Origin of the sequence: Poriferisphaera corsica, from assembly GCF_007747445.1 — a bacterium.
Classification (GTDB): Bacteria; Planctomycetota; Phycisphaerae; order Phycisphaerales; family Phycisphaeraceae; genus Poriferisphaera; species Poriferisphaera corsica.
Genome location: NZ_CP036425.1, coordinates 2,364,532 through 2,422,202 on the forward strand (window position 1 = coordinate 2,364,532; position 57,671 = coordinate 2,422,202).

Below are 57,671 nucleotides of genomic sequence, written 5' to 3' on the forward strand. Positions count from 1 at the left end.
CGACAGACACGTTGGTGTTGTGGAGCATATTACAGATGGAGAGGTAATGCTGCTCAGCGAGAAGTTCGGTGGGTGCGAGCAGGACGGCTTGCTTGCCTGAGGTGTAGGCGGCGAGGAGCGCGTAGAGAGCAACAGCGGTTTTGCCGGAGCCGACATCCCCCTGAAGAAGACGATTCATGGGTGATATGCGGGAAAGATCGTGTGCGATTTCTTTAACGACAGCGTTTTGATCGTCGGTGAGTTCAAAGGGATAACAATCGCGGATCTGTTTGTCGATTTCTGGCGTGATGGTGAGCGGTGGGGATTGAAGACGATCGCGGACGAATGCTTTTTTCATAGCGATGCCGAGTTGGAGAAGGAGAAGCTCGTTGTAGGCGAGACGGCGGCGTGCGGCTTTTGTTTCGTCGAGGTCGTTGGGCTGATGCACCATGCGGAGCGCATCAGCGAGCGGGGGCATTTCATGATGTTTGAGAAGATCGTCGGGAAGCGGGTCGATGAGATGAGGAAGGACAGCGGGAAGAATATTCTCGATGACACGTTCGATGTGCGAGGAGGCGAGTTGTTCGGTGGCGGGATAGACGGGGCGGAGTTTGTCGTCACGGGCTGGCTCGAGGTCGGGTTCGGCGAGTTTCTCCCATTTAGGGTTGATGATCTGGGTGTAGTTGCCGAAGGATTTGGTTTTGCCTTGAACGCGCAGGTAGTCACCGATTTGGATACGGCGAGAGAGGTATTGGGCGTTGAACCATGTGAGAAGCAGTGAGCCTGTGTCGTCTTGGAGGGAGACTTCAAAGCGGCCTTTCTTGCCGAAGCGTCCGGGAACCCAGCGGAGTTCGGCGACCTGACCGCGTGCGGTGGCGATGGCGTCTTGAGAGATGTTTTCGATTTGATCTTCAGCAGCCTCGTACTCATATCGCATGGGGAGATGGCGAAGGAGGTCGGAGGTGGTGCGGATGTCGAGGCGTTGGATGAGTGTGTTGGCACGTTTGGGGCCGACGCCGGGGAGCTTGGCGATGGGTGTGGACATGCGGATGGATTGCTTGGATGAAGACGCGGTCATGAGGCTATTGTAAGGGAGGTGAGGGGGATGAGGGAAGTGCGTGTCTATGACATACTATTTGCTGTTTCTTTTCGATGAGTGTTGGTGAGGTCGTTAGATATTGTGTTGCAACCAGGTTGTGAAATCTTGAATTGTATGAAACAAGAAATCTGGCTTCAGTTCAAGTAGCTTGTCTGGATTTGTGGTTGAGGCCCATGCGGCGGCGACAATGGGAATGCCGACGGAATGACTTGCGGTGATATCACTGGGCACGTCGCCAACGTAAATCATTTCTGTCTTGTCCAGCGGCTTCAGGTAGTCAATGACGGCTTGAATTCCGTCTGGTTTTCTTGGGCCGTATTGGTGACCGGTTTCAATCATTTCAAAGAAATGCTTGATGCCAAATTTACGTAGTGATATTTCAGTGCTGAGTTTGCCTTTACCTGTCACCATTGCAATTCGAATGCCTTTGTTTTTGAGTAGAGTCAATAAATCGATGATCCCTTCAAAAGGTTCCAAGCACATATCATGTAGATCTTCGTAATGAGAAAGATAGCTGGCCAACCCCTGCTCATAATGATCTGGGGCTAATGCCATAATGGTCCCTTCTTCTGAAGGACCAAAGGTTGCGATAATTTCGTGATCTGAAATGGGTTTATTCGTCAATGGCTCGACAGATTGTCTGAAGGCTTCGATGCAAAGAGGCAGAGTATTGGCAATAGTACCATCGAGATCAAAAATGATTGCTTTGATTTTATTCATGTGAAATCTAAGAAATCTATCTTGGGTTGATTCTATACAACTTTACAGTAACACGGCCATGCGAATCGCGTAACTGAATATGCTTAGGATAACACGGCTATAGATGTGATGTAAGAGTGGAAGAAACCGAGACACCTTTTTGCCGAAGCGTCTGTGAACTCAACGGAGTTTGGCGACTTGGGGGATGTTGACGGCAGCTTCGTACTCGTAGCGCATGGGGAGATGACGCGGCAGGTCTGAGGCGGTGTGGACGTCGAGGCGTTGGATGAAAGCATTTGCGCGTTTAGGGCCAACGCCGGGCAGTTTGGCGACAGGCGTGGACATGGGGGTATTGTACGGAAGGTGAAGGAGTGTGTGAATTGCGAAAAAGTTCTGTAAATAATATCTAATATATGCATTTTAATAAGTTACTTAATTTTGCTTCGGTTAACTAAATGAAGATATTTCAACTATATCGCTGGTATCCACCAACTCGCTACCTATTCTTTCCGCTTTATCGACGTCTTCGCCACAAGATGCATTTCCCCATCGTAATTTCATACTTTCTCGTTTGGATAACTAGCGCAATTCTTCATGGTTTGCTAATTCTGATTACAGGCAATGTTATTGCAGCATTATTTTTTACTCTGACTTTTATTTGCTTGGGAACTCTAGGATCTATTACGGCAATTGCAAAACAACTGCAGGCCAGAAAATCCTATTCGTAATTCCACGTCTAACAAATTTTGTGAATGTTGTCTCTCAAGAGCCTGCAACCTGTCAGGTCGCAGCCATTGGAGTTGTAGTATTTTTTCGCTGGTTGTTGCAAACACCCCACGACCCGCGGTCGTGGGCTTGATGGGTCATATCTAACCAAGTATTAGAGCGTATAGAAAAATCGGCTCACCGGAATTTGATCTTGGCGGCGAGCCGATTGTGGTTGCACGGTTATTCTGTTTTACTTAGCTCATCCCAATCTACAGATGAACTGACCCACTACTGTTCGAACTTTAAAACCGTGCGGGTGTTGGTGTATGCTCAATTTAGCCTATTTTTTAAGGGCATCGCGGTGAGCGGGGAGATAGTACTGGCTTGTATAGTCTCCGAGCATGCGGTGCGTGCTGAACTGAGCACAGACAGTTTTCATTGATGCTTCCATCATGTCGACCCACTTGGTGGCGACGCCTTCCTTGTTGGTCTTGTAGAAAGTCGGAAGCATTTGTTTTTCGAGGATGTCGTAGAAGGAGTTGGCATCATAGGTGTCTTGCTCGGATTGTTTATCGAACTGTTTGCCACCGATGGCGTAGCCGTTCTTTTTGTTGTATGACTCAGGCCACCAACCGTCGAGGATGGAGCAGTTGATGCCGCCGTGTAGTGGTGGCTTCATGCCTGAGGTGCCTGATGCTTCCATTGGGCGAAGTGGGTTGTTGAGCCAGACATCGACGCCGGAGGTGAGCATACGGCCGACTTGCATGTCATAGTTTTCGATGACAGCGATACGACCACGGAAACCGGGCTGCTTGGAGAACTCGACGATTTGCTGAAGGTACTTCTGACCATCCTTGTCGGCTGGGTGAGCTTTACCTGCAAAGACGAACTGCACGGGGCGGTCGGTGCTTGCGATGATGGCTTTGAGACGCTTCATGTCGTGGAAGATGAGCGGAGCACGTTTGTAGGTTGCGAAGCGACGTGCGAAGCCGATGGTGAGTGTGTTTTCGTCGAGCATGGTTTGAGCAGTGACGATGTCTTCGAGAGGTTGGCCGTGCTTGATGGCTTGCTGAACGAGACGCTCGCGGACGAAACGGATGAGACGTGTGCGAAGCATTTTGCGTGTGTTCCAGAGAACGTCTGCTGGGATTTTGTCAGCCTTCTTCCACCAGTCTGAATCGGCGTTTGGTGAAGCCCAGTTTGGCTTGAGGTATTTGGTGTAGAGCGGCTCGATTTCAGGTGCGAGCCATGTTTGTGAGTGGATGCCATTGGTGACGTGACCGATTGGAACTTCGTCTGGATCGGAGAGGCCGAAGTGGTCGATCCACATGCGGCGTGATGTGTCGCCGTGAAGCTCTGCGACGCCGTTGGCACGTTCACAGAAGTTGAGTGCGAGAACAGTCATGCAGAAAGGTGCGTTCTTGTTATCGAGGTCTTCTGAGCCGAGTTGGAGAACGTCGTTGACGGAGAGGCCGGTGTCTTCACCTGCGTACTGTGAGAGGTACTTGCGAGCCATTTTGACGTCGAAGCGGTCGTGGCCTGCGGGGACTGGTGTGTGTGTGGTGAAACAGCCACCTGCGCGGACGGTTTCCATTGCTTCTTCGGAAGGGACGCCTTCTTTGAGGAGTTCAGAGAAGCGGTGGAGGCCGTTGAATGCGGCGTGGCCTTCGTTGAGATGATAGACGGTTGGTTCGATGTCGAGTGCTTGAAGAGCGAGTGTGCCGCCGACGCCGAGGATGAGTTCTTGGCGGATACGTGTTTCGTTGTCGCCGCCGTAAAGGAAGTGCGTGATTTCACGGTCTTTTGGTGTGTTTTCTTCGATGTCGGTGTCGAGGAGGTAGGCTTCGATGCGGCCAACTTTTGCGAGCCACACTTTGGCGTGGATACGACGACGACCGACAGGGACAGGAACGATGATGCCTGTGTCTTCGATTGGGAAGTCGTTGAAATCGTATTCTGGGTAGACGGCTTTGGTTGAGCCGTCGGCTTCGATTTCCTGGCGGTAGTAGCCGTGACGGTACATGAGGCCGACGGCGGTCAGTGGGATGCCGAGGTCTGAGGCTGATTTGAGGTGATCACCAGCGAGAACGCCGAGGCCGCCGGAGTAGATGGGGAATGATTCATGGATGGCGAATTCAGCACAGAAGTATGCGATGCGCGCTTTTTTGTCCTTGCCTTTGACGGTGCGGTCGAACCAAGTCTTTGATTTCATGTAGTCGGCGAATTGTTTTTGTACGGCCTTGAGATTTTTGAGGAAGGCTTCGTCGGAAGCGAGTGTGAGCAAGCGGTGGTCTGGTGCTTGTTTGATGGTTTGGAGTGGGTTGCGTTCTGTGGCTTCCCAGAGCATGGGATCGATGGCGGCGAAAAGACGCTGCGCGGAGGAGTTCCATGTCCACCAGAAGTTGGAGGCGATATCACAGAGTTGGTCGGCTATCTGCTGGATAGATGCTTGCTGTTGACGTTTGGTTTGAGCTGCTTTAGTCATTGTTAACACCACTTAAAAAACAGTTTAAAATCCTAATCGTGTATTAGTTTGCCTGTGTACGGCCGTAAATATCGGTTAGTTGAGCGAGCCGTTTGGCGATACGTTTATTGAGCTGGCGAGGTTCGAGTCGCCAGGCCCAGTTGTTTTCGATTGTGCCGGGGAGATTCATGCGTGATTTACCATCGAGGCCGAGGAGGTCCTGGACGGGGAAGACGGCGAGGTTGGCGGGTGAGGACATGGCGAGACGGATGAGATCCCAGTGGATTTCATCGGTTGAACCGAGCGAAACTTTTGTGCGTTGAGCGGTCGTGAGGCCGTTGGATTTTGATTTATCCCGTTTCGTTTCGACCCACCAGCCGCATGTCGTGTCGTTGTCGTGTGTGCCGGTGTAGACGACGGATTGTGGGGGGAAGTTGTGTGGCGCGTGATAGGAGTTGTCGTCGCCGAAAGCGAATTGAATGATGCGCATGCCAGGGAAGTTGAATTGGTCGCGGAGCGCTGCGGCTTGTGGCGTGAGGATACCGAGGTCTTCGGCGATGATGGGCATGTTGCCGATGGCTTTTTTGAGAGCATTGAATACGGATGGGCCGGGGCCGGGGCGCCATTTGCCGTTACGTGCGGTGGGTGCGCCGTATTTGACGGCCCAGAAGCGGGCGAAGCCGAGGAAGTGATCAATGCGTACGGAATCGAAGATAGAGAAGGTTTGTTTGAACCGTTCGATCCACCATTTGTATTTGGTTTGCTTATGTCTATCCCAGAGATAGAGTGGGTGGCCCCAAAGTTGGCCTTCATCGGAGAAGGCATCGGGGGCTGCGCCGGACACTTCGCGTGGCAGGCCGTTGGCTTTGAGGTCGAAAAGATCGGTGTGTGACCAGACGTCTGCTGAGTCGTGTGCGATAAAGATGGGGATGTCGCCGACGAGAGATATACCCTTTGAATTGGCGTATTTTTTGAGTTTCATCCATTGTTTGTGAAAGATGAATTGGATGAAGGTGTGATAGGCGATGCCGTCGGCGTATTCTTCACGCGCTTCTACGAGTGCTTCTGGTTTATGCTTTGCGAGTGGCTTGGGCCATTCCCACCATGGGAGCGATTCGTGGGCGTCTTTGATGGCGCAGAAGAGGGTATAGTCGGGAAGCCAATGTTTTTGTTCTTTGAGAAATTTTTTGTAGGCGGCAGTGTTTTGTTTTTTCTTTGCGATGAAGCGTTCGAAGGCGATGCCAAGGCGATCGGCGCGGAACTTCATGACGCGGGGGTAGAAGACTTTTTTGTCAGAGAAGGATTTAAGCGGTTTTATTTCGGCTTTGGTGAGCAAACCATCATTGACAAGGTCGACGAGTGAGATGAGGAGGTATGAGCCAGCGAATGCGGAGGTAGAGTTGTATGGAGAGCCTGAACCGTCGACTGGGCCGATGGGAAGCATTTGCCACCATGCCTGGTTGGCCTCGTTCAGGAAATCGACGAAGTCGTAGGCAGATTGGCCGAGGTCACCGGAACCATGCTTACCGGGTAGGGATGTTGGGTGCATGAGGATGCCGCTGGAACGACGATCAAGTTGAGGCAATTTACGCATTGTTGGGAACCTTCTGAAACTGCGCGAGGATTTTATCTGTCAGGGAAATGCGAATGCGTGAATTCATGAAAATGAATGATTCGCAACTTAGTCCCATGAGCGGAGATTGTAGCACAGTTTAACCGTTTAACCAGTGTAAAACAGACGTTAAGCGTACTTTTTTTGCCAAATTTGTTTAACACACAAACCTTGTTAAATACGTATGTTATGTTTATCGGCTAGATACCAAGTATGTTTGACGATGTTTTAGTCTGTTTTTAGTCACTGATTTTAGTTATGCCCGGTGGTTAACAGATTTGAGGCACTACGGCCAAATGGCGACGCAATCGGCAGGGACAGAATGATTCAGTACAAGTTGCATGTTGGGCTGATCGACATGACTCACATGCTGATCGATTTGCGCTTGGGGCTTGGGATTGGCGGATTGGGCGTGCCGATTGAGAATGCGAGCGGTGCAGATATCAGCGGACGTATTAATGAAAATGGAGAATGAAAACAGAGACTGGAGTTGAGTCCAAGGCGGTTGATCGAGTAGTAGATAGTTGCCTTCAGTGATGATGAGATGCGTCTGCGAATGAATCTGGTGCTCAGGAGACTGGCGTGCAACGGGTTCGTGAAGATCACGGTCATAAAAAGGGATATAGGGGGTGGCGGGTTTTAATTGGGCTTGTGTGAGAAGTTTTTTGTATGAAGAGAAGTCAAAAGTGCTGGGAGAGCCTTTGATTTTTGTAAGGTGTTGCTGGCTTAATTGCTGGTTGGTGAGGTGGAAGCCGTCCATGGGGATCAGTGCGGCGTAATGAGCGGCCGTAAGGTTATTGATTTGGCTGGCGAGAGAATGAGCGAAAGTTGATTTGCCTGAGGCTGGCGGGCCGGCGATGGCGATGACGGGACGATGCGTGGCTGTGGGAGGAAATTGGTTGACAAGAAAAGTGGCGAGCTGTTGTGTCGCTTGCGAAGTGATAATGATATGGTTTGGGGACGGGTGCATAGGATAGTCAGATTGATCAGGAGACTCGTTTGATGATACCAGAGAATGTTGTTGAATTGTTACAGGTGATGGTGCGGTGCGACACGGTCAATCAGTCGGTGAGCGGCGTGCTGAAAGCTGAGCAGCGATTGGCGGAGATATTAAAGGGGATTGCGGAGGAGATGGGGTTTGAGACGCGGTATTTGCCGGTAGATGACGGGCAGGCGGATCAGTTATTGGTGACTTATCAAGTTGGCGAGGGGAAGCCTTGGGTTTGGTTCGACAGTCATATGGATACGGTGAGTGTCGCGGGCATGACGATTGAGCCGTTTGGCGGCGAGATCAAGGATGGGAAAATGTGGGGGCGCGGGACGTGCGATACGAAGGGTACGGGGGCGTGCATGTTGTGGGCGATGCATGCGTACAAACAGAGTGGGTGCGCGGAGAATAATATTGCGCTACTTTTCTCGATTGATGAAGAGGAAGGAATGACGGGGATACGATCATTTGTAAGAAAAGATTACGAGGCGATAGGGATCGAGCCGGTGGGTTTTGTGGTAGGCGAGCCAACGAAATGCGAGCCGATTGTGAGGCATAATGGGGTGTTTCGGGGCGAGGTTTGGACGTATGGCAAGGCGGCTCATTCGAGTGAACCTGAGAATGGTGTGAGCGCGATTAGCGCGATGGCTCGGTTATTGCTGAAGATTGAAGGGGAATATATTCCGACACTGAATGCGCGTGATGAACTGACGGGCAAGGCGCAGATGAGTATGAACAAGATTTTGGGAGGCGAATCACTGAATGTAATCCCGGATGCTTGTTTGGCTTATGTCGATCGAAGATTGGTGCCGGGAGAAAAGGCGGCAGATGCGTTTAGAGAGTTTGAAGCGTTCGTCGCGGATTATACAAAACGAGAAGACGAGGGATTGAATTACGAGTTAAAAATGACGCTCGCGGTGCCGGGGATGGATGCGGGCGAGGACGAGCGGCTTTTGCGTGGGATACAAGGGGTATGCGAGGAACTCGGGGTGCGTAACGAGGGATTGGGTGTCGCGTATGCGACGCATGGTGGATATTTACGCGAGACAGGGCAAAGCGTGGTCGTGATCGGGCCTGGGGATATTGCTCAGGCCCATACAAAGGATGAATATGTAGAGCTTGAGCAAATCGAATTGGGAATGAAGCTATATCTGGGGATCATGAAGGCTGAAATGGGATAAATGCGGGGTGTTGCGTGATATGTTAAAATGGTGATTCGTCAATTGGGGCGGGCTGTGTCGTGGCTAGAGGCTGGGACATCACTATGATAGGGATTGACGGATGTGGAGGTGGGTTTTTTGACGGCGGGGCGAGCAGAATGAAGGATGAAGTTATGACAGAACAACTCAACAAATATTCAGCAACAATCACACAACCTGCGTCACAAGGCGCAAGTCAAGCAATGCTATATGCAACAGGTTTGACTGAAGAAGATATGAACAAGCCCCAGGTAGGTATTGGGAGCATGTGGTACGAGGGGAATCCTTGCAACATGCACTTGCGTGACTTGTCGTCACTCGTCAGCGATAGTGTAAAAGAAGCTGGCATGGTGAGTATGCAGTTCAACACGATTGGTGTGTCGGATGGCATCTCAATGGGTACTAATGGGATGTGCTACTCACTGCAAAGCCGCGAACTTATTGCGGATTCTGTTGAGACGATCATGGGCGCTCAATGGTACGACGCGTTAGTCACCCTGCCCGGTTGCGATAAGAATATGCCGGCATGTGTGATGGCGCTTGCCCGACTCAATCGTCCGGGGCTGATGATCTACGGGGGAACGATTAAAGCAGGTAGCGCGGTGATCCGCGGCAAGGAAGAGAAGCTGGATATTGTTTCGGCTTTCCAAGCTTATGGTCAGGCGCTTGCGGGCGTGATTACCGAAGATGAACGCAAAACTATTATCCGCAATGCTTGCCCGGGACCGGGAGCATGCGGCGGGATGTATACGGCAAATACGATGGCTTCGTTTATTGAATGCCTTGGTTTGTCGCTACCTGCATCATCATGTGTGCCTGCTGTTGATCAACAGAAACGTGATGAATGCTTGAACATCGGACAAGTGGTTTACAGATTGCTTGAGACAGATCTTAAGCCCAAAGACATCGTGACGAGACAGTCGTTCCTAAATGCGATGCGGTTGGTGATCATTACGGGTGGTTCAACAAATGCGGTGCTGCACTCGATTGCGATGGCACGAGCATTTGATATTGAATTGACCATCGAAGACTGGGCGAAGATGTCGAAGGAAACGCCGATGTTGGCTGACATGAAGCCAAGCGGCCGGTTTGTGATGGAAGAATTGAATGAAGTTGGCGGCACACCGGGCCTCGTGAAACTGCTGATCCAGAGGGGTTTGATGGATGGCGAGCAGAAAACGATCACTGGAAAAACGTTATGGGAAAATGTGAAGGATCTGCCTGACTTCCCAGAGTACGGTGAGGGCGAAGGCAAGCAGTTGGTGATCAAACCGTTTGAGGATCCGATCAAGGAAGATGGCCACATTCAGATTATGCGTGGCAATCTGACGCCGGGCGGTTGCGTTGGCAAAATCACGGGCAAAGAAGGTACGAGCTTTGTCGGCACAGCTAACGTGTTTGATTGTGAAGAAGATATGTTACACGCTTTGGAAGATGGAAAAATCCAGAAGGGTGACGTGATCATCATCCGATACGAAGGGCCTAAGGGTGGGCCGGGTATGCCAGAAATGCTGACACCAACGAGTGCAGTTGCTGGTGCTGGGCTTATTAAGGACGTTGCATTACTGACTGATGGTAGGTTCAGTGGTGGCTCTCATGGTTTCATTGTGGGTCATATTACACCTGAAGCGATTGAAGGTGGACCGATTGCATTGGTTAAAACAGGTGACAAAGTGACCATCGATACCATTGCTGGCGAAATCAATATGGATGTAAGTGATGATGAATTAGAAGCACGTCGCAAAGCATGGATGAAGCCAGAATACAAGGTTAAGCGTGGTGTGTTGCATAAGTACATCAAGCTTGTGAAGGACGCTTCGACTGGCTGCGTGACTGACGAATAAGGTGTTTTTCACATGTGATGTGTTATTCGCATGGTGATACAGAAACACTTATAATGCTGATCATAAAGGGTCCGTAGCTCAATTGGATAGAGCACCGGTCTTCGGAACCGACGGTTGGAGGTTCGAGTCCTCCCGGGCCCGTATAAAACCTCGCAAGCAATGCTTGTGAGGTTTTTTCATGTACAAGTTGAATGAAGAATGAGGAAATAAAAAAAGCCTCGTTTAATACGAGGCTTTGGAGATTGAATATTCGGGTGTTTTATGATGTTGACTGAACAGCAAGGCCATACTTATTGATGGCAAACTCAACGGGCGATACGACACGGTGATCGGTACGCTCGATTTCAGCAACTGCTTCTAATGCTTCGAAAACACGCTCACATGCAGTCGCATAGTCCGTGTCGGTAAGCTCTGCGATAAGACGCGTGCTTCGATCGACCAACTTCTTATTTGACGCTTGAACACACGTCATCCAGTTACTTGTGACACGTCCAGCGAGAGCCATGGTTGCCGTCGAGACCGTGTTCATAACAATTTTGATGGCAACGCGTTTCCAAAGATTGAGTGGAGATTGCGGCGTTTTCGTTTTGATATAGAAGTATTTACTAACAGCATCACCCAGATCAATTGGCGATTCACCGATGCTGATAATGCCAGTCTCTTTATATTGAGCGGCCATTTTGTTGAAGCCATCAAGGAAGCCTTCGTTCTTGATGTAGCTTTCTTCACAATCTGCCGTCACCATTACAAAAGCATTTGCTTCAGTTTCGGTACGAGATGGCGTATCTTCAATTCCGATCTGGAATTTGTAAAGTTCATCGCAATCGAGCTTGGGTGGATTTGCGGTGATATGCTCAGGTGCATTAATACTGGCATAAACATCTGAGGTCCAGTTAAGGCAGCGTGGATTGCGGCCTAACAAACGGAACCACGTATCTTTGGTCGAAAGCATTGTGTGCTTTACGAAAGCCCAAGAGACTGCAGATTCATTATCATCACATTTACGGAAAGGTGGCAACGAGAATGTCGGGGCCCGTTCGGTGGTGTCTGTGAGAATATCGATAAGGAATCTGTTAGAAGCGTATGTAACACGCCCAGATGCAGCGTAAATATCGTTTTCGAATTCAACGAAATCACAGAGATTTTTCAGATTGTCATCACTATTAAATTGATGAAGGAGATTGCGGAATATATCAGCTCCTTCTGCAATCATTGGTTCGACAATACCCAAACCTGCAAGTTGTTCTTTTGAAATATGATCACTGAGATATTTATAGAGTGCGGCTTCAAGCGCAGAACCCACGATCATCAATTCAGATGTTGTGGCTTGCATACGTGTTGAGCCGGCGATGGCCATAGGACCTGTTGCGAGATCAAGGCATGTTATGTCTGGTGACTCAATAACTTCACGCGACCTTTTCACATGCTTACAAAGTACATCTGAAAGATTGTTATAGACGAAGAATACGTTTGCACCAACGTCTACACCCTGCCAAGCGGTACCAATGACAAATGATGTTTCCCCGCCTTCAGTGATTGCGACGACAACATCGTCTTCAGCAACTCCCACACCTTTGATTTGATGACGACCAAAATCTGGGAAATCTTCAAAACCTTCAATAGATTTAATCAAAGCATAGTCGCCGCCAGCCATCACGCTGAAGGTGATGTCTTCACGGTTAGGCAATGCGTTATTTGCCTTATGCAGCTTGCTTCCGAAATCTTGCCAGAACGTGCGCCACATTGAATCTAGTTGAATGCTAAGACGACCTGTCGCACCACAACCGGTAAAAATGATTTTTTTACCTTCGGTGATAGCCTTATACATCGCCGATTTAAGCTGGTTAAATTCAGTACTTACAAGCAGTTTATCTACCATTGGCGGAAGATCATCCTCAACTGAGAGGAGTTGTTTCATCCCTGAGGTGATGTCGGCTTGCAGGTTCATACTTAGGCCGATGGTTTTCGCATGTGGCTGCTCTGTATGCAGCGCCCCGAGATGAAACGCGGTTTCATGAGCGACAAAATGTGCGGCTTGCTCTTGGACTGATGGCATCGATGAGACCTCAATTGGGTAACAGCATGGCAACCTAGCGCAGGTTTGCTACGGAGTATTAGACCGATCGGTTATAATTATATAACAATATGGATATTTATTCTAGTTTTAATTGTTAGGGGATTATTGAACCGCACCAAATGCTTTTAAAATGGTATTTTATAAGGACAACCGGTAACATTAAATTTTTCACATACATGGTTATATAAGGGCAAAAATGGTAATTTGTACTCAAATCTGAAGTATTTCGCTTGCATGCAACATGAAATATATGACAGACAAAGTTGCCTAAATCGCCTTTTTGATCAAATGACATGCATATTTTTGCCTTCCCTGATCATTTCTTCACGACTTTGCAGAATCCGTCTATGAGGTAGACACAAATTTGGGTCTCGATACGGCTCAATCTTATATTTTGGTGCAATAGCTTTTTGTGGCTCACTGAATAAGCCGCGTTTAATTTGACGAGCAATGAACCCATAAATGCCATCAAATTGGATAGGTGTGATTTCAAAACCCAGACTTGCGAATGTGGATAATACGGCTTTGTCACGTGTCGGCACAACGCAGAAGCCGCTGGACGCCAAACGCTGAACAACACGATGTATAAAGTCTTTCGTGTAGCGCGTTACATCGTGCGAAACCGCGTTCGTGTTCCATACCGCAACATCATATTGCGATGTATGATCCAAATTAATTGACGTCCATCGAGGATCACCAAATACAGGCCTTAGATGCTGATCGGCGTTACGTACTCGCAATAAATCAACTTGCGATTTTGCATCATCCCAGACTGCCCAGGCAATCGGTTTGATTTGAGCGAACCATTGAAACGCGTCTGCGTGACAACTTCCTATCATCAAACCTTGCTTCCCAGCACATATATCCGATTGAACTGCACCCTCGCCAGGTACATCTATATGACATAAATCACCTTGCTTAACGCCACGTCTTTCCATTTGCGTCATAATCCACTCTATAAATTGGCCTTTACTGATATCCCAACGCGGTGCGATTAAATCAGAATCATTTGAATCAGTCAGCAATCGCAAAATTGGGCGATTGGATGGCGTACGACGCAGGAAATCAATGACATGCTCGCCATATTCAAAAGGATGCATAACCTGAATATGACCTTGTTTATAATCTTGCTCAAAACGTGTGTTTTTCAGAATATGCAAATTATGTAGCTTAATCGCATCAATGCTTGATTGAGCCAAACGTACTGCAGTCTGATTTATCATATGAGCATCTTCACCAGGTAATCCAAGAATAACATGTGCAGCGACACGAATACCTCTGGCTTTGAGTTGATCAATCATAGCTAATGATGACGCCCAATCGTGTCCACGGTTGATCTGCTTTAATGTGCTATCATGAGTCGTTTGCACGCCTAATTCGACCCATACATCCAAGGTATGATTGAGTTCCGCTAGGTAATCTAGAACTTTTGGTGAGAGACAATCTGGCCGTGTCCCAATGAAAATCGCCTCAAAAGGAAATTTATTGAGCACATAATTGTAAGAGTGCTTTTGCATTTCTAGTGATGCAAAAGTCGTTGTATATGCTTGAAAATATGCAACAAAACCCTCTGCCCCATATCGCTCAGAAGCAAAAGCGATTGATTTTCGGATTTGCTCATCGATTGTATCAAGCCCCAAAGTTTGCTTTGCTCTTGAGCCGTCAACTGGACAAAATGCACAGCCACCGCTGCCGTCAGCGTTACGATTGGGACAGCCAAAGCCTAAATCTATAGGTACTCTATAAAGAACCTTGCCGTAACGTGAGTGTAGGTAACTCCTAAAATCAAGATATGGTTTTTCTGTTATTGCCATATTAACCTGCCAGTCCAAAAGTACTGCTTAGTGCCTAGCGATTATACCGCCTCTCTTAGACCGATAAAAAGTGCAATGCAAGGCACGGCTTTACTAACACTTTCTTAAATCTCCTCGAAATAGCAATCGCAATAAATGGCATTCATTTTATGTTACTACTAAATGATCCGCCTCCTATACCGTCCGATAGTTACATATCTAATATCCGGATCAATCGAAAAGTATGTGTTATTCGGCACAAATGGTACAGGATGCTTAAGTGTTATATCTAACGCGACGATAGCACTTCAGTAAGCTGATTTACAGCTTGAGGAATACTTTTAGGATGAAAGATCTACAAACACAATCCAATCTCAAATCCGTACCATCAACAGGTGCCATACAACGAGTGTTGTTGTACCGAATAGGTAAACGAATCATTGATATTAGTGGTTCATTGGCTCTGTTGTTAATGTTCATGCCAATCCTGATTGGCTGCGGCATATGGATTAAAAGTAGAGACGGGGGATCAATCTTTTACAAACAATGGCGGGTTGGCCGCAATGGTTGGTTATTTCGGATCTATAAATTCAGGACCATGAGTTTAAATGCTGAATCTAAAGGTATTCAATTAGCCAAAAACAACGATCCACGTGTTCTTCGCGGATGTCATTGGATGCGAAAAAGTCATATAGATGAATTACCACAGTTAATTAATATTCTTTTCGGAAATATGAGTCTTGTTGGACCACGACCGGAAAGACCCGAGATATTTGAAGAGTTGCGAGGTGATCTGCCAAGTTTTTCTAGGCGATTAGCAGCTAAACCGGGCTTGACCGGCCTAGCTCAAGTGCTCAATGGCTATTCGAACGATCTCACCGGTATGAGAATGAAGCTTGCATACGACTTGCAGTATTTACGAAAGCGTTCTGTTTTAGGTGATTTGAAGCTAATCTTCTTAACAATACCAAAGTTTTGGGATAACACAGCTTGCTAATCACATGGAAAGAGAGAATCAGATGAGATTCTATTCAATCAAAAAACTCGTTCACAGCAAAATGCTACATATCGCTTGTAGTATAGCATTGGCTGGGGGTTGCGCAGCTCCACAATATACTGATTACAATGCGTTTATTAACGATCCCATGCAATTGGTATCGTCAGAAGAATATCGTGTTGCCCCACCAGATACGATTGCCATTTCCTCAAAACGAGTCAGAGAAGTTTCAAATCTTCGAGAGCAGATACGTCCTGATGGCAGGATCAATCTTCCATTACTTGGAAGCATCTTTGTTGCAGGTAAAACATGCGAAGAACTCAGCGTAGAATTGTCTTCGCTTGCTCGCGAGTACTATGAAGATGCAGATATTACTGTGCATGTAATAGGCTTTGCAAGCAAGAAGATATTCATTTTCGGTGAAGTGTCTGGGCCAGGTTCATATTCATATAACGGTACAAACACTGTTTTGAATATGCTTGCAAAATCGCAGCCAACACGCCTTGCAGATCCTACAAGGATACAGGTACTGAGGCCAGATGCCGACGGAAACATGCGTAAGCGCATGACCGTTGACTTAAACAAAATGGTCAAAGAAGGCGACACATCACTCAACGCTCTTCTTGAAGAAGGTGATGTCATTTACGTTCCGCCAAATCCATTAGCATCAGTAGGTTTAGCATTCCAACAATTACTCTTACCGCTTCAGCCAGCTGCTTCAACAGTTAAAGGGCCGTCTGATATTTATAATAGTACACAAACAAGTGTATACGGTAACAACCAATAATTTTACGACTGGTAAGTCACATGAATGAACGTCAAGAACAATCAAATACTATCCTGGAGGCATGGGATATCCTACTCCAGTATCGTTGGCGATTTATCCTGCCCGCCTTCATTATTATGTCGGGTGTGCTGGTCGTAGGATTCGTAATCCCACGCAAATACAAGGCAATTGCTCAGTTTGAACGGCGCACTGACATGGTTATGACCGAAATCGGGACCAAAGGTGCAACACGTTCATTCCAGGATCCCAAGAGTATTCTCACAGAGGAGCTCAAAGGGCAACCAGCAATAGATGAGTTATTTAAATCTATTGATCCGAAACTACCTAAGCTGGGTATACCAAATAGCAGTAGTGATATGTCTATGCTACGTGGCAATGTCATTAAAAAAGTGAATGTCAGATGGGATATCTCGACAAATACTATTGATCGAGTACGCGTTGACTACGTGGACAATAATCCTCAACTAGCAACGCTAGTCGTTAACACATTGATCGAGAACTACATCAAACGTTCTAGAGAAATCATGAACGGCCGATTAAATCAAACTGCACAATTCTTTAAAGATGAAGTGGCTGGTAATCGCAAAAAAATTGAAGAATATGAGAACAATGTTCTCGAATTTGAAATCAAATACAGTGAGCTTTTACCTGAAAATCCAAATAACATTCAAACTAAGATAACGACTTTACAAGAGACATTAACCGAGCTCATCAGTGAACGAGAAGCCGCTAGAGCTCTCACCAAAGCTTTAAAACAATCTATTGATACAGAGCCGGAAATCATTCCTTCTACAATTCTCGGACAAAATCCTGAGTATACACAGCTATTAGACAAACAAAGAAAACTGCGTGACCAATATACTGAGTTCACAAGTACATTAAAGATGAAGTCGCGACACCCAGATATGATCGCGCTGAAAACTGAATTAGCCGCTATCAAAGAGCAACTCAATACGACACCATCTGAGATAGTTATTGAGAGACAAACACAAAATAATCCCAAGCTTTCTGAGTTGGAAATCCGTCTTACGACCGCTCAAGGTGAATATGAGGCGCTAGCTGGCCACACAGCAGCAATGGAAGATCAGTTGAAGGGACTCCAGCTAGAAGCAAACAAAATCTATGAAGTCCGCAGTGCATATCGCAAGCTGCAGAGGCAAGTCATTGAGACTGAACGACAAATCACTTTTTGGGAAGACAATCTACGCCGTGTCGAAATGGCGTTAGCAGCTGAATCTGGGAATAAAGGTATTCAATTGATGTTCCTGAAACCAGCGTCAATTGTAAGCAAACCGGTTTCCCCAAATTGGCTACAGTTGATAATCGCTGCCGTAGGCATGGGTATATTCTGCGGTGCACTAAATGTGTTCGTTTCGCATCGTACAAACGACTCGTTTAATGACGGTGAACAAGCATCCAGCTTTTGCGACCTACAGCTCTTTGGCGCAGTCAGCGAAATTATCTCAACACAACAACGCAAGGTCCGAAAGATACGGAATATAATCCTTTATCCGACCAACGCAATTATTATGGGATCGATCTTACTATCACTGTCTACGCTACTGTATCTTGATCTGGAGAAGCCTGATCTTTTCAAAGATTTAATGCATCAAGCAAATCAATATACAGCACCACAAAAAGCCATAGCAGATGACTCGAAGAGGCTCAATGGACAATCAAATGTACAAGCTACAACACATGACCTTACTGGGGATACCAAGGAGTAGTTAGTCTATAATGTACCTCAACCGATACCAACTTCATACACCCCCATTCGAGAATATCCCGGACCCTCGCTTCTTCTTCGCAAGCGAACAACATCGGGAAGCACTCGCGGCTGTGGAATACACCATACGCATGCGAAAGGGGATAGTGCTGGTAACCGGTGACATCGGTACGGGTAAGACGACTGTTGGGCGTGCCATGCTAGAGCAATTTGCGAGCACTAACACGATCGCTCAAATTCTGCATGGGCATAAAACCGGAACCGAGCTAATACTTCACATTGTCCGATCATTAAATATTGAAGTTGAGCGCAAGTACGACCACGCTTCATTGCTCGAATCACTTAATCACTATTTAGCACAGCGTGTGGCAAATGGGAAACCTGTCGTACTATTTATTGATGAAGCACAAACACTATCCAATGAGGCATTAGAAGAAATACGATTACTTAGTAATTTCGACACCAATACCGAAAAATTACTTCAATTAATTTTGATTGGCCAACCCGAGCTAAGAGATCGTATCGCTACAGATAATTTAAGTGCATTACGTCAGCGTATCGTTTTAGCCAAAGAACTATATCCAATGAGTTTCAATGATATGACTGGCTATATTGATCACCGCATTAGCGTTGCGAGCACAAATCCAACCAGCCCTGTCGTATCGTTTGAAAACGATTCGTTTAGGCATATCTTCCAGTTCACGCACGGAATACCTCGACTTATCAACGTGATCTGCGACAACGCACTTCTACTAGGATTAGTAAAAGATCGTGACATTATTACGCCAAGCATGGTTCAGCAAGTACTGTGCGATATGGTACCAACCATTGGCCAATTAGATGACCTCAATCATCAACCCACAAAATACAAACTGGCAGGGAATCAATAATGGGTTACATATTCGATGCTCTAAAAAGAAACAAACAACCTGAAGACAAGCTATTGGCCTCAGAAGACACAACGGCCAGGCCTTCAGATGAAACTTGCCATGAGATCAACATCGATGATGTCGAAACTCTTTCAGCTTGCCGTGATGACCTTGAAGAAGCTGTTGCTGCTGAGGCGTTCACCGCTTCAGATAATCTCATCATTGAAGCCACGCCTGAGTGGATCAATTGTGTCGATGATCGGCTGATTGCTTTACGCGAACCAGGTGCAGTTATGTCTGAAGAGTACCGTTCAATCAGAACATCTCTATTAGCCAGATGGAATCATGAAAAACATCTTGTGCACACAATCACAAGCGCAACACCCCAAGAAGGCAAAACGATTACATCGTTAAACCTTGGATTGAGTTTTGCAGAACTACACAATCGTAAAGTGATTGTGATTGAAGCCGATTTGCGTCTGCCCACTTTTGAAAAGCTACTTCACTTAGGTACAAAGCGTGGGCTAGTTGGCTATCTACGCGGTGAATATGAGCTGGACGAAATTGTTCATGAATTATCACCAAATGGCCTCTTTGTCATACCAGCTGGTGGAAGAGCCAATAATGATTCTGTACAGATGCTCAGCAGCAAACGTATGCAAAATTTACTTGAGCATTTACGTACTTCATTCGATCACGTAATCATCGATACGCCACCTGTAATCGAACTCGCTGACGCTGGCATCCTTGGCTCACAAAGTGACGATGTTATTTTGATTGCTCGAATGAGCAGAACCCCTCGAGCATTAATTGACCAAGCAAAGAAAGTACTCTCAAGCTATAACGCGCCTGTTTCCGGCATGATTGCAACCGATCAAAAGAGATCTCGCCACAAACATTATTACTATCGCTATGGCTACGGATATCGTTACCACAACAGATATTACACCAAGCAAGCAGCCTAATTTTTTGCTACAAGCTGTACCAACTTCTATTTGAAAGTGAGTTATTTATGACTGAATCTTTTACTGCAGAAGTAGCACAGCGGGGCGGATGGGGAGAAATTCGCCCGATTGATTGAACTCTCATTGAATAGGATTCATTTTAATATGACGTTGAATCAATCAAGCAATATTTTTGTTGATGCTTATCATCAAGATCGCCAAGGAATTATCATGGTGTGTGAGTGTATTCCTGACGATCTTGGTGATGCACAACAAAAATATATTTGGAATATCATCGACCGCATACATTTCGAATGTGAAATACATTTATTGATCACTGCAAGCTCGGCACTCAATCTCATCCAGTGGCAACGTTTGAACAATCTGGCTAGCACACTTCATATTTTGCCACGATTCACATTATCCAAGTTAGCACATATAAAAGCAGCTATTGCCAATTACGATCAAGACGACAACATGGTTTATTGCCAGAATACGAAAATCAACAAATACTTAATACGGTCTTTCAATTTCCAGGTCCTGTATGATCCGTCCGACCATCAAAATAGACCAGAAATTCAATCAGAATCTATACTGGCTTCTATTCAAACCCATCTGAACGACCGTGCTACAGATACAACTTTCAAAGAAGACCATATGTATTTGCCAGACTGCAACGTACCACTTCATCAAGCAGCTTAACGTCACTGAATAAGTCAATACATTGCCATCACTCAGCAATCGCTAGTATGATGTAGACATGATTGCACCGGACACAATCCATCGATATCGAAAGCTTGCCATCTCCGCAACGATGTTTATTGTTTTCAGCATCTCTTGCCTAGGGGCCTTTTTGATGGCTCGTGACGATCAATCCGTCAAATCGAGCGATAAAAACACCCAATCTTCGCTATTTAAAAATAATACGAATCAAATTATTTTGCAGCCAACAAATAGCACCCCTGTATCGCTATCGATACCAGGACATTGGGGTGAACTGAAGAAATTGACCAGTTTCTGGCGAAAAGCTTTCCAATCCTCTGACGTTTGGACGTTTATTGATCCGGAATCACCTCAGCTACAGCTCTGCGTAGCATCTATTAAACTCAACAAAAAAGAGCCCCCACAAAAATTGATAGAACAGATCGCGAAAAAGATCTTTTCCATAACAATGCCCGTCAAAATAAACAGCTACAGAACTGTGGAAACACAAAATCGTGATGGCTACAAGGGTCTGACAATCCTGACTGAGGGTGATACGAAAGCTGATAGTCAACAAGATATCCAACTACAGTGGATTTCTGTGATCACAAAAAACCAAACCGATTATTGGGTTATATACATGACCAATGCGGTGAAAAATGAGCTCAAGTTCCCAGCTTTTGCGACTGACAACCAAATCATGTCAGGCATACTCTCTAATTTCCACGAATATGAGTCAAAATCGTAGAAATTGAATGCCTTCAATCATCCTAAGTACACATTGATACGTATATACAGCATGCATAAAGCACTATTTTCAATCAAGAACGATCTGCTTTTCTTACTGATCACCTTATTGATTTCTGGCGTGATCTTCACCCCACGATCAGTCTTCTCACAAGATGCCGTCACCTCATTTGAGCACAACCAGCGTTGGCAGGAATATGCGTACGGACTTTCGTTAGCACCACCACCTGATACGATCCAGCTAAATAATACGAGTGATGGCTCACTCGTTAAATACACTCGTTCCGGGGATTTTTTAATCTCGGTCAAAATCCTGACTCCCCCCAAAGCCGTTGAATTAGCTGATATTGCGATTACAGCAGATCTAAAATTTATGTTCGCCTACCCTTCTGCAGTCCCCACGCAAGATACTCTCTTGAAGCTTGGCGGCAAAGTGGAAGCTCTCCAGCGATACCTTTACGTACCAGACAAGGAAAAAGGCGATTGGGTATTCGGTCAAACTTTCATCAAAATTGATCCAATGACGTTTGCTATGATCGATTTTGAATGCAAAGCATCCGACTTCGATACATATACCTCAGTTTACAATCAAGTTTGCGATTCTATCCAGCTTACCTCTCCTGACGAGCTAGAAAACTATCGTTCAGACCTAATTGAAAATGGCTTGGCTTTACGAGAGCGTATCGATTACGCCACACTGTCTAAATCATTACTCTCCGAAACTGAAAACAAAGAGCAATGGTTTCGATTAATCAAGAACAATCAAGACATCGGCCACATGCGCATCAAAAAGAAGCTTGAAGAGCAGCTAGGCCAACTGGGAATACGTATTGAGATCAATGCACACGCAGAATTACCATCGCAAACTGTTGACACCAAGCAAGATTACTTCGAATCATTAGACCGTCAGTTTGAAGTTTGGTCATTTCGAAAAACTATCAGTCATCCCAACCAGGGTATCGAAGTTACAATACGGCAAAAAGAGAAAGAACGTCTACCTGATACCACCAGCACAGCCATGACCGGCACACGATTTGGCGAAAACCTAACCGTCACAATTGACAAAGACTCAAAAGAAAACATGCTTGAGTGGAAAGTGCCTCTCGATAAATACCTCTCCGAGGTAGAACGTATCTTAGTTTTTGCCAATCTACCACTGACACAGAAACAAGATTTCGCGTTCTATGGCTTCAATCAAAATAAAGAAAAACTTGCACTAATGATTGGAAAAATCTATCCATCTGAAGATGCAAATAATCAATATTGGCTTGAAGTTATGCCCGGTCTTGATGCCAGCCCCGTTCTCTCATGCTATGATGATAAAGGCAATCTGCTCCAACAAGAACGACCTGATGGCCTAGTGATCATCCCTGCTCCTGTTGAATACATAAAGCTTCTTCACGATCAAAAAGCAAAATAATCTATTCCGCCATTTTTTCCTTCAAATACGCTAGAATATTCAGCGGATTATGTACCTAATCTCACGCTTGATTTGAGGCAAAGGAAACTCGTCGTGGAATTGAATATCACATTACCAGACCCTACTTACCAAATTCCAGTGATGGGGATATCTGACCGAAATCTAAAGATCATCCGTGAGTCTTTAAGTATCAATATCACTGCGCGTGATAACACGATTCGCATGACGGGCGATTCTGAGCCCGTTGGCAGAGGAGCCCACGTATTAGATAAGCTCATCGAAGCCGCTAAACATGGCAAGCCCATGTCACGTGAAGACCTACTTGATACGATCGCGACAGCTTCACGTCATCGCCATAGTCACGCCACAAGCGCATCTGAACCGATTGCAGCTACGCCATCCAAGCACCACATCAAACGTTCTTCATCGGATCAATTAGATGTCTACCTTCGTGGCAGGAGCATACGCGCAGCAACCGATGGCCAAAAGACATATATGGATGCCATCCTAAATCATGACCTCACATTCTGTGTTGGCCCCGCAGGAACGGGCAAAACCTACCTCGCTGTTGCCGCTGCTGTCTCCATGCTCAAGCACGGTGAAGTCCGCAAGCTAGTCCTGGTACGACCCGCAGTTGAGGCTGGTGAAAAACTTGGTTTTCTACCCGGCACGATGCAGGACAAAGTCAACCCCTACCTGCGTCCCCTGCTTGATGCACTACATGACATGATGGAATTTGATCACATCGAGCGTTTCATGGCCTGTGATTTGATTGAAATTATCCCACTTGCATTCATGCGCGGCCGCACACTCAATGACGCTTTGGTCATCCTTGATGAAGCACAAAACACGACCAAACCTCAAATGATGATGTTCCTTACCCGTTTAGGTCATGGTTCGAAAATGATCATTACAGGCGATACATCTCAAATCGACCTTGAAAAGCCAAACGATTCGGGCCTCATTGACGCCATTCGCCGCCTAAGACGCGTTAAAGGCGTTGCTCAAGTCGCACTTCAACCCACCGACATCGTTCGCCACTCACTTGTCCAAAGAATTGTTCGTGCTTATGGCCAACAAAAGCCAAAGAAATCGGATCTAAACTTCATTGAGGACGAGGATTACGACAATATCAGCACTGATGATAATTTCACCCCAAATCAGACTGATACTAGCCAAAGTGACTTTTCGCAGTAAAATCTATACGAACTTTGCTATCGCACGGGGTCCAACCCCCTAAAGCTCAAGTAAGCAATTTACAGCTTTATAGGACCAGCAAGTAACCCGTGCATATAACCGATGACCATTCAGTAGGCTATATAATAAAGCCTCTGTAACTTCGGTTACTGTACACACCCAATGGAGTCGCCTTCAGGCAACTATGGCCAACGGTAAATCATCAACTGCTCGCAGGCGAGAAGTACGTCGTAATATTGGCAAGCAGAAATCTAGTTTTTCTAGATGGGCTGAAATGATCGACCGCAAAGATTTATTCTGGGCCTCAATCTTCATCATCATCATGACGCTTCTTGGCGGTTTCATTACCATTCAATCTGTCGAGCATCCCAATTACGAAGTCGGCCAACTCATCACTCGCCCCATTGTCACACGCGTTTCCTTTGAAGCCGAGAACAAAGAGCAAACCGAAGCCGCAAGACAAGCCGCCCGCAATCAATCTCTCAACATCTACACCCCAAACATCGCCTATCTAGACAAGCTAAGCAACCAATTCAACAAGCTCATTCAGTACGCACAAAACGATCAAAAAATAGCGGACATCCCTCAAGCTGAGCGTATCATCAATGGGCAGGAAATACCCATCACTGACGAAACGATACAGACCCTCAGAAAAGAGTATGTCAACAATAACAGTGAGATTAGCCAAAACTGGTACAACGATATCGATAACTTCCTAAGACGATTCTTTGGAAGTGTTCCGATTATTCGTCCCAATCGCTATCAGGCGGAGCTCGGCTCAATTCGGCTTCAAAATCTACCCGGCCCAAACGGCCGATTGCCTTCCGCTAATGACGAACGCAATACACGTACATTCTTTGATCTGTCTAACCAGCAGCTCATTCAAGAAGAACTCCGTGAACTCGTCTCTCGTTTCGACAAGAATATCCAACCCATTCTCATCTCATACATACTTGCCGACAATGAGCCGAACTACTTAATCAATCATCAACTCTCTGCCGATCGCAAGAACGCTGCTGCCGCCGCAATTCCACCTATTAGTGATCCTTACGACGCTAATCTCGTGCTGGTGCCTGCAGGCCAAATCCTGACCGACAAGCAAATATCGCTTATCAAACAAGAGCAAGCAGCCTTCCTCGGCACATACCCTCGAGATGAACTCGATTCCTTCACACCTCAGCAACTTGAAGCTATCAACAACCGCATAACCACCATCACCGTTACACGGCTTGGTATATACGGCATGTTTTTCCTCATCACGACTTGCATCTGGATTTACATCTATACCTACAACCGCCGCATAGTAACCAACCCAATGCGAGGCATCGCACTAACAACCATCCTCATCACATGCCAATTCGTTGCTGTCTTCACCACCCACCTATGGCCTAATAGCCTCTACTTCACAGCAACATTCCCCGTCATCCTCGCCACCATTATCGTCTCAATCGTATACGACCAACGCTTTGCACTCGCAATGGGTTCCGCACTCACCGCAGCCATCATGCTCTCACTCAACCTCGCAATATCAGTAGGTCTCATTATTTTTGCAGGCATCGGCATCTGCGCTGCAATGCTCCCTAGTGTTTCAACACGCTCAACGATCGTCAAAGTTGGTACCATCGCCGGCGTCGTAATGGCTGCCGCTACCATTATTGTTGGCCTCGCCACACAACCGCTTTATCTCAGCGGTGAATATACAGCAATCTTCATCGCATCCGCCTACGCTCTCACGTCCGGCATGATCGTCGGTATGTGCGTACAAGGCTCATTACCATTCATTGAGACTGTGTTCCACGTAACCACTGCCATGACACTTCGAGAACTCAATGATGCGTCCAAGCCGCTCCTCCAGCGTCTTGCCCAAGAAGCACCCGGAACATACCAACACTCACTACGCATCGCCGATATGGCCGAAGCCGCAGCAGAAGCAATCCATGCTGATCCCCTGCTCTGCCGTGTAGGTGCCATGTACCACGACATAGGCAAAATCAATAAGCCCATGTATTTCATTGAGAACCAAGGTGGTGGCCCCAACCGTCACGCCAAACTCTCGCCCGCCATGTCACTCCTCATCATCGTCGGACACGTCAAAGATGGCATCGAAATGGCTCGCGAATATGCACTCCCAAAACCATTGCGCCACTTCATAGAATCTCACCACGGCACAACACTCGTTGAGTACTTCTACCACGCGGCGAAAAAGCAATCGGAAGCTGAAGACGAAGTCGCCCCTTCCGAATTCGAATTCCGTTACCCTGGCCCAAAACCACAAACCAAAGAAGCAGCCATCCTACTTCTTTGCGATGGTCTTGAAGCAGCTGCTCGCACACTTCCAGAGCCGACTCCCGTTCGCCTCGAACAACTGGTTTCCAATATCGCAAACAAACGTCTCATGGATAGCCAATTCTCCGAATGTAACCTTACCCTCTCTGAACTCAATAAGATCGAGCAGGCCATCGTCAAGACCCTCTGTGCTATCTATCATGCACGCATCAAATACCCAACCGACAAGCCGCAGCAAGAAACAACAGATGACGCCGCCAACACATCACAAGCCAGAACGGGCTCCGCATAACCAACCGAAATCGCTTCTCCCTGCATAGATCAGCTAAGATACTCCCCCAATCTACCTCATCATTTTTGCCATCCACGTGACTTCTAAATTTTGCTTGCCAATAATTGACCATGAAACTTAGTAAGCAGCTTAAAGTGCGTCCTGTCATCGCAAATAATCATCACATTTGGCTCAACCTCGCCCAATCTTACGAAGCAGAACTTTCACCCTATACCAGCAAACTACCAGACCTGAACGGCCTCTTTCAATTAGACTCTGATATCAACAATCAAAACGACGGATATCTCCTCTATCAAGGCATGACACCAATCGGCTTCAGTATCGTTACAAAAACCAACGCAAGTAATTTCGATATCCGTGAATTCTATGTCTGCCCCTACGCACGCAACCGTAACATTGGTAAATGGTTTGCGCATACATTATTCGACATGTATTCAGGTAATTGGCACGTCAAACAAATCGATGGCTACGATAAAGCAACCTTGTTCTGGCAATCTGTGATCCGTGAGTACACCGGTAACAATTACTCACAACACAAACTCTCAGACGCATACTGGGGCCGTGTCATTGAACAACGCTTTGAAAATCCATCACACGACGCTGATTCACATTCATTAGATCAGAGCCAAAAAGATCGTAGGCTCTCTATCCCGCGCTGGTCGCCGCATGACCTTCCTCGTCGCTAATAACAAGCTTATCACAATCAAGACGACTGATGATATGCCCACACTTTTTCGGCTTGAGTCATAAACCGCGCATGAACATCTTTGATACTGAAACTTTCAATCCCATTAAAATAACTCTGAATTGTATCGCCAAATGGCTCAGTCCAATGCGCCGGTATCCCATCCTTACCGACAACCGCACCAATCAAACTCCCCACTGTCGCCGCAGTACAATCATTATCCATACCCATCGCTACCGTCTGGCTAATCGCTTTCGTAATATCCAATCCACCTAAAGCAATTCCAAATACAACCAAACACGCATTGTTAATCGCATGGACAATATTCATATCCTTAAATTGCGCCTCAACACGATCTCGTGCATCTTGATAATCCGTCACATCATCCGCAACACTTAATGCCCATCGAATCGCATCTGCAAATCGACTTTTCGCCGGTATCTCCTGCAACCCTATCTCAATCGCTCTCAATGGGCAGTCCAACGTAAATGCTGCAGCAATAGCAGCACTAAACATCATCTCACCATACACACCATTCCGCCTATGACTAACCACTGCATCACGGTACGCCATCTCAGCCGCAACCTCCGGCCACCCCGCCGACATATACCCCCATCCATCTGACCTAATCCATGCACCAATCCATTCAACATACGGATTATTCACTTCACCAATCTTCTCAACATCAACACCCGCTCGGTAATTCTCAAGGGCCCGTTCCTCAGCCGTGTACGCAATGGGAATTAACTCATCCCACATCGCCACAACATCTGCAGTACCAAAGCACGGACCAAAACGTTCAACAACCATCAATCCCATCAATGTATAGGCAATATCATCATCTACAGGCACACCGCACATGCGATCTCTTGTGTAATCAATAAAACGGTTTTTCGTATATCGCAACACATCACCATTCGTCACATACTGCCAATAATCCATCGGCGGCCATTCATCACCACCAATCTCCGCCAACCCTTTCATTCGATCAATCTCTAGCAGCTCAACCGCAGCACCCAACGTACAACCCGCAAAACGACCCATCATTGCCCCCATCAATCGATCATCGAAATCCGCAATATCAGCCAACCGTGCAACCAACCTTCGGTCTCCTTCCGGCCGCAGCAACTTAATCGCTTCCAGATCATCCGGCTCTTGTGAAGATAACCTGCTACAGATCTCCATTTCCTGAAATTGATCCCTCACATGAGCCATCACCCCGTCAAGTTCACCCATCAATTCATCTACACCCAATCCACCTCCCTGATCCTGCCGTAATTCATACCAATGAATGATCTCTTCAAGCTGCTTCTTCATGTCAGGCGCACCCAAATAACTCATCAAAAACTCCTATCGAAACAAATCCAACCCGACATTCATAGTCAAGCCGTCTTTTGTGATCTCTGAATGTTCTTCATCAATGACTATTGATGCCATCACCTCATCGATTGTCATATTTAAGATACGTCATATCAGGTATGACATACATCATGAAACAATACTTTATTTGTTCCACTCTTGGCATACTAATCCATACATTTTCTCATTATATCGAAGTGCTTTTTTGCCATTTTTCTATCGATCACATCAATATACCGCAATATTTTTATCCAGAATGTGTGTAATTTTCATATATTCCTACCATTACCCTTCCTGATTGCATTTATAAGGTCATTTATATCATATACTTACAATGCACAAGCTATTCACTTGTTTGTGTATTACTATTACTTCCATATAAGATATTGAACTGTTCCATGATTATTATAAAATTACATTAGGTTTTATACGTATTGGCAGTCATCTTCGGATCTATTTCCATGAGACTTACTTACCCGAGCTTCATCCTATGTGCTTGCACGCTGCTGTTTACAGCAGCCGTAAATGCGCAGGTTCCGTCTGGTGCAGACGGGGAACTGAGCAAAGCCTTAGCCTCATCAAAGCCCGGCCAACAAATCAATGCACCCCAATTAAACCTAACCACAACATCAACACCCATCATCGAATTAACACGCACACCGATTGATGGCCCACAATTCCTCCTCTCCGACATGCCCGAGTACTTCCACATCGGTAACGGCATCGCAATGCAAGAGCGCGTCAGCGCAGGTACTGTCCGCCTCTACACATACCATGTCCCAACGCCTGCATCACCCAAAAAGAAAATTTCAGCCGTCATCGAAAACCTCGGCAATGAACCGCTTATCTTCAAATTCACTCGCTATGCCTTCCCAACACCTGGCTCTTACTATCAAAAAGTAGCTAAAGAAGGCATGACTGATTTCTTCAAAGCAGCCCCACCTTTCAAGCGTGCAAGAAGACTCAAGCCCGGTGAACGCATGGTCATCGACCCGCAAATGGATAAGTACATCACCAAGAAAGATGACCTCGTCCACGCTTGGCATGAATTCACAATCTCCCAAGGCGCACGCATTACCGTCTTCCAAGCCGATCCCGAAGACAACCCACTAACCGTCATCGACACACTCCCCAAGCTTCCCCGCCAATTCAAAGACCATCCTCGCTCAGGCGCTGGCAGAGGCCTCTTCAAGCAAGCTGACTACCTTGTCACACCAGCAGAAAAAGATCATGTTTACGACACTGCTGATGGCATCAAGCAACTCATCCTCGCCGATGGTAAACGTGACACATGGATGACCGGCTATGACCATATCGCAGACCTGCCTACAACAAACAAAGGCAACTACGGTGCTATCTATAACATCAAAATAAACTGGAAAAGTTCTGACAAGCGTAATCTCGCCCTTATCGCCTACACCCCAGAAGGGACTGGCAAATGGTGTCAAAACCGCGCCATGGTTCTCAAAGTCAACCACGGCTCCCAACGCGGCGGAACAATCCAAATCCCAAGCAAAAACATCACATGGAAACAATTTCCTGAAGTTGTTCTCATCCAGAATTTTGCCCGTAAAGCAAACAAAGAAATCCAAACCATTGAACTCACGTACACACCCCCCGGCGCTAGCTGCCTCCCCATCCCCTTTGTTTTGGTCCCATACGACCCTAACCCGTAATCAAAGGACACATGTCCAGAACCGAGTCACTTGACTAAACATTAAATGCATAAAAGTTGCTAAGAAGACTTTTAACCAAAGGAAGGTATCGCGATGCATGCAAACCAACTTTTAAGAATGAAGAACACCGGTCGTTCTGCATTCACCTTGATCGAACTTCTCGTTGTCATATCTATTATTGCCCTTCTCATCGGCATCCTGCTCCCCGCTCTCGGCGCTGCTCGTAGAACAGCTATGAACATTCAATGTAAGAGCGGCATGCGTCAGTTTACAATCGCAATGGTTGCATACTCTGTAGATAACGACAGTAAATTTCCAACTGAGATGGGTATTGATCCAAATTCAGGCGCTACAGGCAAATTTCGCGAAAGATTTTGGTACAGCGAACCTGTCATCGGCAGCTATGTTCCAGGCGATGTCCAGCCTCTCGACGGCAACTCATACGGCGGCGGCATTTTTAGATGCCCAAGTGATGTTGATGACGCACAACGCTCCTACAGTATCAATATCTTCTCAACATCAGTGCCTGACTTTTACAAAACATCATATCCTGATGTTAATGAAGAAACCGTATTCACCGCTGACGCTAAAAAAGCTACAAGCGTAATTCTTTTCGGTGAAGCATATTGCCCATGGTGGAATGACGCAGGCGGTGGCGGTTGGTACTCCAGCCCATTCTTCGGTCACGTAGCACGGACCAGCCGTTTCGTCGGCATCGGCTACAGCGGTGGTCGTCTCGCGGGCAAAAACGTTCAATCTATCGTAGATTACAGCCGCCACATGGATATCGACGAGTTCACATGGAAAGGTGGCAGCAGTAACTGGTCATTTGTTGATGGCCACGTAGCAAACTACGCACCCGAAGAACTCATCGAAACTGATTCACCTCACCAGAGCCTCTACGAGATCCTTTGGTACCCAGACGAAGAAAGAATCGAAAGCCCATAACTTTCACATAATGGCTATAAAAAAAAGTCCATCATCATGATGGACTTTTTTTTATAGCCATACCTCAATCCAAAGATCACCACTCACAAAAAAAGCCACAATAATATGCGGCTTATCAAATACTAAATAAACGATCACCCCACCGGAGGCCCCGACGATTGCCGAATCACCAACTCTGCTCTCAACAACTGATTAGGCTTCACGCTCGCATCATTACGAAGCATATCAATCAGCGACGACAGTGCTGCATGCCCAACCTCAACCAAAGGTTGCCGCAACGTCGTCAGCGTTGGCGACAAGTACATCGCACTAGGCGGATCATCGACACCAACCACTGACAAATCTTTTGGTATTTCCAATCCCAACGTGATCGCAGTTTCATAAACATCAAGCACAAAATAATACCCAGCTGCAAACACTGCTGTTGGCCTGTTTGACGAAGCAAACACCGTACTCAATGAAATCTTCTCATTACGATCCAACCTCGCCCCATTAGCTTCCAACATAAAACGATCATTAACCTCAATCCCAAATTGCTCACACGCTTTTCGGAACCCCGCATAACGATCTGCATTATTACTCAACCTATGTGTACCACCCACATACGCGATACTTCGATGCCCTAATTGATACAGATGTTCAACCGCCTGATAGGCCATATCAACATTATCCACATCGATCGCTGGTAATTTCAGTGTCTCCCCCTTCGCCGCCACCACAACACCATTCGTCCCCTTATCCAACCTAGAACAAAAATAGTCCAGTTCATTTGCCGTCGGATTTACAAACACAAACGCATCATTACTCCCCATCATCTCGCTATCAAAATGCAACATCGTGAGTTCAGCATTCAACAAATTTGCTGCCTGACGAAGCCCATCAACGATCTGACTGTGAAAATAATCCCCGATCATTGATTCACGATGAAACACCAAGCCAATCTTGCTCAGCCGCTTCTTCCGCTTTTCTTGATCCAACTTATCAACTACAAATGTCCCCAACCCTTGCTTCCTATCCAACACACCATACGTCACCAGCTCTTGCATCGCTCGATGAGCCGTCACAACCGACACCGACAACTGCCGGCTTAGTTCCTTCGTACTACATATCCTCTCCCCCGGCTTAAACACCCCTTCATTGATCGCTTCAACCACAGCCTCCTTCACACATTCATGTAACGGCTGATTTTTATTTTGTACTGGTAATTTCAACTGATGCATAATCAAAATGCCCCTCAATGATCCCGATCAGCTCGTACTAAGACACGAATCTAGCACTCACCAAGCGCCTATCAATCCAGCCACACCGTGTTTATTTCAAACACTACCTGACATTCAGTCAGCCCTATCCACCCGCGAGTAAAATGCCGCTGCATACAGCATCCCCTACTTGAAGAAATGCCGATGCAGCCAGCGGTTCCCATCCTGTCATTCATGCATATTGCATGATAATTTTTCATCAATACAGGCCATTTAAACACCCCGCAAAGCCTCTTCGTAAGCTTATATGCTCATAAATTGACACAAAGATACAAGAGAAACTTAAGCCTTAAACTAACATACATTTAACGATCAAAGTATAACACCTTCATAGGTCTTATACTAGAATCTTTAAATGAATTTTTGACATTTTCCTATAACACTAACACCCTCAAATGTTTCAACAATAGGCCGATCGCGCAACAAATGTGACAATGTTAATCACTCATTGGCAAATGTTTACGTCATATATTTCTCACATCTGCTACCCCGTACCGCCAACCAATGCATGTCGTGACAATAGACCGCATTATCCACCATTTTATGATTGAAACTATAAGGCTTCACTGTTACATTGTTATAAATTCCATTGTTTTTCATGCCCACAATCCGGCACTCAAAACGAATAACGATGGAATCAAGATTGCAACACTGTTCGTTACTAAAACGCTTCCGGGATTTATTGATGGGGCCACTTTCCCCTCAGGAGATGTTTATGCTTTTCAAACGCTTCATGATCCTATTCATGACGCTCGCACTGACGATCTGCGGGCAACTTTCCGCTCAAGAAACCACCAATGACACACCGTGGGAATTTACCCTCAACGGCAAGGGCCTCGCCATCCGTTACGATGGCATCCCCATCACATGGAAATCCAGCCTCTACGTCGTCAAACCCGGCTGGACCGGCCTGATCTACAATCAAGGATCACGACCATTCCAAGTCACTCAAACAACCAACGAGCAAGGCCGACCCGTCTACACTGCCGTTGATCAAGATCCTAACTACCGCTCAACTTACACCATCACCAAAGTCGACAACGAAACACTCCGTGTTCAATACGACGGCGTCATGCTCACCGATCGCCCCGGCGAAATTGAATGCAACCTCGGTTACTTCAACGCCAACCTTTTCGCGAACCGCCCCTACAAAGCCTTCACCACCAAAGGCTACAAAACAGGCCACGTCCCCATCTTTCCCAAAACAAACAATCAGGTTGAGAACGATCTCGCTCAACATTTCAAAACCCTCACCTTCGACACACGCCTTGGCAAGCTCACACTCGACATCAAAACCGACCGTCAAGTGCGCTTCTTCGATGCGCGTCTTGATCCTCAGGAATGGGCCAAGCCCGTCCCACTCTTCTGGTGCGGCATCGGCGTTCCCGCTCGCCCCATCAGCCACGACAATCCACTCAATGTGGTCATGACCATCAAGATCACCCCCAACAAAAAGAACGTCGCTCCCACCAAAGAACTCACCATCACCCCTGCCCTCACAAAAATCAAAAACGCACGTACTTTCCCTGAAAAACAGCTTCTCGTTGTCCCACAACCAAAATCGATCGAAACCGCCGCAGGCACGATCTCGCTCAACGACAAACTCAATATCGCTATCTCACAGCCTCAAGGCGAAACCCGCCTCGAACCTGCCGCAAAGCGCATCCTCAAAACATACAACACAATTAGCCTCAACCCCGCCGTTATCACCAACTCTTCCGACAACACCACAATCATACGCATCAGCAATGATGCTCTAAGCGCTGATTACACAACAGACTTCGATCGTAATGCTCACTGGTTCAAGAACGAAGAAGGCCAGCAAGTCACCATCGACAACTCAGGCATCACTATCATCGCCCCATCAGCCCGCGGCGCCTTCTACGGCCTCCACACGCTCCGCCAAATCATCACACGCGACGCAGACGGCAACGCCTACGCTCAAAAACTCACCGTCAAAGACTTCCCAACCATGAAACGCCGTGGCGCACACTGGTTCCCATCTCTCAAGGGTGTCCCATTCCACGAAAAACTTATCGAACGCGTCATGGCCGGCAACAAGATGAACTATGCTGTCATCCAAGTCGACCACGCCACATGGAATTCATTCCCCGATCTCGCTGACAAGAAAAACGCTGTCCTCAACGAGGATCTCAAAGGTCTCGTAAAGCTCTGCCGTGAAAACTTTATCGAGCCTATCCCCCTACTCAACGTGCCCGGCCACGGTCAGTGGATGTTCCAGAACGGTCAAAACAAAGACATCGTCGAAGACCCCACCACTCCATACGCTTACTGCACCAAAAACCCCAAATCATACGAGTTCATTCAAACACTCATGGAAGAAGTCATCGAAGTCTTCCAGCCCAAAACCTTCCACCTCGGGCACGATGAAGTCACCATGCGTGGCCAATTCCCCAACCCCGACTGCAAATTCTGTGGCAATGAAACAGACGAAGAAGCAGCTTCTCGTCTCGTCGCAAACCATCTCACTAAACTCACCGATTGGCTCAAAGATCGCAACATCAAAACCATGATCTGGGGCGACATGATGCTCCACAAAGGCACCGACGACAACTTCGAAGCTCTCGCTCGTACCGCAGAAGCCGCCAAGTACATGCGTGATCATCTCCCCAAGGAAGTGGTCGTTGCCGATTGGCACTACAACGACAAAGGCCAATACCCCTCACTCAAGCAATTCCGTGATATGGGTAACAAAGTCATCGCATGCACATGGTTCAAACCCATGAACGTCTACCTCTTCACCAACGCTGCAAAAGAAGCCGGTATCGACGGCATCATGCAAACCACTTGGTGTGGTTACTACCCCACTGAATACACGATGGAGCGTGACTTCTATCAGTTCACTGCCTTCATCCTCGCAGCCGAATACAGTTGGTCTGACCGTACTGAAAAACCAACCGAACTCCCATACCTCGCTGCCGACATCTACAACACCGTCTACTCACCACGCGACCTACGCCCTCAAGACGGCCTGCTCGTTGATCTCCGCAAAGCTCAAACAGTCAACAAAACCAAATGGACCAACTTCGCCCCCGGCTGGAACGTCGCGTCTCTCCCCGGCGGTGAAAACAAGCTCGAAGGCATCACCTTCAATACCTCAGGCTCCAAAGCTGTCGTCATCGGCAACTCTCTCATGTCCCCCAAAGAATCACTCACCAAACTCACGATCAAACTCGACAACGTCAAAGCCAAGCAACTCGCCGTCCTCAATGGTTCACTCTGGGCTCTCGCTCGCGACACCACAATCACCAAAGTCATCTACAACTACGCAGACGGTTCAGCCAACTCCCAATCACTCATCACTGAAGTCAACTCCGGCGGCCTCATGCAGACCCTCGAAATGCGTAAAGCCGTCAAAGCTTGGAAACACATCACCCCACAAAAACGTGAAATGCACCTTTGGCTAACCGAAGTCACCAACCCTGAACCCGACAAGGCGATCTCATCCATCACCTTCGTCCCAGGCTCACGTATGTCCGGCTGGTACCTCGCAGCACTCACAATCCTCCAATAACTCAACTTCTAACATTAAATTAGAACCTCCATAAAGATAAGACCTCCCACATTTCAGGGAGGTCTTGTTTTTTTCTATCATTTTCACACGCATTTCCGCTATATACCCAATCTCATCAATTGGCTAAACGGCAGCAGCGTCATATCAATCACAAACTTCTGCCATTGGCTCAACTCTTTCCGCCAACGCTCATCCGTCAAACAAGCAAGATCTTGCTTCTTAGAGTACGTCGAAAAATCCCATTTAATATCACCCGACTGCTGATGTTTTTTCAAAATATGCTCCCCTTGTTTATCTTGCTGAACCAACATGTTTAGCAGTGTTCCCCGATTCCCACCAATATAGCAATGATCTTTTTCCCAGTAACTCAACTGCCCCTCATCAAACGCAACCCCCAGCTCCTGACTCACCCGTTGCAATTCACCGGCAGTATCCGCTTTTAACTTCTCATACGACAACACACTCACCGGCTCAAACCCACTACGCTTAATAATTTTCCGCATCCGCACTTCTTCATGCGCATACGACCGTAAAGTTTTCATAAATCCACCATGAACATTCTTCCGTAACGCACTTGCAACCAATGCCCGCATATCTCTCTGCAAATACAAGACCACCGGCCGTATCCGTTGGTGACGTTGCCACTCAAACGTTTTCCGACTCCCATTAACCACCAACACCTTCTTTCCCGTCACTTCCGCCAACTGCAAAAACACATCCGCACTTTCATCATTCACATCTACCTTTGGCCACACCTCACAACCTGTATCATGTGTCACACACTCCGCATAGCCTTGCCCCTTATAAATCACATCCCGGTACTCACCGATCGAAAACGCATCCTCGCCAGCACCCAACATCAGATTCAACCATGTACCACCCGAAAACGGCAACGACATAACATTAATAATGGTGATCACAGGTGCAGACATGAAGTACTCATCCCTCTTCAAACTGTTTTGACAACTGACTTTTATTTAATCTCAAGCGCACGTCTCTCGACAGAACGATTGCCCTTCGCCCCTTCAACGACATCAAAAAGCACCTGTTCATACCCATCAACCATTTTTTCAAACACGAACTGTTCACGTGTACTCATTGCAATCTCACTCATCGCATCTAGATCCGCATAACACATCTCACCCAATTTCTCACAAAAATCATCGACGCTCCCCGACTCAAATATCCTCCCCCAGCCATACCGCTCTATCAGCTCCTCATGCGGCCCAATCCTCGATCCCAACATTGGCAAGCCATGCGACATCGCTTCAATCGTCACATTACCAAATCCCTCTTCTCGGGATGTCGATACAAAAAACTCAGCATTCTCATATAACCACGCTTTATCCAAACCAACCCTTGTTCCCAGCATCTTCACCAAGTCGCCTACCCCCAGTTCATCTATCAATCGCTTAGTCGATTCAAACGCCCCGCCATCCCCTACCATCAAATACACAAGACCTTCCTTCTCAAACATCTCGCGCATTTTACTGACACCTCGTACCGCCAACTCGGGCCGCTTCACCGCAGCAACCCGCGCTAAATGCAAAATAAATTTCCGCCCACCAATCTCCTCTAAAAATTCAGGCTCGTGTTCCTTCACCAACTCCCTCATCCGATCCAACTCATCCAAATCAATCCCGTTATACACCGTCTCAATCCGAGGCCACGGCTTGTCCATCACCTCATGCAGCCGCCCCGTTAACCAATCCGAGATCGACACAATCGCATCCGCGCCCTCATACCCACGCTTAATCACACCACTAACGCGCATCTTCTTCAAACCATGATAATTTGGATACAGATCCCCCCCTCGTGGAGTCGTTAGCACAGGTACACCGCTTAATCGCCGAAACAGATTCGCAGCATATCCATTCGGGTATGCATAGAATGACAAAACTACATCAAATCGATGACGGCGATGAGCCTTCAATAGCGGCCACACCAATACCTCCGGCCACATATTCTGCTTCGGTGGCCTTAAGTACTGTATCACCTCATAACTAAACTCAGGCATCTCCCCCTTTGACTTCCCAGCCAACACCACAACCTCATGTCCACGCTTCCCCAATTCAATCGCCAATAAATCTACATCTCGTTCCGCGCCACCTACCTCTGGATAAAAATTCGGTGTAAACAAGCATATCTTCATATGGAGCCTAACCCCCCTTTCTGTCATTAGGCTCATCCTATATTTACACTAATTTCTTCGCCCCGTGTTATTCACCTAGTCTCTTTCCCTCTCTTTCCAAACACACAAAGACTATATCGCTCTCCTACATTATCAAACACCAACATCCACACCGTCATACACAGTCGCCATCTCCTTCACTAATCCTTTCACCTTCTCCACCAACTCACGCGGCTCAATCACTTTGCAATGCGGCCCCATCCCCATAACCCACCAAACAATCTCATCCAACCCATCCACCTCACATCTGAACTCCAATCCGCCATCTTCCAAATACACCAACTCCTGCGTCTTGTGCCATCGTGTATCCGCTACAGTCTCCGCAAAACCCGCATCAAAACGCAAAACAACCTCATGCCTTTTCTTCCCACGAATCATCCGCCACGCATTCCCCAAGTGCGTCGCCACCTCAAAATCTTTTGGCATCACAAATTTCTTGTCTAACTCTTGGATAGTTGCAAACCGTTGCAACTTCAAACATCTCACCTCACCGCGCCCACTATGCATCCCATACACGTACCAAGCCCGCTTCCCAAAATAAAGCGTATAAGGCTCAAACTCAAAAGCCCCCCCCTCACCGCCACCCACCGATTCGTACTCACACTCCAACACCACACGATCCACAATCGCATCCCTCACGCGCTCATACACATCCCTCACCTCTTCCCCCTCGCTACTCGCCGCCAGATGCACCCCAATATGCCTGTCCATCTCGCTCAGCTCTCGCCTTAGCTCATCACCCATCTGACTCTTCAGCTTCATCACCGCCCGGCTTGCCGGCTCGATAAACGGAATCTGACCACCATCCGCAATATGGCTCAACAATGTACACACTGCCAACCCTTCCTCATACGTCAACTCAACCGGCGGCATGAAAAACGCATCGCTCACACGATACCCTCCACTCCCATGGTCAAAAAACACCGGTATCCCCGTCTCCTGCAACGTTTCAATATCACGGAAAATCGTCCGCTTCGCCACGCCATAACGCCCAGCCAACACATCCGCATTCACACCATCTTCCGCACGAATCATTGTCAGCTCACCCAATAAACGGTAGATCTTCTTGTATTCTTTGCTCATCGCCAAATACTCCCATACTGAATACCCACATCATACCGCCACCTATATAAAACAAGAACTCCACTTTTCAGTAGAGCCCTTGTCTCCCCCACACCATCCAATCTCAACCCAATAGCCACTCAACACATTGGCCACAATCTCCCCATCTTCTCCAGCCACGTCCCCTTTGCACCCCGCACTTGCTTACGCTTTCTCTACGTACTCCCAACAACCTACGCCTTACCACCACCATCCGCGAATATCACTTCCAATACCTCTCGCCCATAATCTTCCGTCACCAACACACGCCGCTTCCTCAAATCCGCATTCGGCAAAAGCTCGCCCAATTTCTCAATCACCGCTTCACCTGTCCCCGCCTCACACACCATCTCACCATCATGCATCACCCGTAACGTTGCAAACTCATTCATCACCGCCAACTGGCGATTCATTTGGCTTGTCACCAATTCAATCCCATAATCACGCAGCACCTTATTCGCAATATCAACCCCGCTTCGGCTCGTCACCGAACGACTATTAAGTGTTACCATCACATCACTCCCTGATTTACGCATCAATACCATATGCAGCCTCGCTGTAGATCCAAAATAATTACTTCAACTTACCCGTTCCCCATACACACACGGGCATCACACAAACAACACAAAACAAGCACAGTTGCATCCTAAGCAAATCATCATGCTTACAAGAAGTAAACACAACAAATCTGCCGTAAGACATAACTGCCTCACACAACACACACCTTCATCAGCAACCAACAAATATGTACGTCAACATGAACCGTCGAATCATTTAAATGATTCTCACAGAAACAGATAGTGACACCACTCCCAGGCTTTGCAGCCATACTCCCTCGTGACCAACCAAACTATTAAACCAACCAAAACCAGCTAGAAAATGATTCGCAGCAACGCCGCGTTTTGTCATTCATTATTTTTTTCTACAGGCATTATAACAAGTGAAACCCATCTTGTAACCTTTAACTCGATCATTCCACAACTCTATTTTACCATACCTACACGATACCCCTATTTTTACAGCTTATTTACACATAATTATAGAATATTTAGCCTAACCTTCTGTTAGACTTATCAATCACACTCAAGACCACACCCCTCACAATCTCTTTTCTCCGCAAAAGCAATGAAATACCTCAGCAGCCCTGACAGTTACATTACCATGACCTCACCACATACAGACGAGCCAGCCACCATGATTCAATCCACATGCCACACACCCGCCATGTTCAATACCGCAAACATCAACAACCTCACCTCACTTTGGCAAACCGCTGCCGCACCCTTCAACAAAGTCGAGCACACCCCGCACTTCTCCTATCTCTTCACCCCCAATTCAGATTGGCCCAACCGCCTGTGGCTCACCGTCGATTCATCTACACACCCCATCAAGCAATCACTCACCAAAATCAACCAAATCCTCCCCTCGATCCCTGCGCACATGACCATCTCCTTTTTCAACCTCACCTCCGATCACACCCACGAGCAGGCTTTCCTCGATGCCAGCTTCACACGTCGTTCAACCCAAACCGCCATGGTTCAGCCACTCCACAACACACCTCAATTTCCTGCCCCCCACACCCACCGCAAACCACTCAACATCATCCGCGTCAACACACCCGCCCTCGCCCACCAATGGTCATCCATCTACCCGCACGCCTTCAAATACCAGATCCCTGAACACCTGCTCAGCCAAACCTATGATGACATCCAATACTACCTCGCCCTGCACGAAGACGCCCCCGTCGGCACAGCGGTTTTGCATATCACACACCATGCCAATACCGAAAGCAACGACGAAATAACCTACAAAATCGCAGGGATTCACTGTCTCGGCATCCATCCCGATCATCAACGCAACGGCTTCGCGCGCCAACTCATGCACTTCCTCCTCAATCAGGCCATCTCCCAAAACGCCACACACGCCACCCTCCAAGCCTCAGACGTCGGCCTCCCTCTTTACCAATCACTTCATTTCACCCCCCAGTTCACAATCCAAAACTATCAACGATCAACCCCATAATCCCCTCCCCCCCATCATTTCACCCTCATCCCATTCTATCCCCACCTCTACCGCCCCCCCCTCTCCCTCACCCCCCATCTCACATCCCCTCTATACGAGTGATTTCCAGCGAGCTACTTAATTAATAAACCCAGCGAATCAGCCATTCACCTCCAAACGATTGACCACCTGTCCCATTCACAATCAGATCACATTGATTGGCATCACCCCATGACAGCAATCAAACATTCAAACATCCATCTATCTAATCATTAGTTATGGCGTATCAACAACATGAGACATCAATAAGCCGTGCTCTGCGATCGCCACGCAATCCAATCAACTCGGACAAATCAACGACTCTCACCAGCCACCCCTCATTCCCAGCAATTCAAACGCCAAATACATCTCATGCCGCGACAGAATTTGGAATTATTGATCCATCTCACCACCATTCGCCATGACCGATTCATCATCTTCAGTCAGCTTACGAGCGTACAAAACATTAACTCCATCCGTCGTATACATGGATACAGAATGCGCCGAGCAAATCGCATGCCACTTCACGATAAATTTCAAACGCGCGCACAATGCAAAACTACAAATCAATCCTCGCACACTTTGACCCCAACCCACACACAACCTGACAGCCAACATGTGAAACTCAAATCAACGCTCAACAGGTGCGCACAAAAAAAGCCGCCCTTTCGTAAAGGCAGCTTCTTAATCAAGTTAATCGGGGTGAAAGGATTTGAACCTTCGACCTCACGCCCCCCAGACGTGCGCTCTAACCAAGCTGAGCTACACCCCGCTATCAACACGTTGAACCAATGGGCACACGAATATCGCGAAATCCATCGATTAAGTTAACAGTCTAGTGACCCCACTCACTTTCGGCAAGTCTCACCTAAATATCCACAAACCTCTGAATGACAACTATTTAGCAGGTTTTACCCCGCGATAACACACTGCAATCCCAAACGTCATCGCCTTCTGTTTAATCCCCTCAAACCCCGCCTCGTTCATCATTCCCACCATCTGCTCTCGCCCGATGAATGTATTCACACTCTTCGGTAAGTACTTGTAAGCACCACTCTTATCACGAGCAATCATCGCCGCCGTCCGCGGCATCACATGCCGAAAATAAAAGTTATAACCCATTAAAAGCAAAGGGTTTGTCGGCAAACTGAACTCCAAAACAATCAACCTTCCCCCAGGCTTCAGTACACGACAAAACTCACCCATCGCCACCTTCGGCCGCGCAACGTTACGTATGCCGAATGCAATACTTACAACATCTACACTCTCATCTTCCGCCGGCAAACGCATCGCATCTCCCGCTTGATATGAGATGCGGTTCTGGTATTCGGTGCCCATACTTTTATGCCGAGCAACTTTCAGCATGTTTTCTGTAAAGTCTATGCCAATAACCTGTTGCGCGCCGCCGTCGATGAAGGCCATCGACAAATCTCCCGTCCCGCACGCCACATCCATCACCACATCCCCCCGCAATGTCGCAGCCGTATCGACAAAACCCCCGAAATTATCACTAACCTCTTGTTCACACTGCTCTTGTGTGCGAAGGGTTGCCATCTTCACCGCCGCCCGACGCCATGCCTGATCTCGCCACATCGAGTGAACCCGATTATTGATGTCATAACTCTCAGCAATTGCGCTGAACATCTGCTCAACCCGTATTGCCTTATCTTCAGCTTCATGCGGGTTTTGCGCTAAATCTCGATCTGTCCACGCCGGGTCTTTTTCCATCGATTACCTATTCCCTGCAGCGTCCGTTGGTGTGAAATCAACAACACAAAACATCTCAAACATTTTAGCATCTACCGCAAATTCCTGCACTTACGTTCTTTCTTAACATTCTAATCGTTGATTAGAAGGCATATCGTGACACCCCTAATAAAAGTAAAATCTTTTGGGTAAGGATTTGGCATTTTCAACAAGCAATCCAATGTAAACATACACATCATGCTGTCACAAAAATCGAGACATAAGTGAGCTGAAAGTCGATTCGCACTATAAATATAGAGGTATCTAGACCATACTTCGTGGTTATTTTCGGTGTTAATCTATGCTGCAAACAACAGCAGATTTATATGGGAAGTGTTTGTTGAAGTAGCAACGTAACAGTTTAATAGTCAACGCGACGGGTATTTGCGAAAAATTCCCTATTTTTTGGCAGGTAACTTCGCGTCGGGAAGTTTCGCGAGTTCATTCAGAACGCTGATTTGATAATTCTTTTGAGCATAGATGTATCGGCCGGGCGTATCGTAGTCTGGATAGTCCTTCCTAATGTAACCCGTCAGTTCTTTGATTCGCGTATTGGGGATGGGGTGGGTTTGTAGAAATTCAATCCCCATACCCGCAGCGGCTTCTCGTCTTAGAATTTCCATCACTTGAACCTGAGCGTACGGGTTATAGCCGATGCGGGTCATGTACCGGAGACCGAGACGGTCAGCTTCGAGTTCGTGGCCACGTGAGAAGGCGAGAACCGTGAGATTGCCACCAACACCGACGCCAACCCCCATCCATTCCAAGGTTTGGTCATCATTAACACCGCCCGCGACACCGAGACCGATGGCGGCGCCTGTGACGAGTAGATGCTGAAAAAGACGGTCATTTAAGTGACGTGCTGTAACATGCCCGATCTCGTGACCAAGGATTCCGGCAAGCTGAGCTTCGTTGGTGAGTTGCTGAAGCATGCCGCGGGTGACAAAGACTTTGCCGCCGGGAAGGGCGAACGCATTGACGATATTGTCGTTGACCACGAAAAATTCCCATGGAAGCTCTGGCTCTTCGCTGACTGCTGCGAGGCGATTGCCGAGATCGGTCACATAGGTGCGGATTTCATCGGAAGGAATTTCACCGCCAAGCTGCTTGACGAGTTTAGGGGCCTCAGTCGCACCGATGTCGCGTTCTTCTTGGGGTGAAAGGACATTAGGCTGAGAGCGGCCGGTTGCTTTGTTGGTTGAGCAAGCTGCGAGTGTGAAAAATAAAAGCAGGCATACTAATAAGGGGACGATTGATTTGAAAAAAACTGATTGAATCATGAATGACGACTCCGAAGCTGGATGGTGCCCTGCTCTGCTGTGATATGTGATCGTACATGTCTGTTTTACTACATCATTTTTACTGAAGTGAACGGTAGAACAAGTGGCGGATTACGAGCAGTCGAGGGTAAAAATGGCGGATCAGATTGGGCGTAAAAGTGTGGGTTTTATTTCCGGATTACAAAATCACAAGTCATGATTTTTTATCGGTTTAGGGAAATATTGAGGCGAGTATGTTATGGGATATGTCCAGAAAGATTATTGGACGTGAAATGGTAGGTGGATTGCGTATAACAAGGCGGTTTTAGGGCAATTTGAGGGGGGTTTAATATATATCCGGACGTGGAGAGCGGGAGGGAAGATGGCAGTGGAGAAAAAGTGCGGATTTGATCGATGAATATGGTGTCAGCAATGACGCCTCTCTGACCAAAGGAATGGTCACTAACAATTTGGAAAGCGGAATTAAACAAGGACGTTTGCATTCGCTCAGGAATCGGCCGCAAGGCTTAGGATTCACAGATCTGGAGTGAGTACCTATGGCGAACCGTCGCAATGTCCTTCAAGAACGTTTTTTCAACGCACTGATTAGTGGTGACCGCACCGAAGCAAGAAGTATTGTGAGTGAAGCACTGGACGCTGAATGCTCAGCGGAAGTGATTTTGTCACACCTGTTCTGGCCTACCGTTGAGATGGTCCAGAATCTACACCGCAATGATCAGATCACGAACCTGTCTTACCACTATGCAACACGCCTACTTCGCGGTTTAGTGGATCAGATGCAGCTTCGTCTGGAAATGAAAGCATCACGCGGCGAGATTATCTTGCTGACGTGTGGTGAGGAAGAGTCAGAAGAATTAGCGGCGCAGATGGCGTCGGATCTTCTGGAAGCGGATGGCTACACAGTATTCTTCTGTGGTGGCGGAATCGCAAACGATGAATTGGTTGAGCAGTTGGGAACGGTTCAGGCAGACAAGCTGCTTGTGTTCGGTGCCATGCCGGCAACGGTTCCTCAGACGCGTCTGCTGATCGACCGGTTACACGAAATTGGTGTCTGCCCGAATGTCCAGATTATTGTTGGCGGCGGTGTGTTTAACCGTGCTGACGGATTGGCTGAAGAAATTGGTGCTGATCTTTGGGCGAAGACGCCAAGCGAGTTGGTCCAAGTGATGAACGACAAGCCAGCACGCCGCATGACAGACGACCAACGTACGGTTGGCCGCAAGCGTCGCCCGGGTATGGCAGCCGCCTGAAGGGCATAGCCCATCTCCCCCCACCCCCTTTTCCCCCTTGCCTCTTTTCTATTACTTCCATCCGGAAGCTGGCAACACGGCGAAATAGGTTTTGGGTTGAAGTTCGCAAGACTTCAAATAGGCTGGATGGGATAACAAAACGAAATACAAGGGGCTGGGATAAATCCAGATCAAGCAAACGTCGCATCCATGATGCGGCGTTTGTTTTTATAGACCATTACGAGGAAATACTGTTTTTTAAGAGGCAATTGGCGTGATGATGGTTTCTTCTACGAGCGATTGAACTTGGGATAGATCATACTCGGCAACGCCGATCTGGGCAGCGTTTGCAGTGGCGATCGCGAGAGCTGATCGCAGGAGTTGATCTGCGGGGAGGTTTCGCATCTGGGCATCGATAAGGCCTGCGAGCATCGTGTCGCCGCAACCGACGGTGTTGATAATCTGATCGGGATTGATATCGACGTGACCTTTATAGGCATTGCCTTGTGGGTCGATGAGGATGGCGCCATCTGAGCCGAGGGTGACAACAACCCACTCGACACGTGTGGCGAGAAGACGGGCAGCATTCAGTATTTCATCAAAGGTATTGAATGAGGGAAGATTAAGCAGGTCGGCGAGTTCCTGTTGGTTGGGCTTGGCCATGTAACAGATTTTTTGAGCGGGTTGGGATGGAGAAGATTGGGACGAATCGATATTCAGGATATGCCGAAGGGCGTGGCCGTCGATGTCGAGGATGACACGAGAGCCTGCGGAGAAGGCGATGTTGACGAGCGTATAGAAATCGGCGAGATCAATACCTTCTGGGAGGGAGCCAGAAAAAACGAGGATGGATTCGGGCCGCGCGAGAAGGCCGATTTTTGTGGTGATGCGCCCGAGATTGTGGGAATTAATGGTGTAGCCTTCGGTGCGGATGTGGGTGTCGGAATTATTGGCGGTATCGATGATGGTGATATTTTCGCGTGTGGAGCCGGGAACTGTGAGAAGTTGGTTCCTGATAGAGCCGGGCTCGGCATCCCGAAGCGACTGTTCAAATTCATCGGCATGCTGCTGGCCGACAAAGCCAGTTGCGACACTCATCCAGCCGAGCCGCGCAAGGGTTCGGGAGACGTTGATGCCCTTACCGGCGGGGTAACGTAGAAGTTGGGTCGCCCGCGTGTGCGAGCCGACGGTGAAATTGTCGGCTTGAAGAACACGATCGCTGGCTGTATTCAGCGTGACGGTGATAATGGAAAGGCTTTTGCTCATTGAAAGATGATTTTATCACACCTTGGCAAAATATGCGGGTTAAGTGGGATTAAGCAGGGTATCCCTGATAACCGATATAAGTGATAGCGTTTAACTTTGATCATGATCAGGGGTATGCCATGTATCACGTACCTGAAAGACGGAAAGATTTACGAATTCGCATTGCGAGGTCGGTGAAGATTTACAATCACCTGACAGGGAAGTATCTGGCTGGAAAAACGCTGGATGTTTCTGCTGGAGGAGCGATGATTGTGTTTGGTCAGCATGCGAAGCTGCATCCAGGCCAGAGGATACAGGTGGGTATCGCCCGAGATGCGAGACAAGCATTGCTTGCAGCGGAGGACATGTTGGATGCAACCGTTATAAGAAGCTTGTCGCAGTCTTTAGGTGTGAGGGTTGCAATAGAATTTGATGAAAGACGTTCTATGAGTAAGGCTGCGTGATATTGAAGCAAAACGAAGTGAATATGCATTAGATCAGATTTTCCTTGATTTATAATGGTATAGCGCTTATTTTGCTTTTAACGCAACGCTGCAAAAATCGCACTAAATGCGAATCCAACCTTAACGTCCTGCTGGACGAACCAAACGCATCAACCTAGGAAGAGGGCACGATTGCAAAGATCGTGCGGCGAGACTGCAGCCATGATAAGTCAGAAAATTTTCGAGACGACGATCCGTCATTACCTCGCACCCATCATTGAATATCTCGATGATCCGGGTGTTGCTGAGGTTATGGTCAATCGATTTGATGAGATTTACATTGAGAAGAACGGTGAGCTAATCAAGACACCGGCGCGGTTTGTAGATCTTGAGCATTACGAGGCGGCAACGAATAATATCCTTCAATTTACGAGACAATCGCTAAACAGTGACAAAACGTTGATGGATGCGAGGTTGCCGGATGGCTCTCGTGTGCATGTGGCTAAATCGCCATGCGCGAGACGCGGAACTGTGATGACGATTCGAAAATTCAGTAAGGAAATGCTGGATATCGATTGGTTAGTAGAACTAGGTACGTTAACGCCCGAAGCGAAGGATTTTATTCGCCTTGCAGTCGAAGGCGAGATGAACCTTCTGGTGACAGGCGGCACGTCATCAGGCAAAACATCTTTACTGAACGCGCTCTCTGTATTTATCCCATCGGAACAGCGGATTGTTGTGATTGAAGATTCTGCTGAGTTACAATTACAAAAAGAACACATTGTTTCGATGGAAACCAAAGCGCCGGATCGCTTCGGTCATGGGGGTGTGTCTATTCGTGATCTATTCCGTTCATCGCTTAGACTTCGACCTGACCGGATCATTATTGGCGAGGTGCGGGGCGGGGAAGCACTGGACATGATTCAGGCGATGACATCGGGCCATGGCGGATCGATGGGGACATTGCATGCCAACAATCCAATGGATGCGATGAACCGCCTTGAAACAATGGCGATGATGGCGAAAGTGGATTTGCCGTTGGTTGCGCTGCGAGGTCAAGTCGCATCGGCGATTGATTTGGTGATCCAGATGTCTCGGCAAGAGGGCGGGAAACGAATGGTTACACAGATCTCGGAAATTGGCTCATTGGGTGAGAATGGTAGACACGTTTTACGGGATATTTATAGGCTCGAATCGTCTAAAAGCGATGATCCTCAAAATAATTCACACAAACTGGCATGGACAGGTGAAAGACCTGAGCTAGCAGACCGTCTTAATTATAAGCAGTTGGATCAGTGCGGCGATGCACTACGCAAGGTGTTTGGGCTGGCTGCTGCGGAAACCACTTGAATGGAGCTCGCATGATTTTGATGCTGGCACATTATCACGTACGAAAGCTTAAAGTGTCGCTCAGACGTTTTAAGCGTAATCAACGTGGTGCGACAGCACTGGAGTATTTGCTTGTCATTGGTGCGATCGTGTTGCCAAGCTATGTGATTATTCAGATGATGCTTGACCTATTAGTTACGCATTACCAGATTACGGTAGACCTGAATGGCATGCCGTTTCCTTAATGAATGTTGATATGTGTTCGGCGGGCAAGCGTTTTGGATTTTGTTAAGAATATTGTGAATGGAAGGATGAACATGCTAACGACACTAAAGAAGAGATGCGAGAGCGGTAAGAATGCCTTGTTAAGATTGCATCGATCTGAACAGGGCGCAGAAGGTATTGAGAAGTTGTTAATTATTGGTGCGATTGTTTTGCCGCTCTTGATCGTACTTGTAATCTTCCGAAAAGAAATTTCAACCTGGGTACGTGAGAAATGGGATAACGTGCAGAGCGAATCTGAGGCAAGTGATTTTTAGTTGAATGATTAGCCTTGCTTATTAACTCGAGAGGTTGAGACGCCAAATGCCATACGTTTCTGCAATTGCTTTTATTGCATTAATCACTCTGGTTGTAATCTCTGCGATTACAGACATCAGAGAAGGTCTGGTTTACAACCGCGTCACATACTCTGCAATTGTCTTAGGGTTTATGTTCTGGGCCATCGCAGGTTGGATGGATTATGGCACGGGTCTTAAAGCTGCAACGCTTGGTTTTTCAGCGGGTTTGTTGCCTTATGCACTGATGTTCTTCTTGGGTGGATTAGGCGGAGGTGATGTCAAGCTTATGGCTGCAGTTGGAACAATCAGTGCGTCGTGGCAATGTGTTCTGTCAACCACCGTGTATGCTCTAATCATCGCGATGCTCTTCTGCATATTCGTGATGTTTCGCAAGAAAATCATATGGCAAACTCTCTCGAAAATTCTTGTTGCATTTCTGTCAGTTCGGGCAGGTACAAAACATAGATTCGAAAATGCGGGCGCTCAAATTCCATTTGCCGCTGCAGTGGCTGTGGGGGCAACATTAGCTGGGGCGGAACAACTATTGGGACTGACTACGCCGTGGTCGTGGCTAAACCCGTAAATATCCATGAATACTTTGTGGTGATGCTAATCGTCAGAACCATGAAGGAAAGATTGAAGCATGAACTCACCTGATTTCAAAAAACCACAATTATCTCCACTCAATCCCGGCGATCGAGTCGGTGCTTACACTATTATCGAACAGATCGGTTCGGGTGGTAGTTCGATTGTATTTAAAGCACAAGATACGCTTTTAAAAAATATCGTCGCTGTCAAGCATATCATGCTCGACCCAGCTTCGGATGATGAACATTTGCGCCATCGCGTTCAGCAGGAAATTAGTATCCATAAGCAGGTCACGAGTGATCTTCCCAATTTTTTAGTAAAAATGATCGACTTCATTGACGACCCGAGAGGAATTTTCATCGTCATGGAGTACATTGATGGCCCTTCGCTTGAGCAAATGCTGACAATGTCAACTATGCCAATGCCTCTACGACAAGCACTGGGGATCATAGCGGGTACAGCGGTCGCATTGAATCACATCCATTCGAAAGGGATCATCCATCGTGATCTTAAGCCTGCAAATATTATGTTACCGCGGACAGGTGGTCTGAAGCTAACCGATTTTGGCCTTGCAACCGTAATCGCTGAGCAAGAAACCATGTCACTAGGCTCTGCTCGGTACATGGCTCCCGAGATGCTTAGTGGTCAAAACTTGGACGTCCGCTCTGATATTTATTCTTTAGGTTTGATTGCATATGAATCAATCATCGGGCGATCTAATTTTGAAATCGCCTTCAGGCCAATATTGCGCGACAATCGAAATCAAGCGCTTCGCTGGATGAAATGGCATACGAACAATCGTGCACAAATACCCGCTATCAACCAATTCATGCCTGATATGGATCCAAAAATTGGTGAATTTATCAATCGATTGCTCGCGAAGGAACCGGACAAAAGGATACCGACGACGGTAGATCTGCTCAATGCGATACGTATGCATTTCTTGGAGCTGAATATTCCAGACAGCATGTTCGATCAAAACAATACGATCGGACATGACACACCTGTTTCTACTGCACATGATACTGCCCCTCTACCCCAAGTAGGCAAACGCTATAAAATCCTTGCCTCAATACTTGGCATCGTCGCTCTATCCGGTATAGCGACAGGAATCATACTGTACAACAAACAAAGTTACGCATTTAAGAAAAAAATTTCCACATCAACAGAATTAATTGAATCTGCACAACAACACTATAATTCAGGTAATTTTGATAGCGCACTAAACTTCTACCGAACTGTCTCAAATGATTGGGGCGTTGATTCTAAACTGGGACGTAAGGCAAAATCGGGTATCAACCTATCAAAGGGCCAAATAGCATTACGTGAGAAAAATTTCAATGATGCGATTGTTGCTTTTAAACAGGCACTTGTGCTTGAAGGTTTGGATAAACGTCAAATCAATCAACTGATAGAAGAAGCAAAGAAACGACGTGATTTTTACGATGCGGTGAATCGCATTGAGCGAGATATTACTGAACTTCGCTTGCCTCAGGCCCAGGCAACACTCGAACAATGGCGTGATCTTTCTCTAACGACTGAAGAAACGGATCTCATCAAAGAACTTGAGATCAGACTTGGTGATCAAAGATTACAAATCGAAGTGACAGCCATTATTAAAGAAGCCGAAAAATTAGTGGCTATTGGCAGACGAGATCAGGCTATTCGTGAATTAGAAATTGCTAAATCTCGTATTTCCAGCTCCCAATTACGCCAGCAATATGAAAATCTTTTGGCGAATGCTTCCTACGATTTAGCGATCATTGAGGCGCAACGAGCAGAAGCTGACAATCAATATGGTAAAGCCGTTGAGTCATATATGGGGGCGTACAACATCAAAAAATCTGATGATCTTCGAGACAAGATCAATCAACTACAAAGTCGATCTGAGCTTGAAAAAGGCTTGCTCTTAATGCAAGAGGGCGATTACAAGCGAGCTAAAACTGCACTACTCAGTTCGCTAGGTTATAAGAAAAATGCTGCTGCGAATGAAGCACTTAAGCGTATTGATGCTGAGGATCAGTACCAGCTCTTTATGCAAGCAGGCCAAAAAGCAATGAATGAAGTGGATTTTGAAGTAGCGATGAATCACTTCAAGCAAGCTGTTGATCTAAGACCAACAGAAGCCGCGAATGAACAATATACAGAAGCATCGATTTTCTATTGGGCTGATCTATGTAAAGAGGCCTTACGGAATCGTGATCTTGATAAAGCTCAATCAATCATTGCAAAAACTGAGGCAATTGATTCGCTTCATGAACAAATTGATCCACTTCGCGAACAATTCAGCATTACGAGCGAATATCTGAAATTTCTCAATACAGGTGACAAGCAACGACAAAACTCAAGATTCTCTGAAGCCAAAATAAACTACCGCAAAGCGGCAAAGATTATGAAAACGGTCGAAATCGATACTAGGCTTCAAGATATTGAATTCGAGCATCTTCTTGCAAAGGCTCGAGCTTTGATCTTAATCGGCGACCGTAAGAATAGCCTTGCTGTTCTGCAAACCGCAAGTGAGATCCAAACTACACCAGAACTACACGAACTCATGAGACAGGTTCTGATCGAAGATGAAAAGCAATAATCTGTGAACAGGCAAATAATATGAATTTCACACAAAACCAATCCGCAACAGCCAATGCACCGACACCGGTTATTCAACCGAAAAAACCACAGCAAGGCAGTACCAAGCTTGTCATCATAGCGATCATCATCGCATTATGTGTAACAGTATTGAATTTCCTTTACATACAATCTCAGCTTAGTAAATCTGAGAAAAATTCAGTCGTCTTTTATCGCTATAAACACAATATCAAAGCCGGTAAAATCATTCGTGAGAATGATATCGAAATATGCAAATTATCCGATACCTATCGTAATTCGCTGCCTGAAGCATATATTGATGAATTCAATAAAACCGATTCATTGGATGTTATAACGAACAAGCCGCTCATGCGAGATGTGTATGAGAACCGTATTGTTTTCTTTGCTGACTTTACTGAATCTTCTTATGACCGTATTGATAAGAAAATTTCAATGGGTAAACGCCTGATCGCATTACCTGTTAATTACAAAACACTGCCGGGGATTCTTCGTCCAGGAATGTTTGTTGATATTGAAGCGCCATTCATGCAACCCCGCTCTATGATGACCAAAGTGATGCCAGTTATGGAGCGCGTCAAAGTCATTGCTGTTGGCAAACAAAGCTTGTCTGATGAAATGGTCGCTAGCAGCCGTAATGCCAGAATTGGGAACTATTCCACCATTAGCATTGAGGTTACTCCGGAACAAGCAACGCAGCTCTCAAGCATCGCAAAAATCACAGCAGGTGATTTTGAAATTCATCTCCGATACCCCTCGGATAATGAACGCCCTAAATTGCTTGACATAGGCATCAATCCTGATGTCATGGAACTCATCGGGCGTACAACTAACGGGCAACGATAACCTCGTAACGTGAGATTCACCTATGATTTTCTGGGTTTACGACCACAGCACCAATACACGTAACAAGGTCGAAGTGAATAGCACGATCATCAATATTGGTCGTGATGCATCGTGTCAACTTCATCTTAAGAGTGCGTTTGTCGCAAAGAAACATGCTCGCATCATCATGCGTGGCAACCAAATGTTTCTTGAATCTACCTCTCTTGCTGGTACACGAATTGCCAACCAGGAAATTGAGAAAGGCGAGCCCAAACTCTTTGATTTCGGCGATGAAATACAGATTGGACAATTCTCACTGACTGCTGCTGCGAAGGAACAGGTCAGCGAACAAGACCGTAGCACAAAGCGAAATCAACAAGATTTAATGGCTTTCGAGCAGAAAATACACTCTAGGCTGCTCGATCTAATGAATCTGCGTGTAACGGGCCATCTCAACAAGCAGGACGCAAACTTTGTCACACAAGTTCAACAGCACTTAAATGAAATCCTCAATCAAAATATTGAGCAACTCAGCGAAGATGTCATATGCTATGCCTGCAGTTTAGAAATATACAGACTCGTTTCATCCGAAGTTGTCAGGCAATGTCGCGGCCACATCCGTACAGAATATCAAGCCGCCGATGACGCCATGCTCGATCCATTAAAAGAGCAAGACATCGTTAACATTGTCAATTCAATTGTCGATTTAATGCCATTACTATTCGATCCGACGACGATCAACGAAGACCTTGCTGTCGCCGATGAGTCGTTTGAAGAACTATTTACACAACACTATGCATCTATTAGTTTACCGCTACGTCGATACATCGTTTATCGAAGCTTATCAAAGGATATTCTTGACATTCTGTTTGGCCTTGGGCCATTACAAGATTTATTAGAAATGCCATCGGTCAGTGAAATCATGGTTGTTGGCAAAGACAATATTTATATTGAAAAAAACGGTATTATTCAGAATACTTCCCGTAATTTCTTTTCAAACGAGATTTTACTTTCGATCATCGAACGCATATTGGCACCTGTAGGCCGCCGCGTCGATACATCCGTGCCGCTTGTTGATGCGCGACTTTCTGATGGTTCCCGTGTAAATGTTGTCATCAGCCCTCTTTCATTGACCGGCCCGTGTTTGACCATACGTAAATTCGGTTGGGTGCCTTTTACGATGGACGACTTGATTGACCGTGGCTCAATCAGTGAGCAATGCGCACGCTTCCTACAAGGTTGCATCATCGGTAAAAAGAATATCATTATCTCTGGTGGAACTGCATCAGGTAAAACAACACTCCTTAATGTCCTTTCCGCCTATGCCCGACAAGAAGAGCGAATCATAACTATTGAAGAATCTGCGGAATTAAGCCTCCCCCAGCCTCATGTCGTTCCATTAGAAGGACGCCCAGCAAATGTCGAAGGTAAAGGCGCATTCACTATTCGTGAGCTTGTTCGCAACGCTTTGCGAATGAGGCCTGATCGTATCATCGTTGGTGAAGTCCGTGGCTCTGAAGCACTAGACATGCTCCAAGCAATGAACACCGGCCACGATGGTTCTCTGTCTACATTACATGCTAATTCACCATATGATGCAGCTAAACGCCTCGAAACACTTGTCCTCATGGGTGTTGATATGCCGATCCGTGCGATCCGAGAGCAAATCGTGTCAGCGGTCGATCTTATTGTTCAGATTTCACGCTTTCCAGATGGATCTCGCCGCATCGCAAATATTTCCGAACTCACAAGCATTGATCGTGATACAGGGAAAATCTTCCTCGAAGATATCTTCACTCTGAAGAATCCGAAACAACCTCGCCTTCGCCATACTGGCTACTTGCCTGCATTCTCAGATGAATTGATCGAAAAAGAAATCTTTGATGTAGGGGTCTTTCTATGATCGATCTGTCCTCTGAACTCAACCTTAGCGTCATTCTCATATTGACCTTTGCATCGACTTATCTACTTATCAGACATGGTCATTCTGTATGCAAACGTTATTGGCAACAACAAATCATCAAGTACGAAACCGTCCTTTGTAAGCAGCTACTACTTGATATCAAACCTCAACACGCGATGATTGCAACATCTGCAGCCATCACTTTCGCTTTTCTTTTTGGCACCTTGACCACAAGCAGCCCAATCCTCGGCACCATTCTCGCCGCGATCACTTTTGCCATCCCACACTTTCTCATTAAACATCTAGAAGCAAAACGGCGTAAATTGCTCGACAGCCAACTCGTTGATGGCCTAACCACCCTCGCTTCTGGCGTCCGAGCTGGTCTCAACCTCATACAAGCAATCGAGCTCCTTGTCCTCAACCACACTGGACCAATCCAACAGGAATTCAATCATTTACTTCGTGAATATCGCATGGGTCTAGATCTGAACCAAGCGATGCGTAACACCGGCAATCGTGTTGGCTCACCGCTCTACCGACTTACCTTTACCGCCATTGAAATGCACCGTAAACGTGGTGGTGATTCTGGTAAAAGCTTAGATCGAATTGCCGAATCTATTCGCGAGATTCACCGCCTTGAAGGTAAGCTTGACGCCATCACAGCACAAGGCCGCTTTCAAGCAGTCATGATGGCTTGCATGCCGATCCTCTTTTCAATCCAACTCTACATCATGGATCCCGAAGGCTTCGAAATGTTGTTCATTCTCCCTACAGGGCGCATGATCCTCCTTGGCATCATTGCCATGCTCATTCTTGCATTCGTCTGGATTAGAAAAATACTAGCGATCGATATTTAATCTAACTCAATATTAGGCATTCATATGTATGATCTTGTCACACAATCCGTCATCAGCCTCATGGTTTTCAGCAGCATTTTTATGCTGATATATACCATTTTCAGATTCCCGGTCAGTGCAGCTCCACCCATCCATCGCCGTTTTGCCGGCGCCGTTGCAGAAGCCGAATCAACTATTTTTGATAACACGTTCCTCGCGCCCATCACTGGTTTTTTTCTCGCTATTGCAAACCAATTCGGCATCCAATCGATCCGTACACGCATTTGGCGTGATCTTAATGCATCTGGAAACCGATCTGGCTACAGCGTCGAAGAGTATCTTGCTATATGCCTCATGACTTGTTTTTTGCTCGGCATGGGCACCGTCTTCATCCAACTCATCGTCAGCAGTACAATTCTAATTTTATTAATCCCTCTCGTATTTTTCGCGGGCTTTTACATCCCGCTATGGACACTCAGGGATGCTGCCAAACACCGTCTGTATCGCATCGCCAAGCAGCTCCCCTACACACTCGATCTGATATCCCTCACTATGTCATCAGGAGCTTCATTTACCGAAGCCATTGAAACACTCATTAAAGATAATCCTGATGAAGATCTCAATCAGGAACTGCAACTCGCCATCAATGAAATAAAGTTTGGCTCCACGCGAGCTAAATCTCTCACGAATCTCGCCAAGCGTATACCAATTGAATCCTTGCAATCAATTGTCGCCGCAACCAACCAAGCGGATAAGCTCGGCTCCCCTCTCGCTGCGATCTTACAAACACAAGCCGACATGCTTCGTGTACAGCGAAGTGTTAGAGCTGAAAAACTTGCAGCATCAGCATCACTTCGCATTCTAATCCCCTCAATGCTCATACTTATTGCTGTAGTGACACTTGTCTTTAGCCCGCTCCTAATCCGATTAATTCAAGGCGATCTCTAATGCCAGACATCCCTTCCGTACAAATCCGTCTTCTCATCGGACCTCAGGCAGGTCGTGTTGTTACATTACAACAATCACCAATATCATTCGGACGCGCACTCGATAATACAATTTGCCTCGATATCGAAACGCTCAGCCGTAAGCATGGCGAGTTTTTATTCACCAATAATCTCTGGCATTTCACGAACCATTCCCCCAATGGAACACGGATTAATAACAAAAAAATCTCTAACCAACCATTTGATTTCTTCTCACCGATCAAAGTTAAAGTTGGCCGCGATGTTCTTTTCGAACTTGAGCCGCTCTCTCATGCTGAACAAGCATCAACCGCCACCCAAAATGGTAGCGAGCCGGAAGTAGAAAAATCCTCTGCCAAACGCATCAAGCTCTTCAGTATTCTTGGCAGTGTGTACGCTGCTGCGCTCTTGGCACTCGTCCTAATCCTCAGTTCACTCTCTTCCTCAGATTCAACAATGGGCAACACAAAAGGCCTCAACATCACCGAGACCGCAATCCGCCAAGAACTCTTCAAAAATCACCCTAAAGAAACGCCCAACCCCAGACAAGTTGCCGAGTTCATCAATCATGCCAACGAGCGACTTGCCCTCAAAGATTCAGAGCCTGAAGCACTTTATGATGCGCTACGTGCACTCCGTAAAGCGCAAGCATACACCGACCAGCGAACCTTCTCCGATCCCATCTACAATCGGCTTCTAACCGAACTCCAGGAGAGCATGACCAAGCGACTTTCTGACGATATGCAGCAAGCCTATCTCCTGTTAACTTCACGTAAATATCAAGCCGCAATCGACCACTACAACGCCATCGAACGCTACTATCCAGCCAACAACCAAAGCTCCATCTACCGCACACTCCAAAAGAATCTCGCAACTGCTATCCGTGGCAGAGAAC

Annotated in this window: 46 protein-coding genes and 2 tRNA genes (2 of these 48 only partly in view); 30 read left to right on the forward strand and 18 right to left on the reverse strand. The window is 46.8% G+C overall.

Going from position 1 to position 57,671, the window contains the following annotated elements; translation table 11 throughout:
* The 6 genes from recG to KS4_RS09790 form a co-directional block, all read right to left on the reverse strand.
* Nucleotides 1-1,057 carry the beginning of an ATP-dependent DNA helicase RecG gene (gene recG / locus KS4_RS09770; RefSeq protein ID WP_145077483.1) on the reverse strand. It extends 1,127 nt beyond the left edge of the window, so only the first 1,057 of its 2,184 coding nucleotides appear in the window; its start codon is at nucleotides 1,055-1,057; the stop codon falls past the left edge of the window.
* 93 nt (nucleotides 1,058-1,150) lie between these two features.
* Entirely contained in the window at nucleotides 1,151-1,798 is a 648-nt protein-coding gene (locus KS4_RS09775) for an HAD family hydrolase (RefSeq protein WP_145077485.1), read from the reverse strand.
* Nucleotides 1,799-1,957: 159 nt separating this feature from the next.
* On the reverse strand, nucleotides 1,958-2,122 hold the full coding sequence (locus tag KS4_RS17595) for a hypothetical protein (RefSeq protein ID WP_200761132.1): 165 nt from the start codon (nucleotides 2,120-2,122) through the stop codon (nucleotides 1,958-1,960).
* A gap of 703 nt (nucleotides 2,123-2,825) precedes the next feature.
* Complete coding sequence (gene glgP / locus KS4_RS09780) at nucleotides 2,826-4,970, reverse strand: alpha-glucan family phosphorylase (RefSeq protein ID WP_145077487.1); 2,145 nt, start codon at nucleotides 4,968-4,970, stop codon at nucleotides 2,826-2,828.
* Nucleotides 4,971-5,013: 43 nt separating this feature from the next.
* Nucleotides 5,014-6,543: a 4-alpha-glucanotransferase gene (gene malQ / locus KS4_RS09785; protein WP_145077489.1), complete on the reverse strand. Its 1,530-nt coding sequence runs from the start codon at nucleotides 6,541-6,543 to the stop codon at nucleotides 5,014-5,016.
* Between the two features lie 304 nt (nucleotides 6,544-6,847).
* A complete protein-coding gene (locus KS4_RS09790) occupies nucleotides 6,848-7,531 on the reverse strand; it encodes a nucleoside/nucleotide kinase family protein (protein ID WP_145077491.1) in 684 nt (227 codons plus the stop codon).
* A 32-nt stretch (nucleotides 7,532-7,563) separates the two neighbouring features.
* Between KS4_RS09790 and KS4_RS09795 the strand changes: the two genes are divergently transcribed.
* The 3 genes from KS4_RS09795 to KS4_RS09805 all read left to right on the forward strand — a co-directional run bounded on the left by KS4_RS09795 (nucleotide 7,564) and on the right by KS4_RS09805 (nucleotide 10,733).
* Nucleotides 7,564-8,730 (forward strand): M20/M25/M40 family metallo-hydrolase, encoded by a 1,167-nt coding sequence (locus KS4_RS09795; RefSeq protein WP_145077493.1) that lies wholly within the window; start codon nucleotides 7,564-7,566, stop codon nucleotides 8,728-8,730.
* 152 nt (nucleotides 8,731-8,882) lie between these two features.
* A complete protein-coding gene (gene ilvD, locus KS4_RS09800; RefSeq protein WP_145077495.1) occupies nucleotides 8,883-10,592 on the forward strand; it encodes a dihydroxy-acid dehydratase in 1,710 nt (569 codons plus the stop codon).
* Between the two features lie 67 nt (nucleotides 10,593-10,659).
* A tRNA-Arg gene (locus KS4_RS09805) sits at nucleotides 10,660-10,733 on the forward strand.
* 118 nt (nucleotides 10,734-10,851) lie between these two features.
* Here KS4_RS09805 and KS4_RS09810 read toward each other — a convergent pair.
* A complete protein-coding gene (locus KS4_RS09810) occupies nucleotides 10,852-12,648 on the reverse strand; it encodes an N-acetylmuramic acid 6-phosphate etherase family protein (protein WP_145077497.1) in 1,797 nt (598 codons plus the stop codon).
* A gap of 305 nt (nucleotides 12,649-12,953) precedes the next feature.
* A complete protein-coding gene (locus tag KS4_RS09815; protein ID WP_145077499.1) occupies nucleotides 12,954-14,483 on the reverse strand; it encodes a TIGR01212 family radical SAM protein in 1,530 nt (509 codons plus the stop codon).
* A gap of 325 nt (nucleotides 14,484-14,808) precedes the next feature.
* On the opposite strand from KS4_RS09815, the gene KS4_RS09820 reads away from it, so the two are divergent.
* The 11 genes from KS4_RS09820 to KS4_RS09870 all read left to right on the forward strand — a co-directional run bounded on the left by KS4_RS09820 (nucleotide 14,809) and on the right by KS4_RS09870 (nucleotide 27,115).
* A complete protein-coding gene (locus KS4_RS09820; protein ID WP_145077501.1) occupies nucleotides 14,809-15,459 on the forward strand; it encodes a sugar transferase in 651 nt (216 codons plus the stop codon).
* Between the two features lie 22 nt (nucleotides 15,460-15,481).
* On the forward strand, nucleotides 15,482-16,246 hold the full coding sequence (locus tag KS4_RS09825) for a polysaccharide biosynthesis/export family protein (RefSeq protein WP_200761134.1): 765 nt from the start codon (nucleotides 15,482-15,484) through the stop codon (nucleotides 16,244-16,246).
* A 20-nt stretch (nucleotides 16,247-16,266) separates the two neighbouring features.
* The gene (locus tag KS4_RS09830) at nucleotides 16,267-17,973 is read left to right on the forward strand and encodes a GumC family protein (RefSeq protein WP_145077505.1); all 1,707 of its coding nucleotides are present in this window, start codon (nucleotides 16,267-16,269) and stop codon (nucleotides 17,971-17,973) included.
* 10 nt (nucleotides 17,974-17,983) lie between these two features.
* Nucleotides 17,984-18,862, forward strand: a complete 879-nt coding sequence (locus KS4_RS09835; RefSeq protein ID WP_145077506.1) for an ExeA family protein — start codon at nucleotides 17,984-17,986, stop codon at nucleotides 18,860-18,862.
* Nucleotides 18,862-19,806 (forward strand): CpsD/CapB family tyrosine-protein kinase, encoded by a 945-nt coding sequence (locus KS4_RS09840; RefSeq protein WP_145077508.1) that lies wholly within the window; start codon nucleotides 18,862-18,864, stop codon nucleotides 19,804-19,806. Before KS4_RS09835 ends, KS4_RS09840 begins: the two co-directional genes overlap by 1 nt.
* Before the next feature lie 144 nt (nucleotides 19,807-19,950).
* Complete coding sequence (locus tag KS4_RS09845) at nucleotides 19,951-20,487, forward strand: hypothetical protein (protein WP_145077510.1); 537 nt, start codon at nucleotides 19,951-19,953, stop codon at nucleotides 20,485-20,487.
* Nucleotides 20,488-20,641: 154 nt separating this feature from the next.
* Nucleotides 20,642-21,235 carry a hypothetical protein gene (locus tag KS4_RS09850; RefSeq protein WP_145077512.1) on the forward strand — a complete coding sequence of 198 codons (594 nt, stop codon included), beginning with the start codon at nucleotides 20,642-20,644 and terminating at the stop codon, nucleotides 21,233-21,235.
* Between the two features lie 51 nt (nucleotides 21,236-21,286).
* A complete protein-coding gene (locus tag KS4_RS09855; RefSeq protein ID WP_145077514.1) occupies nucleotides 21,287-22,654 on the forward strand; it encodes a hypothetical protein in 1,368 nt (455 codons plus the stop codon).
* Nucleotides 22,655-22,747: 93 nt separating this feature from the next.
* Nucleotides 22,748-23,851 carry a PhoH family protein gene (locus KS4_RS09860; protein ID WP_200761135.1) on the forward strand — a complete coding sequence of 368 codons (1,104 nt, stop codon included), beginning with the start codon at nucleotides 22,748-22,750 and terminating at the stop codon, nucleotides 23,849-23,851.
* Nucleotides 23,852-24,035: 184 nt separating this feature from the next.
* A complete protein-coding gene (locus tag KS4_RS09865) occupies nucleotides 24,036-26,429 on the forward strand; it encodes an HD family phosphohydrolase (protein ID WP_145077516.1) in 2,394 nt (797 codons plus the stop codon).
* A gap of 110 nt (nucleotides 26,430-26,539) precedes the next feature.
* Nucleotides 26,540-27,115: a hypothetical protein gene (locus KS4_RS09870; RefSeq protein ID WP_145077518.1), complete on the forward strand. Its 576-nt coding sequence runs from the start codon at nucleotides 26,540-26,542 to the stop codon at nucleotides 27,113-27,115.
* 17 nt (nucleotides 27,116-27,132) lie between these two features.
* Here the strand turns inward: KS4_RS09870 and KS4_RS09875 are convergent, their stop codons facing one another.
* Nucleotides 27,133-28,455 carry an ADP-ribosylglycohydrolase family protein gene (locus KS4_RS09875; protein WP_145077520.1) on the reverse strand — a complete coding sequence of 441 codons (1,323 nt, stop codon included), beginning with the start codon at nucleotides 28,453-28,455 and terminating at the stop codon, nucleotides 27,133-27,135.
* Between the two features lie 479 nt (nucleotides 28,456-28,934).
* Here KS4_RS09875 and KS4_RS09880 point away from each other — a divergent pair, with 479 nt between their 5' ends.
* Together KS4_RS09880 and KS4_RS09885 are read left to right on the forward strand one after the other, a co-directional pair.
* Nucleotides 28,935-30,149, forward strand: coding sequence for a hypothetical protein (locus tag KS4_RS09880; RefSeq protein WP_145077522.1), 1,215 nt, complete (start codon nucleotides 28,935-28,937; stop codon nucleotides 30,147-30,149).
* A gap of 93 nt (nucleotides 30,150-30,242) precedes the next feature.
* Complete coding sequence (locus KS4_RS09885; RefSeq protein ID WP_145077524.1) at nucleotides 30,243-31,097, forward strand: prepilin-type N-terminal cleavage/methylation domain-containing protein; 855 nt, start codon at nucleotides 30,243-30,245, stop codon at nucleotides 31,095-31,097.
* Between the two features lie 134 nt (nucleotides 31,098-31,231).
* On the opposite strand, the gene KS4_RS09890 is transcribed toward KS4_RS09885, so the two are convergent.
* Nucleotides 31,232-32,317, reverse strand: a complete 1,086-nt coding sequence (locus KS4_RS09890; protein ID WP_145077525.1) for a substrate-binding domain-containing protein — start codon at nucleotides 32,315-32,317, stop codon at nucleotides 31,232-31,234.
* 754 nt (nucleotides 32,318-33,071) lie between these two features.
* On the opposite strand from KS4_RS09890, the gene KS4_RS09895 reads away from it, so the two are divergent.
* On the forward strand, nucleotides 33,072-35,891 hold the full coding sequence (locus tag KS4_RS09895; RefSeq protein ID WP_200761136.1) for a family 20 glycosylhydrolase: 2,820 nt from the start codon (nucleotides 33,072-33,074) through the stop codon (nucleotides 35,889-35,891).
* A gap of 98 nt (nucleotides 35,892-35,989) precedes the next feature.
* On the opposite strand, the gene KS4_RS09900 is transcribed toward KS4_RS09895, so the two are convergent.
* The 4 genes from KS4_RS09900 to KS4_RS09915 all read right to left on the reverse strand — a co-directional run bounded on the left by KS4_RS09900 (nucleotide 35,990) and on the right by KS4_RS09915 (nucleotide 39,728).
* Nucleotides 35,990-36,823, reverse strand: coding sequence for a hypothetical protein (locus KS4_RS09900; RefSeq protein WP_145077529.1), 834 nt, complete (start codon nucleotides 36,821-36,823; stop codon nucleotides 35,990-35,992).
* 41 nt (nucleotides 36,824-36,864) lie between these two features.
* A complete protein-coding gene (locus KS4_RS09905) occupies nucleotides 36,865-38,043 on the reverse strand; it encodes a glycosyltransferase family 4 protein (protein WP_200761137.1) in 1,179 nt (392 codons plus the stop codon).
* Nucleotides 38,044-38,175: 132 nt separating this feature from the next.
* Nucleotides 38,176-39,165, reverse strand: a complete 990-nt coding sequence (locus KS4_RS09910; RefSeq protein ID WP_145077533.1) for a helix-turn-helix transcriptional regulator — start codon at nucleotides 39,163-39,165, stop codon at nucleotides 38,176-38,178.
* Nucleotides 39,166-39,377: 212 nt separating this feature from the next.
* The gene (locus KS4_RS09915; RefSeq protein ID WP_145077535.1) at nucleotides 39,378-39,728 is read right to left on the reverse strand and encodes a hypothetical protein; all 351 of its coding nucleotides are present in this window, start codon (nucleotides 39,726-39,728) and stop codon (nucleotides 39,378-39,380) included.
* 649 nt (nucleotides 39,729-40,377) lie between these two features.
* Here KS4_RS09915 and KS4_RS09920 point away from each other — a divergent pair.
* Nucleotides 40,378-41,205 (forward strand): GNAT family N-acetyltransferase, encoded by an 828-nt coding sequence (locus KS4_RS09920; protein WP_200761138.1) that lies wholly within the window; start codon nucleotides 40,378-40,380, stop codon nucleotides 41,203-41,205.
* 715 nt (nucleotides 41,206-41,920) lie between these two features.
* Here the strand turns inward: KS4_RS09920 and KS4_RS09925 are convergent.
* From KS4_RS09925 to KS4_RS09935, 3 genes are all read right to left on the reverse strand, one after another.
* A tRNA-Pro gene (locus tag KS4_RS09925) sits at nucleotides 41,921-41,995 on the reverse strand.
* 125 nt (nucleotides 41,996-42,120) lie between these two features.
* Complete coding sequence (locus KS4_RS09930; RefSeq protein ID WP_145077539.1) at nucleotides 42,121-42,951, reverse strand: ubiquinone/menaquinone biosynthesis methyltransferase; 831 nt, start codon at nucleotides 42,949-42,951, stop codon at nucleotides 42,121-42,123.
* Between the two features lie 416 nt (nucleotides 42,952-43,367).
* Complete coding sequence (locus KS4_RS09935) at nucleotides 43,368-44,249, reverse strand: M48 family metallopeptidase (RefSeq protein WP_145077541.1); 882 nt, start codon at nucleotides 44,247-44,249, stop codon at nucleotides 43,368-43,370.
* A gap of 536 nt (nucleotides 44,250-44,785) precedes the next feature.
* Here KS4_RS09935 and KS4_RS09940 point away from each other — a divergent pair.
* Complete coding sequence (locus KS4_RS09940; protein ID WP_145077543.1) at nucleotides 44,786-45,499, forward strand: cobalamin B12-binding domain-containing protein; 714 nt, start codon at nucleotides 44,786-44,788, stop codon at nucleotides 45,497-45,499.
* 237 nt (nucleotides 45,500-45,736) lie between these two features.
* Here the strand turns inward: KS4_RS09940 and KS4_RS09945 are convergent, their stop codons facing one another.
* Nucleotides 45,737-46,744: a 1-phosphofructokinase family hexose kinase gene (locus tag KS4_RS09945; protein ID WP_145077545.1), complete on the reverse strand. Its 1,008-nt coding sequence runs from the start codon at nucleotides 46,742-46,744 to the stop codon at nucleotides 45,737-45,739.
* A 119-nt stretch (nucleotides 46,745-46,863) separates the two neighbouring features.
* Between KS4_RS09945 and KS4_RS09950 the strand changes: the two genes are divergently transcribed.
* The 11 genes from KS4_RS09950 to KS4_RS10000 form a co-directional block, all read left to right on the forward strand.
* On the forward strand, nucleotides 46,864-47,187 hold the full coding sequence (locus KS4_RS09950; RefSeq protein ID WP_145077547.1) for a PilZ domain-containing protein: 324 nt from the start codon (nucleotides 46,864-46,866) through the stop codon (nucleotides 47,185-47,187).
* A gap of 201 nt (nucleotides 47,188-47,388) precedes the next feature.
* Nucleotides 47,389-48,516, forward strand: a complete 1,128-nt coding sequence (locus tag KS4_RS09955; protein ID WP_145077549.1) for a CpaF family protein — start codon at nucleotides 47,389-47,391, stop codon at nucleotides 48,514-48,516.
* Nucleotides 48,517-48,527: 11 nt separating this feature from the next.
* Nucleotides 48,528-48,740 carry a Flp family type IVb pilin gene (locus tag KS4_RS09960; RefSeq protein WP_145077550.1) on the forward strand — a complete coding sequence of 71 codons (213 nt, stop codon included), beginning with the start codon at nucleotides 48,528-48,530 and terminating at the stop codon, nucleotides 48,738-48,740.
* 72 nt (nucleotides 48,741-48,812) lie between these two features.
* Nucleotides 48,813-49,034 (forward strand): hypothetical protein, encoded by a 222-nt coding sequence (locus KS4_RS09965; RefSeq protein WP_145077552.1) that lies wholly within the window; start codon nucleotides 48,813-48,815, stop codon nucleotides 49,032-49,034.
* A gap of 46 nt (nucleotides 49,035-49,080) precedes the next feature.
* Complete coding sequence (locus KS4_RS09970) at nucleotides 49,081-49,638, forward strand: prepilin peptidase (protein ID WP_145077554.1); 558 nt, start codon at nucleotides 49,081-49,083, stop codon at nucleotides 49,636-49,638.
* 60 nt (nucleotides 49,639-49,698) lie between these two features.
* Entirely contained in the window at nucleotides 49,699-52,230 is a 2,532-nt protein-coding gene (locus tag KS4_RS09975; RefSeq protein ID WP_145077556.1) for a serine/threonine-protein kinase, read from the forward strand.
* A 20-nt stretch (nucleotides 52,231-52,250) separates the two neighbouring features.
* On the forward strand, nucleotides 52,251-53,093 hold the full coding sequence (locus KS4_RS09980; RefSeq protein WP_145077558.1) for an RcpC/CpaB family pilus assembly protein: 843 nt from the start codon (nucleotides 52,251-52,253) through the stop codon (nucleotides 53,091-53,093).
* A gap of 22 nt (nucleotides 53,094-53,115) precedes the next feature.
* Nucleotides 53,116-54,975: an ATPase, T2SS/T4P/T4SS family gene (locus KS4_RS09985; RefSeq protein WP_145077560.1), complete on the forward strand. Its 1,860-nt coding sequence runs from the start codon at nucleotides 53,116-53,118 to the stop codon at nucleotides 54,973-54,975.
* Complete coding sequence (locus KS4_RS09990) at nucleotides 54,972-55,832, forward strand: type II secretion system F family protein (RefSeq protein WP_145077562.1); 861 nt, start codon at nucleotides 54,972-54,974, stop codon at nucleotides 55,830-55,832. The genes KS4_RS09985 and KS4_RS09990 overlap by 4 nt, the downstream gene beginning before the upstream one ends.
* An 81-nt stretch (nucleotides 55,833-55,913) precedes the next feature.
* Entirely contained in the window at nucleotides 55,914-56,759 is an 846-nt protein-coding gene (locus tag KS4_RS09995) for a type II secretion system F family protein (protein ID WP_200761139.1), read from the forward strand.
* A protein-coding gene (locus KS4_RS10000) for an FHA domain-containing protein (RefSeq protein ID WP_145077566.1) crosses the window boundary here: on the forward strand, nucleotides 56,759-57,671 show its 5' portion. The gene runs 11 nt beyond the window's last position; only the first 913 of its 924 coding nucleotides appear in the window; the start codon lies at nucleotides 56,759-56,761; its stop codon lies off the right edge, out of view. The genes KS4_RS09995 and KS4_RS10000 overlap by 1 nt, the downstream gene beginning before the upstream one ends.

Bases quoted from the DNA above. Each gene is read 5' to 3' on its own strand.
- KS4_RS09855 (WP_145077514.1), top strand. From the start codon at position 21,287: ATGCATAAAGCACTATTTTCAATCAAGAACGATCTGCTTTTCTTACTG.
- KS4_RS17595 (WP_200761132.1), bottom strand. From the start codon at position 2,122: ATGTCCACGCCTGTCGCCAAACTGCCCGGCGTTGGCCCTAAACGCGCA.
- KS4_RS09875 (WP_145077520.1), bottom strand. From the start codon at position 28,455: ATGAGTTATTTGGGTGCGCCTGACATGAAGAAGCAGCTTGAAGAGATC.
- KS4_RS09795 (WP_145077493.1), top strand. From the start codon at position 7,564: ATGATACCAGAGAATGTTGTTGAATTGTTACAGGTGATGGTGCGGTGC.
- malQ (WP_145077489.1), bottom strand. From the start codon at position 6,543: ATGCGTAAATTGCCTCAACTTGATCGTCGTTCCAGCGGCATCCTCATG.
- KS4_RS09810 (WP_145077497.1), bottom strand. From the start codon at position 12,648: ATGCCATCAGTCCAAGAGCAAGCCGCACATTTTGTCGCTCATGAAACC.
- KS4_RS09830 (WP_145077505.1), top strand. From the start codon at position 16,267: ATGAATGAACGTCAAGAACAATCAAATACTATCCTGGAGGCATGGGAT.
- KS4_RS09980 (WP_145077558.1), top strand. From the start codon at position 52,251: ATGAATTTCACACAAAACCAATCCGCAACAGCCAATGCACCGACACCG.
- KS4_RS09840 (WP_145077508.1), top strand. From the start codon at position 18,862: ATGGGTTACATATTCGATGCTCTAAAAAGAAACAAACAACCTGAAGAC.
- KS4_RS09815 (WP_145077499.1), bottom strand. From the start codon at position 14,483: ATGGCAATAACAGAAAAACCATATCTTGATTTTAGGAGTTACCTACAC.
- KS4_RS09820 (WP_145077501.1), top strand. From the start codon at position 14,809: ATGAAAGATCTACAAACACAATCCAATCTCAAATCCGTACCATCAACA.
- KS4_RS09835 (WP_145077506.1), top strand. From the start codon at position 17,984: ATGTACCTCAACCGATACCAACTTCATACACCCCCATTCGAGAATATC.
- KS4_RS09880 (WP_145077522.1), top strand. From the start codon at position 28,935: ATGAGACTTACTTACCCGAGCTTCATCCTATGTGCTTGCACGCTGCTG.
- glgP (WP_145077487.1), bottom strand. From the start codon at position 4,970: ATGACTAAAGCAGCTCAAACCAAACGTCAACAGCAAGCATCTATCCAG.
- KS4_RS09905 (WP_200761137.1), bottom strand. From the start codon at position 38,043: ATGAAGATATGCTTGTTTACACCGAATTTTTATCCAGAGGTAGGTGGC.
- KS4_RS09865 (WP_145077516.1), top strand. From the start codon at position 24,036: ATGGCCAACGGTAAATCATCAACTGCTCGCAGGCGAGAAGTACGTCGT.
- KS4_RS09885 (WP_145077524.1), top strand. From the start codon at position 30,243: ATGCATGCAAACCAACTTTTAAGAATGAAGAACACCGGTCGTTCTGCA.
- KS4_RS09790 (WP_145077491.1), bottom strand. From the start codon at position 7,531: ATGCACCCGTCCCCAAACCATATCATTATCACTTCGCAAGCGACACAA.
- KS4_RS09990 (WP_145077562.1), top strand. From the start codon at position 54,972: ATGATCGATCTGTCCTCTGAACTCAACCTTAGCGTCATTCTCATATTG.
- KS4_RS09895 (WP_200761136.1), top strand. From the start codon at position 33,072: ATGCTTTTCAAACGCTTCATGATCCTATTCATGACGCTCGCACTGACG.
- KS4_RS09900 (WP_145077529.1), bottom strand. From the start codon at position 36,823: ATGTCTGCACCTGTGATCACCATTATTAATGTTATGTCGTTGCCGTTT.
- KS4_RS09940 (WP_145077543.1), top strand. From the start codon at position 44,786: ATGGCGAACCGTCGCAATGTCCTTCAAGAACGTTTTTTCAACGCACTG.
- KS4_RS09965 (WP_145077552.1), top strand. From the start codon at position 48,813: ATGCTAACGACACTAAAGAAGAGATGCGAGAGCGGTAAGAATGCCTTG.
- KS4_RS09970 (WP_145077554.1), top strand. From the start codon at position 49,081: ATGCCATACGTTTCTGCAATTGCTTTTATTGCATTAATCACTCTGGTT.
- KS4_RS09870 (WP_145077518.1), top strand. From the start codon at position 26,540: ATGAAACTTAGTAAGCAGCTTAAAGTGCGTCCTGTCATCGCAAATAAT.
- KS4_RS09975 (WP_145077556.1), top strand. From the start codon at position 49,699: ATGAACTCACCTGATTTCAAAAAACCACAATTATCTCCACTCAATCCC.
- KS4_RS09920 (WP_200761138.1), top strand. From the start codon at position 40,378: ATGATTCAATCCACATGCCACACACCCGCCATGTTCAATACCGCAAAC.
- ilvD (WP_145077495.1), top strand. From the start codon at position 8,883: ATGACAGAACAACTCAACAAATATTCAGCAACAATCACACAACCTGCG.
- KS4_RS09850 (WP_145077512.1), top strand. From the start codon at position 20,642: ATGGCTCGTGACGATCAATCCGTCAAATCGAGCGATAAAAACACCCAA.
- KS4_RS09930 (WP_145077539.1), bottom strand. From the start codon at position 42,951: ATGGAAAAAGACCCGGCGTGGACAGATCGAGATTTAGCGCAAAACCCG.
- KS4_RS09890 (WP_145077525.1), bottom strand. From the start codon at position 32,317: ATGCATCAGTTGAAATTACCAGTACAAAATAAAAATCAGCCGTTACAT.
- KS4_RS09950 (WP_145077547.1), top strand. From the start codon at position 46,864: ATGTATCACGTACCTGAAAGACGGAAAGATTTACGAATTCGCATTGCG.
- KS4_RS09945 (WP_145077545.1), bottom strand. From the start codon at position 46,744: ATGAGCAAAAGCCTTTCCATTATCACCGTCACGCTGAATACAGCCAGC.
- KS4_RS09825 (WP_200761134.1), top strand. From the start codon at position 15,482: ATGAGATTCTATTCAATCAAAAAACTCGTTCACAGCAAAATGCTACAT.
- KS4_RS09775 (WP_145077485.1), bottom strand. From the start codon at position 1,798: ATGAATAAAATCAAAGCAATCATTTTTGATCTCGATGGTACTATTGCC.
- KS4_RS09910 (WP_145077533.1), bottom strand. From the start codon at position 39,165: ATGAGCAAAGAATACAAGAAGATCTACCGTTTATTGGGTGAGCTGACA.
- KS4_RS09985 (WP_145077560.1), top strand. From the start codon at position 53,116: ATGATTTTCTGGGTTTACGACCACAGCACCAATACACGTAACAAGGTC.
- KS4_RS09955 (WP_145077549.1), top strand. From the start codon at position 47,389: ATGATAAGTCAGAAAATTTTCGAGACGACGATCCGTCATTACCTCGCA.
- KS4_RS09915 (WP_145077535.1), bottom strand. From the start codon at position 39,728: ATGGTATTGATGCGTAAATCAGGGAGTGATGTGATGGTAACACTTAAT.
- KS4_RS09845 (WP_145077510.1), top strand. From the start codon at position 19,951: ATGACGTTGAATCAATCAAGCAATATTTTTGTTGATGCTTATCATCAA.
- KS4_RS09960 (WP_145077550.1), top strand. From the start codon at position 48,528: ATGATTTTGATGCTGGCACATTATCACGTACGAAAGCTTAAAGTGTCG.
- KS4_RS09935 (WP_145077541.1), bottom strand. From the start codon at position 44,249: ATGATTCAATCAGTTTTTTTCAAATCAATCGTCCCCTTATTAGTATGC.
- KS4_RS09995 (WP_200761139.1), top strand. From the start codon at position 55,914: ATGCTGATATATACCATTTTCAGATTCCCGGTCAGTGCAGCTCCACCC.